General features: G+C 53.8%; 50 protein-coding genes, 1 tRNA gene and 1 pseudogene (1 of these 52 running past the window's edge). 31 read left to right on the top strand and 21 right to left on the bottom strand.

Translation table 11 applies throughout. The annotated features are described in order from the left end of the window. Positions 1-622, top strand: partial view of a UDP-N-acetylmuramate:L-alanyl-gamma-D-glutamyl-meso-diaminopimelate ligase gene (mpl, locus tag USF70_RS17185; protein WP_029739256.1) — the 3' end only. Its footprint begins 758 nt before the window's first position; only the last 622 of its 1,380 coding nucleotides appear in the window; its start codon lies off the left edge, out of view; the stop codon is at positions 620-622. 76 nt (positions 623-698) lie between these two features. Here mpl and yjgA read toward each other — a convergent pair whose 3' ends face one another. Next, positions 699-1,250 carry a ribosome biogenesis factor YjgA gene (gene yjgA / locus USF70_RS17180; protein WP_029739257.1) on the bottom strand — a complete coding sequence of 184 codons (552 nt, stop codon included), beginning with the start codon at positions 1,248-1,250 and terminating at the stop codon, positions 699-701. Between the two features lie 95 nt (positions 1,251-1,345). Between yjgA and pmbA the strand changes: the two genes are divergently transcribed. The 12 genes from pmbA (at position 1,346) to USF70_RS17120 (ending at position 12,105) form a co-directional block, all read left to right on the top strand. Next, positions 1,346-2,698, top strand: coding sequence for a metalloprotease PmbA (gene pmbA, locus USF70_RS17175; protein WP_023310180.1), 1,353 nt, complete (start codon positions 1,346-1,348; stop codon positions 2,696-2,698). Between the two features lie 41 nt (positions 2,699-2,739). Continuing rightward, a complete protein-coding gene (gene cybC, locus USF70_RS17170) occupies positions 2,740-3,126 on the top strand; it encodes a cytochrome b562 (protein WP_008501412.1) in 387 nt (128 codons plus the stop codon). A 315-nt stretch (positions 3,127-3,441) separates the two neighbouring features. After that, entirely contained in the window at positions 3,442-3,780 is a 339-nt protein-coding gene (locus USF70_RS17165) for a glycine dehydrogenase (RefSeq protein ID WP_155739949.1), read from the top strand. A 10-nt stretch (positions 3,781-3,790) separates the two neighbouring features. Next, a complete protein-coding gene (locus USF70_RS17160) occupies positions 3,791-4,153 on the top strand; it encodes an SFCGS family glycine-rich protein (protein ID WP_023293430.1) in 363 nt (120 codons plus the stop codon). A gap of 2 nt (positions 4,154-4,155) precedes the next feature. Further along, entirely contained in the window at positions 4,156-4,455 is a 300-nt protein-coding gene (locus USF70_RS17155; RefSeq protein WP_006810338.1) for a DUF4312 family protein, read from the top strand. A 22-nt stretch (positions 4,456-4,477) separates the two neighbouring features. Beyond that, complete coding sequence (locus USF70_RS17150) at positions 4,478-5,254, top strand: DUF4311 domain-containing protein (RefSeq protein WP_023310182.1); 777 nt, start codon at positions 4,478-4,480, stop codon at positions 5,252-5,254. Between the two features lie 13 nt (positions 5,255-5,267). Continuing rightward, a complete protein-coding gene (locus tag USF70_RS17145; RefSeq protein ID WP_023310183.1) occupies positions 5,268-5,909 on the top strand; it encodes a DUF4310 family protein in 642 nt (213 codons plus the stop codon). Positions 5,910-5,951: 42 nt separating this feature from the next. Next, a complete protein-coding gene (locus USF70_RS17140; RefSeq protein WP_320735850.1) occupies positions 5,952-7,085 on the top strand; it encodes an amidohydrolase/deacetylase family metallohydrolase in 1,134 nt (377 codons plus the stop codon). After that, entirely contained in the window at positions 7,069-8,187 is a 1,119-nt protein-coding gene (locus USF70_RS17135) for a DgaE family pyridoxal phosphate-dependent ammonia lyase (RefSeq protein WP_193138800.1), read from the top strand. The genes USF70_RS17140 and USF70_RS17135 overlap by 17 nt, the downstream gene beginning before the upstream one ends. Then, positions 8,184-8,924 (top strand): 2-dehydro-3-deoxy-phosphogluconate aldolase, encoded by a 741-nt coding sequence (gene dagF, locus USF70_RS17130; RefSeq protein WP_033144496.1) that lies wholly within the window; start codon positions 8,184-8,186, stop codon positions 8,922-8,924. Before USF70_RS17135 ends, dagF begins: the two co-directional genes overlap by 4 nt. 114 nt (positions 8,925-9,038) lie before the next feature. After that, entirely contained in the window at positions 9,039-10,175 is a 1,137-nt protein-coding gene (locus USF70_RS17125; protein WP_320735849.1) for a lactonase family protein, read from the top strand. Between the two features lie 19 nt (positions 10,176-10,194). After that, the gene (locus tag USF70_RS17120; RefSeq protein ID WP_048980700.1) at positions 10,195-12,105 is read left to right on the top strand and encodes a BglG family transcription antiterminator; all 1,911 of its coding nucleotides are present in this window, start codon (positions 10,195-10,197) and stop codon (positions 12,103-12,105) included. Positions 12,106-12,137: 32 nt separating this feature from the next. Here USF70_RS17120 and nrdG read toward each other — a convergent pair whose 3' ends face one another. From nrdG to treR, 5 genes are all read right to left on the bottom strand, one after another. After that, positions 12,138-12,602 (bottom strand): anaerobic ribonucleoside-triphosphate reductase-activating protein, encoded by a 465-nt coding sequence (nrdG, locus tag USF70_RS17115; protein WP_320735848.1) that lies wholly within the window; start codon positions 12,600-12,602, stop codon positions 12,138-12,140. A 128-nt stretch (positions 12,603-12,730) separates the two neighbouring features. Next, positions 12,731-14,869, bottom strand: coding sequence for an anaerobic ribonucleoside-triphosphate reductase (gene nrdD / locus USF70_RS17110; protein WP_032662478.1), 2,139 nt, complete (start codon positions 14,867-14,869; stop codon positions 12,731-12,733). Between the two features lie 376 nt (positions 14,870-15,245). After that, positions 15,246-16,889, bottom strand: coding sequence for an alpha,alpha-phosphotrehalase (treC, locus tag USF70_RS17105; protein WP_087823533.1), 1,644 nt, complete (start codon positions 16,887-16,889; stop codon positions 15,246-15,248). Positions 16,890-16,940: 51 nt separating this feature from the next. Next, the gene (gene treB / locus USF70_RS17100; protein WP_029739268.1) at positions 16,941-18,359 is read right to left on the bottom strand and encodes a PTS trehalose transporter subunit IIBC; all 1,419 of its coding nucleotides are present in this window, start codon (positions 18,357-18,359) and stop codon (positions 16,941-16,943) included. Positions 18,360-18,488: 129 nt separating this feature from the next. Then, a complete protein-coding gene (gene treR, locus USF70_RS17095) occupies positions 18,489-19,436 on the bottom strand; it encodes a trehalose operon repressor TreR (RefSeq protein ID WP_023310194.1) in 948 nt (315 codons plus the stop codon). 388 nt (positions 19,437-19,824) lie between these two features. Between treR and mgtA the strand changes: the two genes are divergently transcribed. Both mgtA and USF70_RS17085 read left to right on the top strand, forming a co-directional pair. Then, on the top strand, positions 19,825-22,533 hold the full coding sequence (gene mgtA / locus USF70_RS17090) for a magnesium-translocating P-type ATPase (RefSeq protein WP_320735847.1): 2,709 nt from the start codon (positions 19,825-19,827) through the stop codon (positions 22,531-22,533). Positions 22,534-22,743: 210 nt separating this feature from the next. Continuing rightward, positions 22,744-25,128, top strand: coding sequence for a beta-N-acetylhexosaminidase (locus USF70_RS17085; RefSeq protein ID WP_320735846.1), 2,385 nt, complete (start codon positions 22,744-22,746; stop codon positions 25,126-25,128). A 51-nt stretch (positions 25,129-25,179) separates the two neighbouring features. Here USF70_RS17085 and ridA read toward each other — a convergent pair whose 3' ends face one another. From ridA to USF70_RS17065, 4 genes are all read right to left on the bottom strand, one after another. After that, positions 25,180-25,566, bottom strand: a complete 387-nt coding sequence (ridA, locus tag USF70_RS17080) for a 2-iminobutanoate/2-iminopropanoate deaminase (protein WP_320735845.1) — start codon at positions 25,564-25,566, stop codon at positions 25,180-25,182. Between the two features lie 73 nt (positions 25,567-25,639). After that, positions 25,640-26,101 carry an aspartate carbamoyltransferase regulatory subunit gene (pyrI, locus tag USF70_RS17075; RefSeq protein ID WP_023310197.1) on the bottom strand — a complete coding sequence of 154 codons (462 nt, stop codon included), beginning with the start codon at positions 26,099-26,101 and terminating at the stop codon, positions 25,640-25,642. A 12-nt stretch (positions 26,102-26,113) separates the two neighbouring features. Continuing rightward, positions 26,114-27,046, bottom strand: a complete 933-nt coding sequence (pyrB, locus tag USF70_RS17070) for an aspartate carbamoyltransferase (RefSeq protein WP_023310198.1) — start codon at positions 27,044-27,046, stop codon at positions 26,114-26,116. A gap of 34 nt (positions 27,047-27,080) precedes the next feature. Next, positions 27,081-27,185 carry a pyrBI operon leader peptide gene (locus USF70_RS17065; protein WP_022646880.1) on the bottom strand — a complete coding sequence of 35 codons (105 nt, stop codon included), beginning with the start codon at positions 27,183-27,185 and terminating at the stop codon, positions 27,081-27,083. Between USF70_RS17065 and USF70_RS17060 the strand changes: the two are divergent. Next, positions 27,165-27,282 (top strand): annotated as a pseudogene (locus tag USF70_RS17060) (hypothetical protein). The gene USF70_RS17065 and the pseudogene USF70_RS17060 overlap by 21 nt on opposite strands. A 3-nt stretch (positions 27,283-27,285) precedes the next feature. Here the strand turns inward: USF70_RS17060 and USF70_RS17055 are convergent. From USF70_RS17055 to arcA, 5 genes are all read right to left on the bottom strand, one after another. After that, positions 27,286-27,765: an arginine repressor gene (locus USF70_RS17055; protein ID WP_029739272.1), complete on the bottom strand. Its 480-nt coding sequence runs from the start codon at positions 27,763-27,765 to the stop codon at positions 27,286-27,288. A gap of 80 nt (positions 27,766-27,845) precedes the next feature. After that, on the bottom strand, positions 27,846-29,249 hold the full coding sequence (locus USF70_RS17050) for a YfcC family protein (protein WP_033144505.1): 1,404 nt from the start codon (positions 29,247-29,249) through the stop codon (positions 27,846-27,848). A 47-nt stretch (positions 29,250-29,296) separates the two neighbouring features. Next, positions 29,297-30,301 (bottom strand): ornithine carbamoyltransferase, encoded by a 1,005-nt coding sequence (argF, locus tag USF70_RS17045; RefSeq protein WP_023310201.1) that lies wholly within the window; start codon positions 30,299-30,301, stop codon positions 29,297-29,299. A gap of 120 nt (positions 30,302-30,421) precedes the next feature. Next, positions 30,422-31,333, bottom strand: a complete 912-nt coding sequence (gene arcC, locus USF70_RS17040) for a carbamate kinase (RefSeq protein WP_167818962.1) — start codon at positions 31,331-31,333, stop codon at positions 30,422-30,424. 10 nt (positions 31,334-31,343) lie between these two features. Continuing rightward, positions 31,344-32,564, bottom strand: a complete 1,221-nt coding sequence (arcA, locus tag USF70_RS17035) for an arginine deiminase (protein ID WP_199029037.1) — start codon at positions 32,562-32,564, stop codon at positions 31,344-31,346. A gap of 675 nt (positions 32,565-33,239) precedes the next feature. Here arcA and USF70_RS17030 point away from each other — a divergent pair. Continuing rightward, a complete protein-coding gene (locus USF70_RS17030) occupies positions 33,240-33,692 on the top strand; it encodes a YhcH/YjgK/YiaL family protein (protein WP_320735844.1) in 453 nt (150 codons plus the stop codon). A 180-nt stretch (positions 33,693-33,872) separates the two neighbouring features. On the opposite strand, the gene USF70_RS17025 is transcribed toward USF70_RS17030, so the two are convergent. The 4 genes from USF70_RS17025 to argL all read right to left on the bottom strand — a co-directional run bounded on the left by USF70_RS17025 (position 33,873) and on the right by argL (position 36,023). Then, complete coding sequence (locus tag USF70_RS17025; protein WP_094935154.1) at positions 33,873-34,325, bottom strand: DUF3828 domain-containing protein; 453 nt, start codon at positions 34,323-34,325, stop codon at positions 33,873-33,875. Position 34,326: 1 nt separating this feature from the next. Beyond that, positions 34,327-34,689: a hypothetical protein gene (locus tag USF70_RS17020; protein ID WP_033144509.1), complete on the bottom strand. Its 363-nt coding sequence runs from the start codon at positions 34,687-34,689 to the stop codon at positions 34,327-34,329. A gap of 264 nt (positions 34,690-34,953) precedes the next feature. After that, positions 34,954-35,958 carry an ornithine carbamoyltransferase gene (gene argF, locus USF70_RS17015; RefSeq protein ID WP_047059078.1) on the bottom strand — a complete coding sequence of 335 codons (1,005 nt, stop codon included), beginning with the start codon at positions 35,956-35,958 and terminating at the stop codon, positions 34,954-34,956. Further along, complete coding sequence (argL, locus tag USF70_RS17010; RefSeq protein ID WP_213705005.1) at positions 35,928-36,023, bottom strand: putative translational regulatory protein ArgL; 96 nt, start codon at positions 36,021-36,023, stop codon at positions 35,928-35,930. The genes argF (USF70_RS17015) and argL overlap by 31 nt, the downstream gene beginning before the upstream one ends. Positions 36,024-36,122: 99 nt before the next feature. Between argL and rraB the strand changes: the two genes are divergently transcribed. The 10 genes from rraB to USF70_RS16960 all read left to right on the top strand — a co-directional run bounded on the left by rraB (position 36,123) and on the right by USF70_RS16960 (position 49,488). Beyond that, positions 36,123-36,548 (top strand): ribonuclease E inhibitor RraB, encoded by a 426-nt coding sequence (gene rraB / locus USF70_RS17005; RefSeq protein WP_069303574.1) that lies wholly within the window; start codon positions 36,123-36,125, stop codon positions 36,546-36,548. 46 nt (positions 36,549-36,594) lie between these two features. Beyond that, a complete protein-coding gene (gene miaE, locus USF70_RS17000) occupies positions 36,595-37,353 on the top strand; it encodes a tRNA isopentenyl-2-thiomethyl-A-37 hydroxylase MiaE (RefSeq protein WP_320735843.1) in 759 nt (252 codons plus the stop codon). A 30-nt stretch (positions 37,354-37,383) separates the two neighbouring features. Next, complete coding sequence (locus USF70_RS16995) at positions 37,384-38,106, top strand: topoisomerase II (RefSeq protein ID WP_320735842.1); 723 nt, start codon at positions 37,384-37,386, stop codon at positions 38,104-38,106. A 106-nt stretch (positions 38,107-38,212) separates the two neighbouring features. Next, positions 38,213-38,297, top strand: a tRNA-Leu gene (locus USF70_RS16990). A gap of 186 nt (positions 38,298-38,483) precedes the next feature. Then, positions 38,484-39,737 (top strand): tyrosine-type recombinase/integrase, encoded by a 1,254-nt coding sequence (locus USF70_RS16985; RefSeq protein WP_034493067.1) that lies wholly within the window; start codon positions 38,484-38,486, stop codon positions 39,735-39,737. 338 nt (positions 39,738-40,075) lie between these two features. Next, entirely contained in the window at positions 40,076-43,600 is a 3,525-nt protein-coding gene (gene hsdR / locus USF70_RS16980) for a type I restriction-modification system endonuclease (protein ID WP_320735841.1), read from the top strand. Positions 43,601-43,680: 80 nt separating this feature from the next. Further along, entirely contained in the window at positions 43,681-45,249 is a 1,569-nt protein-coding gene (locus USF70_RS16975; protein ID WP_201506063.1) for an N-6 DNA methylase, read from the top strand. Then, on the top strand, positions 45,249-46,625 hold the full coding sequence (locus tag USF70_RS16970) for a restriction endonuclease subunit S (RefSeq protein ID WP_201506064.1): 1,377 nt from the start codon (positions 45,249-45,251) through the stop codon (positions 46,623-46,625). The genes USF70_RS16975 and USF70_RS16970 overlap by 1 nt, the downstream gene beginning before the upstream one ends. After that, a complete protein-coding gene (locus USF70_RS16965; RefSeq protein ID WP_320735840.1) occupies positions 46,625-48,328 on the top strand; it encodes an AAA family ATPase in 1,704 nt (567 codons plus the stop codon). Before USF70_RS16970 ends, USF70_RS16965 begins: the two co-directional genes overlap by 1 nt. Further along, complete coding sequence (locus tag USF70_RS16960) at positions 48,328-49,488, top strand: hypothetical protein (protein WP_320735839.1); 1,161 nt, start codon at positions 48,328-48,330, stop codon at positions 49,486-49,488. The genes USF70_RS16965 and USF70_RS16960 overlap by 1 nt, the downstream gene beginning before the upstream one ends. 270 nt (positions 49,489-49,758) lie before the next feature. On the opposite strand, the gene USF70_RS16955 is transcribed toward USF70_RS16960, so the two are convergent. Continuing rightward, entirely contained in the window at positions 49,759-50,871 is a 1,113-nt protein-coding gene (locus USF70_RS16955) for a helix-turn-helix domain-containing protein (RefSeq protein WP_320735838.1), read from the bottom strand. A gap of 9 nt (positions 50,872-50,880) precedes the next feature. Beyond that, on the bottom strand, positions 50,881-51,600 hold the full coding sequence (locus USF70_RS16950) for a hypothetical protein (RefSeq protein WP_095280582.1): 720 nt from the start codon (positions 51,598-51,600) through the stop codon (positions 50,881-50,883). 230 nt (positions 51,601-51,830) lie between these two features. Here USF70_RS16950 and USF70_RS16945 point away from each other — a divergent pair, with 230 nt between their 5' ends. From USF70_RS16945 to USF70_RS16930, 4 genes are all read left to right on the top strand, one after another. Continuing rightward, positions 51,831-53,987 carry an AAA family ATPase gene (locus USF70_RS16945; RefSeq protein WP_320735837.1) on the top strand — a complete coding sequence of 719 codons (2,157 nt, stop codon included), beginning with the start codon at positions 51,831-51,833 and terminating at the stop codon, positions 53,985-53,987. After that, positions 53,984-55,288 carry a 5-methylcytosine restriction system specificity protein McrC gene (locus USF70_RS16940; protein ID WP_320735836.1) on the top strand — a complete coding sequence of 435 codons (1,305 nt, stop codon included), beginning with the start codon at positions 53,984-53,986 and terminating at the stop codon, positions 55,286-55,288. The genes USF70_RS16945 and USF70_RS16940 overlap by 4 nt, the downstream gene beginning before the upstream one ends. 260 nt (positions 55,289-55,548) lie before the next feature. Further along, positions 55,549-56,781: a metallophosphoesterase family protein gene (locus USF70_RS16935; RefSeq protein WP_320735835.1), complete on the top strand. Its 1,233-nt coding sequence runs from the start codon at positions 55,549-55,551 to the stop codon at positions 56,779-56,781. Position 56,782: 1 nt separating this feature from the next. Continuing rightward, positions 56,783-57,671, top strand: an 889-nt coding sequence (locus USF70_RS16930; RefSeq protein WP_320735834.1) for a hypothetical protein, incomplete at its 3' end; no start/stop codon positions are given.

Raw genomic sequence — 57,671 nt, 5'->3', positions numbered from 1 at the left:
CGCCGATGCCTCCGAGTGGGAGGTGCTGCTCGACGGTGAAAAAGTGGGTGAGGTGAAGTGGGGCCTGGTGGGTGAGCACAACATGCACAACGGCCTGATGGCTATTGCTGCGGCGCGTCACGTGGGCGTACTGCCTGCGGATGCGGCCAATGCGCTGGGCTCGTTCATTAACGCCCGTCGCCGTCTGGAACTGCGCGGTGAAGCCCACGGCGTTACCGTGTATGACGATTTCGCGCACCACCCAACGGCCATTCTGGCAACGCTTGCCGCCCTGCGCGGCAAGGTCGGCGGGACAGCCCGCATCCTCGCGGTGCTGGAACCGCGCTCGAACACCATGAAGATGGGCATCTGCAAAGATGATCTCGCGCCGTCGTTAGGACGTGCCGATGAGGTCTTCCTGCTGCAGCCGCAGCATATTCCGTGGCAGGTGGCCGAAGTGGCCGATGCCTGCATTCAGCCTGCGCACTGGAGCGCGGATGTGGATGCGCTCGCGGATATGGTGGTGAAAGCCGCTCAGCCTGGCGATCACATTCTGGTGATGAGCAACGGCGGTTTTGGTGGGATCCATCAGAAGCTGCTGGACGGTCTGGCGAAGAAAGCGGAAGCGGCAGCCGCAGAGTAAAAAAAAGCCCGGTGGCGCTTGCGCTTACCGGGCCTATATTCTTTCCTCCCTCGCCCTCCGGGGAGGGGGGAACTGATTACTCTTCGTTCTCAGACAGCTCGCGCAGATACTGGAAAATCAGGCGCGCAGACTTCGGCGGCTTATTCCCTTCTTTCTCTTTCTGCGCGTTGCGGATCAAGGAACGCAGCTGCTGGCGGTCGGCATCCGGCCACAGGTTCAGCACTTCCGGTACGGCATCATCACCCTGTTCAATCAGGCGATCGCGGATCTGCTCAAGCTTATGGAAAAACGCAACCTGCTGGTTGTGGCGGTTTTTCAGCTTGTCCAGCGCCTGGCGGATCGGATCGACGTCGCGCTGACGCAGCATTTTCCCGATAAGCTGAAGCTGGCGACGACGGCCTTCTTTCTTGATTTTCTGTGCCAGTTCAATGGCATCACGCAGATCCTGGTCGAGCGGGATCTTGTCCAGCGCGTTTTTACCCAGTTCTACCATTTCTGCGCCAAGCTGTTTTAACTCTTCGGCGTCACGTTTAATTTCACTTTTACTGACCCAGATGATCTCATCATCTTCGTCTTCGATGTCATCACCGGGAACGTCGTCGAGCCAGTCTTCGGGCTGCTTAGTCATGTCAGGCTCCTTAAAAAAAGAGGCTAATGTTACCAGTTAAGACGCGCACTGAAAAACGGTTCTCTGTTAGACTTCAGATAACTCTCTCTTACAGTATGGCATTTGCGATGAAAGTAACCTCACAAGTTGAAGCGCAGCGTAAGATTCTTGAAGAAGCCGTCTCCACCGCGCTGATGCTTGCTTCAGAAAAATCAGATGGCGCCGAAGTGGCGGTCAGCAAAACCACCGGCATCAGCGTGAGCACCCGCTATGGTGAAGTGGAGAACGTAGAATTCAACAGCGATGGCGCGCTTGGGATCACGGTGTATCACCAGAATCGCAAAGGCAGCGCGTCATCTACCGATCTCAGCCCGGATGCCATTGCCCGTACGGTGCAGGCGGCGCTGGATATCGCCCGTTATACCTCTCCGGATCCTTACGCAGGCGTGGCGGATAAAGACCTGCTGGCGTTTGACGCGCCGGATCTCGATCTTTTCCACCCGGCGGAAGTAACCCCGGACGAAGCGATCGAACTCGCCGCGCGCGCCGAGCAGGCTTCCCTGCAGGCCGATAAGCGCATCACCAATACCGAAGGCGGCAGCTTCAACAGCCATTACGGCATCAAAGTCTTCGGCAACAGCCACGGCATGCTACAGGGCTACTGCTCTACCCGTCATTCGCTCTCCAGCTGCGTGATCGCTGAAGAGAACGGTGACATGGAGCGTGACTACGCCTATACCATTGGCCGCGCGCTGGGGGATTTGCAGTCTCCTGAGTGGGTGGGTAAAGAGTGTGCCGAACGCACGCTGTCACGCCTGTCGCCGCGCAAACTCTCCACCATGAAGGCCCCGGTTATTTTTGCCAACGAAGTGGCGACCGGTCTGTTTGGCCATCTGGTGGGCGCTATCGCAGGCGGCTCGGTTTACCGTAAATCGACCTTCCTGCTCGACTCGCTGGGCAAGCAGATCCTGCCGGAATGGCTCACCATTGAAGAACATCCGCACCTGCTGAAAGGGCTGGCCTCCACGCCGTTCGACAGTGAAGGCGTGCGCACCGAACGTCGCGATATCATCAAAGACGGTATTCTGACCCAGTGGCTGCTGACCAACTACTCCGCGCGCAAGCTGGGGCTGAAAAGCACCGGACACGCTGGCGGCATCCACAACTGGCGCATTGCCGGACAGGGCCTGAACTTTGAGCAGATGCTGAAAGAGATGGGCACCGGTCTGGTGGTCACCGAGCTGATGGGCCAGGGCGTAAGCGGCATCACCGGAGACTACTCGCGCGGCGCGGCGGGCTTCTGGGTGGAAAACGGCGAAATCCAGTATCCGGTGAGCGAAATTACCATCGCTGGAAATTTGAAGGACATGTGGCGCAATATCGTTACGGTCGGTAACGATATTGAAACACGTAGCAATATACAGTGTGGTTCTGTACTTCTGCCGGAAATGAAAATCGCCGGTCAGTAATACCCGTAAAGGCGTTTTAATAATAAAAAAGGAAGTGAGCAATGCGTAAACATCTGTTAGCGATCGTCGCGGCTTCAACGCTGGTTCTTGGCTCTTCTGCGTTTGCTGCCGATCTTGAAGACGACATGGGCATCCTCGGTCAAAACCTGAAGGTGGTGCAGAAAACCGACAATGCGGCTGAAATGAAAGACGCGCTGACCAAAATGCGTGAAGCGGCGCTGGACGCACAAAAAGCGACGCCTCCGAAGCTGGAAAGCAAAGCAGCAGACAGCGCAGAGATGAAAGACTACCGCCACGGCTTTGACGTGCTGGTCGGCCAGATCGACGGCGCGCTGAAGCTGGCTAACGAAGGCAAAGTGAAGGAAGCCCAGGCGGCGGCCGAGCAGTTTGTGACGACCCGTAACACCTATCACAAGAAATACCGTTAACCGATCGCGCATCTGACAAACAACCAGCGGGGGCCAGCGGCCCCCGTTTTTTTTATGCGGTAATAAGTAAACCCTATCGCCATCACATTTTTGCGTCACCGCGCCTGAACGTTTCGTTTCCCCGGCGCGCGTTTTGCCGCTGGAATACGTGATATTCATCACGCAAATACCGTCATTAATTCAGATTCACCGCATTTATGTGGCACAGATCACTGCTGCGGCTCGCCTTTCCACTTCGAAGTGGAAAACAACTCGCTACAAACAATTCCCCCCCAACGTTAGTTTTATTCCAGAGCCATTAACGGGGTAAGACCAGTGATTAACGGAGCGGTAATGAACGACGTTGGGGAACAGGCAGAGCAAACAGAACAGCTCGCGAACACCATGCTGCAGCAGGTTTATGCCCTGCTGGGCCGAAACAACATCATCCCCAATGCGGTACAGGAGCAGATGCTCACCTCCCACGTGCGCGCAATGGCGCACCGGTCCGTGACCGGCGAGCCGCTGCCGGAGGTTGAAGCAGAGCTGTTTGACGAAATTTCACCGGATTCAATGCGGCTCGCCCGTGAAGTGGTCGCGCAGTTTGGCAATCTTCCTGATGAAGAAGCCTGGCTGCTCTCCGTTCACTTTGAAGTCGCGAAAGACAACCTTTAAGGAGCAACACATGGAACAGATTACAGTCGTGATTGGCGATCGCCTGGGTAAAGGTCAGAAAGTGGCTGCCGGTGTGGAAAAAGCAGGTGGACGCGCGGTGGTCGTACCGGGCATGGCGGCGGACATGAAGCTCGGCGACGTGATGAAAGCGGAAAACGCCACCTTCGGCATCTCCTTCTGCGGCAGCGGCGGCGCGGGTGCCATCACTGCCCAAACCAAATATGGCTACAAGGCCAAATATGGCATGCGTTCCGTGGAAGAGGGCGTGACCGCCATCAACGAAGGCTGCAACGTGCTGGGCTTCGGCTTTATGGATAAAGAAGAGCTGGGCGAGCGTCTGGTGCAGGCGTGGCAAAAGAAATACGGCGCATAAGCATGAAAGAACAGTTCACAACCACGGTGAGAGTGAAGGGAAAAGGCGACGCCAAAGCGCGCGCCTTTGCCGACGCGCTCAACCACGTTCAGGCCGCGGTGATGAAAGCCTCACCGCATATCTTACTGCGTATTGAGCCACAGGATGTGCAGGTCGTTCAGGCGCAAGAAGCGGTGCGAAAAGAAGCGTTTCTGTTCTTCTTTCTGCGCCGGGAAAGACGCACCTACAGCGTGGAGCTGGATGTGACCGTCAACGTGACCGCTATCAATCTTGACCAGGTGGATTTCGTCACGCAACGCTGATTATTCATAAAAGGGCAGACTGATGTTCTTAATTATATTAATAAAATCGCTCATCATTGGCGGCCTGGTTGGCGTCGGTGTTGGCGCCGGGGCTGCACGCATGTTTCATGCGCCTACCACTCAGGGTATGGGCGCGTTTCGTACGTTGGGGGAACTGAACTCCTGCGAAGGGGATCCGGCGTCCCACTTCTCCTTTGGGTTAGGTTTCTTCTTTAACGCCTGGGCCTCTTCCGTGGCCGCAGGGGCTTTCACACAGGACGTTGACCACCGCATCATCCCGAACTGGGGTGCTGCTGCACTGATGATCAAAAACCGTAACGTCGGCGAAACGCTGCACGACCCGCGCAAAATGGCGATTGCCTGCGGCGTGATTGGCATGCTCGTCGTCACCTTCCTGAACCTGACCGCCTCCTCCGTTCCGGCAGCGCTTCAGGTCACCGCCGTGAAGGTTCTGGTACCGGCGGCGAATCTGCTGGTGAACACCGTGATGCCGGTGATCTTCTGGCTGGCAGCCATCGATGCGGGTAAAAAATCGGGCTTCTGGGCCACCATCTTTGGCGGCGCGGCGCAGCTGATTATGGGGAACGCCGTACCGGGCCTGGTGCTGGGGATCCTGATCGGTAAAGGCGTGGAAGAGAGCGGCTGGAACCACGTCACCAAAGTGATGATGGCGGCGATCGTCCTGCTCTTCGTGCTGAGCGGCTTCTTCCGCGGCTTCGACATGAAGATGATCGAATCCTTCCATCTGACCGTGCCGAACTGGCTCGACATGATCCACAACTCGCTCAGCGGTAAATAACAGGAGCCTCTAAATGGAACAGAATAAAGGTTTTTGGTATGCCGACTGGTCGTTCCCGATCTTCGTTGGCCTGCTCTCCTCCGGCGTTTTCGCCGGGACGCACATGTACTACCTCTACGGCATCGGCGCGTTTAACGAAGTGGCCTTCGTGGCGATGCTGAAAGCGGGGATCGATACCGGCGTTTACGGCGCGGTGGCGGCGTTCGGCGCGAGCTTCCTGTTCGCCCGCATTATCGAAGGGTCGCTGGTGGGTATTCTCGACATCGGCGGCGCGATCCAGACCGGCGTGGGCCTCGGGGTTCCTGCGCTGCTGCTGGGCGCGGGCATCATGTTCCCGGTGACCAACTTCATTGCCGCGCTGATTACCGGCCTGGTGATTGGTCTGGCGATTGGCTACGTCATTATCCTGGCGCGTAAGTTCACCATCAACCAGAGCAACTCCACCTACGGTGCAGACGTGATGATGGGCGCGGGTAACGCCTCCGGCCGCTTCCTCGGGCCGTTGATTATCCTCAGCGCCATGACCGCCTCCATTCCTATCGGCGTCGGCTCCCTGCTGGGTGCGCTGGTGTTCTACATCTGGCAGAAGCCGATCACCGGTGGCGCGATCCTCGGCGCAATGCTGTTGGGCTGGCTGTTCCCGGTCGCCCTTTAATACCCGCGGGCGCTCAGGCGCCCGCCTTATCAGGAGATCCTCATGTTTGATTTACTCCTGCGCCGTGCGCGCCTTGCCGACGATACCCTGACCGATATCGCCATTCAGGACGGGAAGATCGCGGCGCTGGGCGAGATTAACGCCCCCGCGCATAAAACGGTTGAGCTGAACGGCGACGTGTTCGTCAGCGCAGGCTGGATTGACTCCCACGTTCACTGCTACCCGAACTCCCCGATTTACCACGACGAGCCGGACAGCGTGGGCATTGCTACCGGCGTCACCTCCGTGGTGGACGCGGGCAGTACCGGCGCCGACGACGTGGACGACTTCTATGACATCACCCGCAGGGCCTCCACCGAGGTGTTTGCCCTGCTGAACATCTCCCGCGTGGGGCTGATTGCCCAGAACGAACTGGCCAACATGGCGAATATTGACGCCGACGCGGTGAAGCTGGCGGTGAAGCGCCACCCTGATTTTATCGTCGGCCTGAAGGCGCGCATGAGCAGCAGCGTGGTCGGTGAAAACGGCATCACGCCGCTGGAGCGGGCGAAAGCCATTCAGAAAGAGAACGGCGACCTGCCGCTGATGGTGCACATCGGCAACAACCCGCCGAACCTCGACGAAATTGCCGAACTGCTGAGCTCCGGCGACATTATCACCCACTGCTATAACGGCAAACCCAACCGCATTCTGACGCCCTCCGGCGAGCTGCGCGCCTCCATCACCTCCGCCCTGAAGCGCGGCGTGCGCCTGGACGTCGGCCACGGCACGGCGAGCTTCAGCTTTGAGGTGGCGAAACGCGCCATCGCGATGGGCATTCTGCCGCACACCATCAGCTCGGATATCTACTGCCGCAATCGCATCAACGGCCCGGTGGGCTCGCTGGCAAGCGTGATGTCGAAGTTTCTCGCCATCGGCATGTCCTTGCCGCAGGTGATTGACTGCGTGACCGCCAACGCCGCCGACGGCCTGCGCCTGGCGCGCAAAGGCCGCATTCAGCCGGGTCTCGACGCCGACCTGACGCTGTTTACGCTCAAACGCCAGCCGACGGTGCTGACGGATGCCGAAAACGACAGCCTGCAGGCTGAACACATTCTGTTGCCGCTTGCCGCGATCCGCGCGGGCAAGGGCTATATGACCGAACAAGGGAGCACGGAACATGCCTTCGATTTATGAGAAGTACCATTTAAAGCAGGTTATCAACACCTCTGGCCGCATGACGGCGCTGGGCGTCTCCACGCCGCGCCCGGAAGTGGTGCAGGCGGCGATGGACGGCATGAATCACTATTTCGAGATGAAGGATCTGGTCAACAAAACCGGGGAATACATCGCGAAGCTGCTGGATGTGGAAGGCGCGACGGTGGTCTCCTGCGCGTCGGCGGGCATAGCCCAGTCCGTGGCGGCGGTGCTGGTCAAAGACAGCGACTGGCTGCTGGAAAACCTGCACGTGACCCCGATTGAGAACAACGAAATCGTCCTGCCGAAAGGCCACAACGTGAACTTTGGCGCGCCGGTGGGCACCATGGTGGCGCTGGGCGGCGGCAAGCTGGTGGAGGCGGGCTACGCCAACGAATGCTCCGCCGAACAGCTGGCGGCGGCGATCACCCCGCGCACGGCGGCGATCCTCTACATCAAATCGCACCACTGCGTGCAGAAAAGCATGCTCAGCGTCGAGCAGGCGGCGGTGGTGGCGCGCAAGCACGATCTCCCGCTGATCGTCGATGCGGCGGCGGAAGAAGATCTTCATGCGTACTACCGCTCCGGCGCGGACCTGGTGATCTACAGCGGCGCGAAGGCGATTGAAGGCCCAACCAGCGGGCTGGTGATCGGCAAAACCCAGTACGTTGAGTGGGTGAAGCGCCAGACGGCGGGCATTGGCCGCGCGATGAAGGTGGGCAAAGAGGGCATTCTTGGCCTGACCTGCGCCATCGAACACTACCTGACGGCGACCAAAGAGAGCGGGGCCGAGATGGTGGCGAAGATGACGCCGTTTATCGAGGCGCTCAACACCCTGAACGGCGTGACCGCGCGCGTGGTCTGGGACAGCGCCGGTCGCGATATCGCGCGCACCGAGATTAAGTTTGACGAAGCCGCAACGGGCGTCGGCACGGGCGATCTGGTGGCGAAGCTCAAGCAGGGCGAATATGCCATTTACTTCCGTGGCTACAAGGCCAACGAAGGGATTATCGAGGCGGACGTGCGCAGCGTGAATGCTGACCAGCTGAACATCGTGTACCGCCGCATTAGCGAAGTATTAGGACAGGAGAAAAAAGCATGAAACTGACCCCCAACTTTTACCGTGACCGCGTCTGCCTGAACGTGCTGGCAGGATCGAAAGCCAACGCCAGCGCCATTTACGAGGCGGCGGAAGGTCACGTGCTGGTGGGCGTGCTCTCCAAAAATTACCCGGACGTGGCGAGCGCCGTTGCCGATATGCGTGAATATGCCGCGCTGATCGATAACGCACTCTCCGTCGGCCTCGGCGCGGGGGATCCGAACCAGTCGGCGATGGTGAGCGAGATCTCCCGTCAGGTGCAGCCGCAGCACGTCAACCAGGTCTTCACCGGCGTGGCCACCAGCCGCGCGCTGCTGGGGCAGAATGAGTCGGTGGTCAACGGCCTGGTCTCTCCGACCGGCACCGTCGGGATGGTCAAAATTTCCACCGGACCGCTGAGCAGCAACGCACCGGACGGCATCGTACCGGTTGAAACCGCGATTGCCCTGCTGAAGGATTTCGGCGGCAGCTCCATCAAATACTTCCCGATGGGCGGCCTCAAGTGCCGTGACGAGTACAACGCGGTGGCGGAAGCCTGCGCCCGTCACGACTTCTGGCTGGAGCCGACCGGAGGTATCGATCTGGAAAACTATGAGGAGATCCTGCAGATCGCCCTCGACGCGGGCGTGAGCAAAATCATCCCGCATATCTACAGCTCAATTATCGACAAAGCCAGCGGCGACACGCGCCCGGAAGACGTGCGTACGCTGCTTGCGATGACGAAGAAGCTGGTGAAGTAGTATCTGCCCTCACCCTAACCCTCTCCCAAAGGGAGAGGGAACTTTTACCCCCTCTCCCTTTGGGAGAGGGCCGGGGTGAGGGAAAACAAACCGCACAAACCTGAAGGAGCCACCATGCACACCCGTACCCTGCTTGTTGCTTCACTCTCAATGCTCGCCACCGCCGCTATCGCCCAGCCACAGTACGCCTGGGTGGGCACCTACAACCCCAACGGCGAAGGGCTGTACCGCTTTACCGTTGACCCGCAAAGCGGCGCGCTGGCGAATAAAACGCTGGTGAGCAGGCTGCCGAACGCCGCGCAGCTGGCCGTCTCACGCGATGGCAAAACGCTCTATCTGGCAAGCGAAGTGGAGCAGGGCGTGGTGCAGGCGCTGCGGGTGGGGGATAACGGCCAGCTGAGCGAGCTGAATCAGGTGGCCTCCGGCGGCGCGGGGCCGGTTTACCTGTCGCTGACGCCGAACGGTCGCCATCTTCTGGTGGCAAACTACGTCAGCGGATCTATCGCAGTGCTACCCGTTAAAGCAGACGGCAGCCTGGGTGAGGCGACGGACACTCATCAGGATCAGGGCGAGCCGGGCGCGGCGAAGCCGGAAGCGGCAGCGGAGGGCAGCTTTGCCATCAGCGATCATAACGGCCCCCACGCGCACATGATCGCCGCCGATCCGAGCGGGAAATACGTCTTTTCCACCGATCTTGGGCTGGATCGCCTCTACCAGTACCGTTTTGACGATCGAACAGGGAAGCTGACGCCGAACGATCCGCCGTTTATCAGCGCCTCCTCAAAAGGCGCCGGGCCGCGCCACTTTGTCTTTACGCCAAAAGGCGATGCCCTGTGGCTGATTAACGAAGAGGCGTCTACGCTCACCCATTATACCGTGAGCGCCAACGGCACCCTGAAAGAGGGCAAAACGCTCTCAGCCCTGCCGGAAGGTTACAAAGGCACCAGCTTTGCTGCCGGGCTCGCATTAAGCGCCGACGGTAAACAGCTGTATGTGGCTAACCGTTTGCATAACAGCATCGGGCACTTTACCGTAACAGCGGAGGGCACGCTGACGCATCAGGACGACGTGTGGACGCGCGGCGACTACCCGCGCACCCTGACGCTCGATAAGCAGGGACGCTGGCTGTACGTCATGAACCAGCGCAGCGACAACATCACCCGTTTCCGCGTGGCGCAGGACGGGAAATTAAGCTTCGAGCCGGACTATACCCCGGTCGGCAGCCCATCCCAGATGGTCATTTCACCTTAAGCTGTAAGAGGACAAGCCCGTGCGATTTCCGAACCAACGTTTAGCGCAACTGTTCGATCTGTTGCAAAACGAGACGCTGCCGCAGGACGAGCTGGCGCAGCGGCTGTCGGTCTCCACGCGAACCGTCCGTGCCGATATCACCGCCCTGAACGCGCTGCTGGCAGGCCACGGCGCGCAGTTTATATTGAGCCGGGGCAATGGCTACCAGCTCAAAATTGATGATGCCCAGCGCTACCAGCAGCTGCAGGCATCCCACCCGCGCGCGCTGCGTATTCCCCGGACCGGGCCGGAGCGCGTGCACTATCTGGTGGTGCGTTTTCTGACTTCGGCATTTTCTCTTAAGCTGGAGGATCTGGCGGACGAGTGGTTCGTCAGCCGCGCTACGCTACAGAGCGACATGGCCGAAGTCCGCGAGTGGTTCCACCGCTATAACCTGACGCTGGAAACGCGTCCGCGCCACGGGATGAAGCTGTTTGGCAGCGAGATGTCGACCCGCGCCTGCCTGACCGATCTGCTCTGGGAGCTTGCGCAGCAGGACAGCCTGAACCCGCTGGTGACCGACGTGGCGCTGAATGCAGGCGTGGCGGAGCAGATGGTGCCCGTGCTGCACGAGGCGCTGACGCGTCATCACATCCGTCTGACCGATGAAGGCGAGCTGTTCCTGCGCCTGTACTGCGCGGTGTCGGTGCGGCGCATCAGCGAGGGCTATCCGCTGCCGGAATTCCACGCCGAAGACGTGGAAGAGAACGTGCGCGAGGCGGCGAAGGATATCGCCGTCACTATCCAGCAGCTGGCGGGCAAAGCGCTTTCACCTTCGGAGGAGAGCTGGCTGTGCGTGCACATTGCGGCGCGGCAGATCCAGGAGATTGCCCCGAGCGCCATTAACGCGGATGACGACGAAGCGCTGGTCAACTACATCCTGCGCTACATCAACACCCACTATAACTACAACCTGCTCAGCGACGCGCAGCTGCACGCGGACCTGCTCACGCACATCAAAACCATGATCACCCGCGTGCGGTATCAAATCATGATCCCCAATCCGCTGCTGGATAACATCAAGCAGCACTACCCGATGGCGTGGGACATGACCCTCGCGGCGGTGTCGAGCTGGGGAAAATACACGCCGTATGTGATCAGCGAAAACGAAATCGGCTTCCTGGTGCTGCATATCGGCGTCGGGCTGGAGCGCCATTACAACATCGGCTACCAGCGCCAGCCGCGGGTGCTGCTGGTATGCGACGCCGGGAATGCTATGGTCCGCATGATCGAGGCGGTGCTCCAGCGCAAGTACCCGCAGATTGAGGTGGCCCGCACGCTCACCCTGCGCGAGTACGAGCTGGCGGATTCCATCGGCGAGGACTTTGTCATTTCCACCGCCCGCGTGAGCGAAAAATCTAAACCGGTGGTGATGATCGCCCCGTTCCCGACCGATTACCAGTTAGAACAGATCGGCAAGCTGGTGCTGGTGGACCGCACCCGCCCGTGGATGCTGGATAAATACTTCGACGCGGCCCATTTCCGCATTATCGACAAGCCCGTTGACCAGCAAACGCTGTTCCGTGAACTGTGCGCGCAGCTTGAAGGCGAGGGGTTTGTCGGCGCGGAGTTCCTGGATTCTGTCGTCGAGCGTGAAGCCATCGTCAGCACCATGCTCGGCGACGGCATCGCGCTGCCGCACTCCCTCGGCCTTTTAGCGCAGAAAACGGTGGTCTATACCGTGCTCGCCCCGCACGGCGTTCAGTGGGGAGACGAAACCGCGCACGTCATCTTCCTGCTCGCCATCAGCAAAAGCGAATACGAAGAGGCGATGGCGATTTACGATATCTTCGTCACCTTCCTGCGTGAACGGGCGATGTCGCGGCTGTGTGGCTGCGGAGATTTTGCCGAGTTTAAGGCGGTGGCAATGGAGAGTTTGAGCCGGTTTTGAGGTAAGGGCGGACGGATAACATCCGCCTTTTTTCAACGCAGATGATGCACAACCTGGTTGCTGCTGCCGCGCCAGATCAGGGCCGGGTCTTTTAAATCCTGCACGAACTTGCCGTCGACCAGGACGTTAATCAGATCCACTACTTCTCTTTGCTGCGCATTGAGTTCATCCAGCTTATATCCCGTCCAGACCCAAATATCTTTGCCTGCACATTCGCGGCGAATGCGTTTCACCAGCTTCAGGATATCCGGCACGTTTTGCGGGTGCAGGGGGTCGCCGCCGGAGAGGGAAATCCCCTGACGTTTGATGCGCGTGTCGTTCAGGTCGTTGACGATCCGGTCTTCCATTTCGGCGGTGAACGGCATGCCGGAATTTAAGCGCCAGGTGCTTTTGTTATAGCAGCCGGGGCATTCGTGGACGCAGCCTGAGACGTACAGGGTGCAGCGGGTGCCGGGGCCGTTGACGATGTCGACGGGGTAGTATTGATGATATCGCATAGAAAATGTCCAGAGAATTTGTGCGCGCTGATGCCCTCACCCCGACCCTCTCCCACAGGGAGAGGGGGAAGAGTTCCCTCTCCCTTGAGGGAGAGGGGTAGGGTGAGGGGGAGAACCCTGCGCAGAACTTACCCGATCTGCCCATTCCCCAAATGCTTCACGCGACGCTTCACCTCTTCCTGCTTGCCAGCGTTAAACGGACGCGCGTCCGGGCTGCCGAGATAGCCGCACACGCGACGGGTCACGGAGACGCGAGCCGCATCGTGGTTGCCGCATTTCGGGCAGGTAAAGCCTTTGCTCGTACACTCGAACTCACCGGTAAAGCCGCACTCGTAGCACTCGTCGATTGGCGTGTTGGTCCCGTAATACGGCACGTGCTGATAGCTATAATCCCACACGTCTTCCAGCGCCTTCAGGTTGTGCTGAATGTTCGGGTACTCGCCGTAGCAGATGAAGCCGCCGCTGGCGATCGGCGGATAGGCCGCTTCGAAGTCGATCTTGTCGTACGGGTTCACCTTTTTCTCCACGTCGAGGTGGAAGCTGTTGGTGTAATACCCTTTGTCGGTCACGCCTTCCACGATCCCGAATTCGGCGGTATCCAGACGGCAGAAGCGGTCGCACAGGTTCTCGCTCGGCGTGCTGTAGAGGCTAAACCCGTAGCCGGTTTCCTCTTTCCACTGGTCAACCGCGTCGCGCAGGCGCTGAACGATGGCGATGCCTTTCTCACGCAGGGCCTCGCTGTCGTACATATGCGTATCGCCCGCCAGGGCGTTGATGGTCTCGTGAATACCGATATAGCCCAGCGAAATGGACGCGCGACCGTTTTTGAAGATCTCCGACACGTCATCGTCCGCTTTCAGACGTACGCCGCAGGCCCCTTCCATATAGAGGATCGGCGCGACGCGGGCTTTGACCCCTTCAAGGCGCGCGATGCGGGTCATCAGCGCCTTACGCGCCAGCTGCAGGCGCTCGTCCAGCAGCGTCCAGAATTCCGCTTCATTGCCTTTCGCCTCCAGCGCGATGCGCGGCAGGTTCAGGCTGATGACGCCCAGGTTGTTGCGCCCGTCGTGGATCTGCTCGCCGTTTTCATCTTCGTACACGCCGAGGAAGCTGCGGCAGCCCATTGGCGTTTTAAACGAACCGGTCACTTTCACAACCTGGTCGTAATTCAGGATGTCCGGATACATGCGCTTGCTCGCACACTCCAGCGCCAGCTGTTTGATGTCGTAGTTCGGATCGCCAAACTTGTGGTTCAGGCCGTCGCGGATGGCGAACACCAGTTTCGGGAACACCGCCGTTTTGCGGTTCTTGCCGAGACCGGAAATGCGGTTGCGCAGGATGGACTGCTGGATCAGGCGTGATTCCCAGCTGGTGCCCAGCCCAAAGCCGAAGGTCACAAACGGCGTCTGGCCGTTGGCGGTGTGCAGCGTGTTTACCTCATACTCCAGCGACTGGAAGGCGTCGTAGCACTCTTTCTCGGTGCGGGAGTGCGCGTAGCCGTCGGCGTCCGGGATCTGCCACTCTTCGGCCGTTTTACGATGCTTGTTGAAGCTTGCCGTCACGAACGGGGCCAGCACTTCATCAATGCGGTTAATCGTGGTGCCGCCATAAATATGGCTGGCGACCTGAGCGATAATCTGCGCGGTGACGGCGGTGGCCGTGGAGATTGATTTTGGCGGTTCAATCTCGGCGTTACCCATTTTAAAACCGTGGGTCAGCATGCCTTTCAGGTCGATCAGCATGCAGTTGAACATCGGGAAGAACGGCGAATAGTCGAGATCGTGGTAGTGAATTTCACCGCGCTCGTGCGCCGACACCACGTCGCGCGGCAGCAGATGCTGACGGGCATAGTGTTTGGCGACGATACCGGCCAGCAGGTCGCGCTGGGTTGGGATCACTTTACTGTCTTTGTTGGCGTTTTCATTGAGCAGGGCGGAGTTGGTCTGCTCCACCAGGCCACGGATCTCCTGGTTCAGACGACCGCGCTTCTCACGCTGCACGTCACGATCGTGACGGTACTCAATGTAGGCGCGCGCCAGCTGCTTGTAGGGCCCCGCCATCAGCTGGTTCTCAACCGCGGTCTGGATCTCACTGATATCGACCTGGCTGCGTTCGTTCATCTGGCTGCTAACGACTTCTGCGACGGTGGCGCAGTAATCTGCGTCATCGACTCCCGCTGCTTTAGCTGCACGCAGAATGGCTTCCTGGATGCGCTCTGATTTAAACGGCACTTTACAGCCATCACGTTTCATCACATGCGGTGTCATGATCACTCCATTTTTTGAAAACAGGTTATCCACAGAGGTGGAGAAGTCATAACCGGGCATATTCCCCGCCGGGCCAAAGACTTCCCGCGTTCCCTGCTCGTGTTATCCACAATTCCGGCCAGCGTAAGCGCCGTCTTGTTGTTGGAATAGTAGACGATAAATACAAGATGTTGGGTCGGCGTGCATTTTAAGTGCTACATATAGTGATTTGCATCAAACATGTTTGCGATTTATTTGATGCAGAACAAAGTAAAAAGACGAGAGTACAAACGACGGGCGCTTCAGCGATTGTAAAGGCGCGAGAGAAAAATCTGATTATTTACTCAACAAAAACAGTAAAGTAAGCCGGGTGCTGAGCCGCACCCGGTAGAGAGAATTACTGCTGCAACCACCAGACGGCTTCAAACGGACGCAGCGACGTCGTTTGCGGTGCCGGGTAGTTACTCATCACCACCTGCGACCTATCGCTGAGAGCGTCTGTCTGCCATTCCTGCGGCGTATTACTCAGGTTCGCCGCCACCATCAGCGTCTGCCCCTGCCACTGACGACGGTAGCACCAAAGAGAAGGATGTTCCGGCAGAAGATCCTCATAATCTCCCCACGTCAGCACCGGCAGGGTTTTACGCAGGCCGATCAGCGACCGATAGGTGTAGAACACCGAATCCGGGTCGTCGAGCGCGGCGCGGGCGTTCACCGTCTCGTAATTGTCGCAGACGCCAATCCACGGCTCGCCCTCGGTAAAGCCCGCATTGTGCGAAGCGTCCCACTGCATTGGGGTTCGCCCGTTATCGCGGGACTTACTCGCCAGAATCGCCAGTAGTTCATCCGGTTCGCGGCCGTTGGCGCGCAGTTCGGCGAACATGTTCAGGCTTTCCACGTCGCGATAGTCGGTGATGCGGCTGAAGTGCGGGTTGGTCATACCCAGCTCTTCGCCCTGATAGATATACGGCGTGCCCTGCATGCCGTGCAGCACCATGCCGAGCATCTTCGCGGCCTGAACGCGGTATTCCCCTTCGTCACCAAAGCGCGACACGATGCGCGGCTGATCGTGGTTACACCAGAACAGCGCGTTCCACGCCCTGTTGTGCATCCCCTGCTGCCAGTGGCGGAAGAGGGTTTTCAGCGCCACGAAGTCCGGCTTCGCCTTCGTCCATTTTTCTCCGCCGGGGTAGTCCACCTTCAGGTGGTGGAAGTTAAAGGTCATCGACAGCTCGCGTCCGTCGAGCGAGGCGTACTGCTGGCAGTTCTCCAGCGAGGTCGAGGACATCTCGCCCACCGTCATCAGGTTGCGCGGGGTGAAGACGTCGCGGCTCATCTCCTGCAGATATTCGTGAACGCGCGGCCCGTCGGTGTAGAAGCGGCGGCCGTCTCCGGTGTTGTCGTCCGGGAAATCCTGATCTTTCGAAATCAGGTTAATCACGTCGAGACGCAAGCCGTCGACGCCGCGATCGGCCCAGAACTCGCACACCTTTTTCAGCTCGGCGCGCACTTCTGGGTTCTCCCAGTTGAGATCCGCCTGCTCCGGGGCGAACAGATGCAGGTAATACTGCTCGCTCTCGGCGTGCCAGCGCCAGGCGTTGCCGCCAAACTTGGATCGCCAGTTGTTGGGAAGCTGCTCCGGCGTGCCGTCGCGCCAGATGTAGAACTGGCGGTACGGGCTCTCTTTGTTCAGCGACTCGCGGAACCAGGCGTGCTGCGTGGAGGTGTGGTTAAACACCATGTCCAGCACGATGCGGATGCCGCGCTCGTGCGCCCGGGCAACCAGCTCGTCGAAATCATCCAGCGTGCCGTAAGCCGGGTCGATGGCGGTGTAATTCGCCACGTCGTAGCCGTTATCCACCTGCGGGGAGATATAAAACGGCGTCAGCCAGATGGCGTCGATGCCGAGGGTTTTCAGGTAGTCCAGCCGCTGCGTCACGCCGCGCAGATCGCCGGTGCCGCTGCCGGTGGTATCCTGGAAACTCTTTGGGTAAATCTGATAGATGACGCCGTTCTGCCACCAGTGAGGAAGGGTATTCATAATGCGTTCCTGCAAATGCGAAGGGGCGCAACTGCGCCCCGAAAGAAGAAGTTAAACAATCTGCAGCGAGCCCTGACGGAACTTACGCTGGTAAACCACGGTGGTGAGCGCCATAGGGACGATGATCGCGATGGCCATCGCCAGGGCAAACACCTGCCAGTAAGCCGGCTGGATGGAGAGAATGCCCGGCAGGCCGCCGACGCCAATCCCGTTCGCCATCACGCCGTTCAGACCGCACACCAGGCCCGCCAGACCGGAACCGATCATCGCGCAGAGCATCGGGAAGCGGTATTTCAGGTTGATACCGTACATCGCCGGTTCGGTGACGCCGAGGTAAGCAGAGATGGCTGCCGGAACGGAGATCTCACGCTCGTTGTGCTTGCGGCTGACGATGATGATGCCGGTAACCGCCGACGCCTGTGCAATGTTAGACAGGGCGATAATCGGCCAGACCGGCGTGCCGCCGAGGCTCTGGATCATCTGCATGTCGATAGCCAGCGTGGTCTGGTGCACGCCGGTGATCACCAGCGGGGCGTACAGGAAGCCAAACAGCGCGGCTCCAATCGGCGCGAAGCTGCCGGTCATCAGGTGACGCACCGCGAAGGCCACGCCGTCGCCGATCATGCGGCCAAACGGACCGATAAAGGCGTGCGCCAGGAACACCGCCAGGATCAGCGAGCAGACCGGCACCACCACCAGATAGAGATAATCCGGCACGATGCGCTTCAGGCGCGTTTCAATAAAGCCCAGCGCCAGACCGGCCAGTAATGCCGGAATGACCTGCGCCTGATAGCCCACTTTGGCGATGGTAAACAGGCCGAAGTTCCACACCTCAGGCACCTGCTGACCAAGTAAGTAAGCGTTCATTAACTGTGGAGAGACCAGCGTGACGCCCAGCACGATACCGAGAATCGGCGTGCCGCCCATCTTGCGCACCGCGGACCAGCAAATCCCGACCGGCAGATAGAAGAAGATCGCCTCGCCAATCAGCCACAGGAAATCGTAAACGGTTTTCAGCGCCGGATACATCTGCGCCAGGGTTTTGCCGTCGCTCATCGGCACATCACCGATGACGTTACGGAAGCCTAAGATTAAGCCCCCGCTGATCAGCGCGGGCAGCAGCGGGAAGAAAATTTCCGCGAAGTGGGAAATCAGCTGCTCGTGCCACTTCATATTCTGGCGCGCGGCCTTCTTCGCCTGCTCTTTATCGGCAGAAGAGTGCCCGGTTGTCGCCAGCAGAGCCTGATAGTAATCGCCCACTTCGGTACCAATAACGACCTGGAACTGCCCGGCGTTGGTGAAGCAGCCTTTGACCATGGAAAGTTCTTCAATGGCCTTCGGGTTGGCTTTGGCCGGATCGTTCAGCACGAAGCGCAGGCGGGTAATGCAATGGCTGACGGTAGCGATGTTTTCGCGTCCGCCGACCAGGACGATCAGCCGATCGATATCTGCTTGTTTGACTTTACTCATCATGAAACCTCATGACAGATGGTGAGGGGGTGTAATGACCTGAGCGCAAGCCTACTCCTTCAGCGTGACGGCGAAAACGGGAACGTTCCCGAAATCAGGCGAAGATCACAATAATCTGTTTTAGAGGGGTTACGAAAGGTGAGCGGGAATGACGATCTGACGAGGCTCTGAACGCCCGTTTATCTGCTCGATAAGCTGTGCTGCGGCCTGTCTGCCGGACTCGGCGTAGCCCGGATCGACGGTGATGATCTCCGGGTGCAGGAACTTCATCAGCGGCGTGCTGCCGACGCTCGCCACCTGCAGATTATCGATGCGCTGCTCCTGCAGATATTTGCTGGCACCCAGCGCCAGGGTATCCGTGGCGCACACCAGCGCCGTGGTCTGCGGCGTAAGAACGCTGGCGACCTGCTCGTAGCCCTGCTTCATGCCCAGCCCCGGCAGGGAGGCCACGGCGGAGAGGTTGTGCTTTTTGCAAAAGGCCAGATAGGCCTCATGACGGCGCTTGCCGGTGGTGACGTCCGCGTGCGGGACGCCGAGGAAGCTGATGTGACGATGGCCCTCGTCAAACAGGCGCTGCATCAGGGTGATAATCGCGCCCTCGTCGTCGTAGCAGACGGAGGCAAACCCGTGTGCATCGCGCGCCAGCAGCACCAGCGAAGGCTGCCAGGGTTTCAGCATCTCGTCCTTAATGCCGGTAAAACCGAACAGCACCACGCCATCAATGTTGCGCCGCTGGAGCATCCCCAGATGCTCTTCAACCAGCTGCACAGAGAACTGGCTCTCCATCATGATCGGATCATACCCCTGCTCATAGAAGGCGGGCAGCATGGTCTGCACGGCGAGATTTTCAGACAGAGAGTCCAGACGCGAAACAATGATGGCGACGACTTTGTCACTCTGCCCGCGCATGGCGCGCGCGGAGCGGGAAGGGGAAAAACCGTGCTGATTCATGACCGCCTCAACGCGCTCGCGGGTGCGTTCGCTGACGCCGCTTTCGTTGTTCAGCACGCGTGAGACGGTCGATTTCCCCACGCCGCTTAAACGCGCGATGTCTTTAATCGTAAGGCGGTTCTGCATGCTGTATTCCCTGTAACAACGACGATGTAGTGAATTGAGCCTAATGCTATAGCGCGATTTCGCTATGGGCAAAGTCTGGTTTACGTTCGGTTTATTTGCAGGGGGGTATAATACCGCCCGAATCGTCATAAAGGGTACGCTTAAATCCTTATACTGCGCGGCGACACCCTGTTTTTTTACTTACCGGAGGCTTCATGGATCCCGATCCCACACCTCTCCTGAACGGGAGAATGCGTTCTTTCCGGTAAGCCAGCTTTTGCTGTCTCACCGGCGTGAGGCAGCAACGTCTTAAACGTTCCTGCTTGAAAAATTGAGTGCCTCTCAGGTACGGCTTTGCCACGCCTGAAGGAATTGCTGCGTCCGCCCAGGCGGATGCGGAGGAATGACTATGTTTAAAAATATCACCCGGCAGCTGCAGGCGCTGCTGAGCCGCCACCTGCCACACCGTCTTGTTCAGCGCGACCCGCTGCCAAACGCCAAAAACATGGCGGGGGCGGCGATCCCCGCGTCCCTGACCGAACGCTGCCTGAACGTGGCGGCAATGGATGAAAACGAAGTCTGGCGCGCGTTCGGCGGACACCCGGAAGGGCTAAACGCGGCCGAAGTGGAAAAAATCCGCGCCGTGCACGGCGATAACCAGATCCCGGCGCAAAAGCCGTCTCCGTGGTGGGTGCACCTGTGGCTCTGCTACCGCAATCCGTTCAACCTGCTGCTGACCGTGCTCGGCCTCATCTCCTACGCGACGGAAGATCTGTTTGCCGCAGGGGTGATTGCCCTGATGGTGGGTATCTCCACGCTGCTGAACTTTATTCAGGAAGCCCGCTCCACCAAAGCGGCGGACGCCCTGAAGGCGATGGTCAGCAACACCGCGACCGTCTCGCGCGTGATTAACGATCTCGGCGAAAACGCCTGGGTGGAGCTGCCGATCGACCAACTGGTGCCGGGCGATCTGGTGAAGCTGGCCGCGGGGGACATGATCCCGGCGGATTTACGCATCATCCAGGCGCGCGATCTGTTCGTCACCCAGGCCTCCCTGACCGGGGAATCCCTGCCCGTAGAAAAGGTAGCGCGCAGCCGCGACCCGCAGCAGATGAATCCGCTTGAATGCGATACCCTGTGCTTTATGGGCACCACGGTGGTCAGCGGTACGGCGCAGGCGATTGTCACCGCCACCGGGGGCAACACCTGGTTTGGTCAGCTTGCCGGGCGCGTCAGCGAGCAGGAGAGCGAGCCAAACGCCTTTCAGAAAGGGATTGGCCGCGTCAGCATGCTGCTGATCCGCTTTATGATGGTGATGACGCCGATCGTGCTGCTGATCAACGGCTACACCAAAGGCGACTGGTGGGAAGCGGCCCTGTTCGCGCTCTCCGTGGCCGTTGGCCTGACGCCGGAAATGCTGCCGATGATCGTCACCTCCACGTTGGCGCGCGGGGCGGTGAAGCTCTCTAAACAGAAAGTGATCGTTAAACACCTCGACGCCATTCAAAACTTTGGCGCGATGGACATCCTCTGCACCGATAAAACCGGCACCCTGACGCAGGACAAAATCGTGCTGGAGAACCACACCGATATCTCCGGCAAAACCAGCGAGCGCGTCCTGCACAGCGCGTGGCTGAACAGCCATTACCAGACCGGGCTGAAAAACCTGCTCGACGTCGCGGTGCTGGAAGGGGTGGATGAGGAATCCGCCCGCACGCTCTCCGGGCGCTGGCAGAAGGTGGATGAGATCCCGTTCGACTTCGAGCGCCGCCGCATGTCGGTGGTGGTGAGCGAGCAGACGGACGTGCATCAGCTGATCTGCAAAGGGGCGCTGCAGGAGATCCTCAACGTGTCGACGCAGGTTCGCTATAACGGCGACATCGTGCCGCTGGACGACACCATGCTGCGCCGCATCAAGCGCGTCACCGACAACCTGAACCGTCAGGGGCTGCGCGTGGTGGCGGTCGCGAGCAAGTTCCTGCCCGCGCGCGAGGGTGACTATCAGCGTATCGATGAATCCGATCTGATCCTCGAGGGTTACATCGCCTTCCTCGATCCGCCGAAAGAGACCACCGCGCCGGCGCTGAAAGCGCTGAAGGCGAGCGGTATTACCGTCAAAATTCTCACCGGCGACAGCGAGCTGGTGGCGGCCAAAGTGTGCCATGAAGTAGGGCTGGACGCGGGCGACGTGGTAGTGGGGAGCGATATTGAGCACCTGTCCGACGATGAGCTGGCGAAGCTTGCCCGACGTACCACGCTGTTTGCCCGCCTGACGCCGATGCACAAAGAGCGCATCGTCACCCTGCTTAAGCGCGAAGGGCACGTGGTGGGCTTTATGGGCGACGGCATCAACGACGCGCCCGCGCTGCGTGCGGCGGACATCGGTATCTCCGTCGATGGTGCGGTGGATATCGCCCGCGAGGCGGCGGATATTATTCTGCTGGAAAAGAGCCTGATGGTGCTGGAGGAGGGCGTGATCGAAGGGCGCCGCACCTTCGCCAATATGCTCAAGTACATCAAAATGACCGCCAGCTCCAACTTCGGTAACGTCTTCAGCGTGCTGGTGGCGAGCGCGTTTCTGCCGTTCCTGCCGATGCTGCCGCTGCACCTGCTGATCCAGAACCTGATGTACGACGTGTCTCAGGTAGCGATCCCGTTTGATAACGTCGACGATGAGCAGATCCAGAAGCCGCAGCACTGGAACCCGGCGGATCTGGGGCGCTTTATGCTGTTCTTTGGGCCGATCAGCTCCATCTTCGACATCCTGACCTTCTGCCTGATGTGGTTTGTGTTCCACGCCAACACCCCGGAACACCAGACGCTGTTCCAGTCCGGCTGGTTCGTGGTAGGCCTGCTGTCGCAGACGCTGATTGTGCACATGATCCGCACCCGCCGCATTCCGTTTATCCAGAGCCGCGCCGCGTGGCCGCTGATTGTGATGACGGGGATTGTGATGGCGCTCGGCATCGCGCTGCCGTTCTCGCCGCTGGCAGGCTACCTGCAGCTGCAGGCGCTGCCGCTGAGCTACTTCCCGTGGCTGGTGGCGATCCTCGCGGGCTATATGGTGCTGACGCAGATGGTGAAAGGATTCTATGCGCGTCGGTATGGGTGGCAGTAATTTTTTACCCTCACCCTAACCCTCTCCCTGAAAGGGAGAGGGGACCGCTCGGTGTCGCCTTTCACCCTCGCGCCTTTGGGGAGAGGGGGATGGCTTTCCTCCCAAATTCAACAACCTGTGATCTCCGTCGGCGCATTCGCTTGACGACAAATTGAGCGCATGTTAACAGAATGTTTTGCCTTTATTTGGCCCGTCAGATAAGGAACATTCATGTTACGGTACAGTCTCTTAACCGCCGGGCTGATGCTCGGCGCCTCTGCGTTTGCCGCCCCGGCAGGCGATCTCCCCCTGATGCCCTGGCCTGCGAAGGTCGAACGCCCGACGACTCAGGGCGCGTTGGTGCTCAACAACAACGTATCCATTAGCGTCAGCGGGGACGATCTCGGTGACGCCGTCAACCGCCTGCGCCAGCGCATTGCCCTGCAAACCGGCTGGACGCTGCAGCCCCAGGCTGAAAAACCAGATAAACCGACCATCCGTATCGCGATTGCCAAAAAGGTAAAACCGCAGCCGCTGCCGGACAGCGATGAAAGCTATAGGCTCACGGTGGATGCTAACGGCGTCGATATCTCCGCCAACACCCGCTTCGGCGCGCTGCGCGCCATGGAAACCCTGCTCCAGCTGATGCAGAACGGGGCGGAAAACACCTCGCTGCCGTGGGTCACCATTGAAGATTCGCCGCGCTTCCCGTGGCGCGGGCTGCTGCTCGACTCGGCTCGTCACTTTATTCCGCTGCCGGATATCAAGCGCCAGATCGACGGCATGGCCGCGGCGAAGCTCAACGTCCTGCACTGGCACTTAACCGACGATCAGGGCTGGCGCTTCAGTTCGAAGCGCTACCCTAAGCTGACGCAGCTTGCCAGCGACGGGCTGTTCTACACGCCGGAACAGATGCGCGAGGTGGTGCGTTACGCCGCCGAACGCGGTATCCGCGTGGTGCCGGAGATCGACATGCCGGGCCACGCCTCGGCGATTGCCGTAGCCTATCCGGAGCTGATGAGCGCCCCGGGGCCGTACGCCATGGAGCGCCACTGGGGCGTGCTGAAGCCGGTATTAGATCCCACAAAAGAGGCAACCTACGCCTTTGCTGACGCGATGGTCAGCGAACTGGCGGCGATCTTCCCCGATCCGTATCTGCATATCGGCGGCGATGAGGTGGACGATAGCCAGTGGAAAGCGAATGCCGCGATCCAGAATTTCATGCGCGACAACAGGCTGGCGGACAGCCACGCGCTGCAGGCGTATTTCAACCGCAAGCTGGAAACAATCCTTGAGAAGCATCACCGGCAGATGGTCGGCTGGGATGAGATCTACCATCCCGACCTGCCGAAAAGCATTCTGATCCAGTCCTGGCAGGGGCAGGACGCGCTGGGACAGGTGGCGCAGAACGGCTACAAGGGCATTCTCTCGACGGGCTTCTATCTCGACCAGCCCCAGTCCACCGCCTATCACTACCGCAACGAAATTGTCCCGCAGGGGCTGAACGGCGTGGATGTGATTGCAGACAGCGACAGCGTCCAGAGCTGGGCCTTTTCCATGCCGCGCCTGAAGGGCAAGCCGGTGGAGGGGAGCTTCACGCTGGTGAAAGGGGACGCAGGCTGGCGCGGATTTATTGATTTTGCCGGGAAATCCCGCCGCGCGGTGCAGGATATTGAATGGCGCGATGACAGCCAGGTGACGTTCACCGTCGATACGTGGATGGGCGAGACGCGCCCGGTGGTTTCCGTTGATAACGACAAGCTCACCGGCTATTTCCTGGTGGGGAATACGCGTTACCCAATCAGCGGCACGCGTCTGGACGCGGTGCCGAAAGGCATTCCGCCGGTCGTGCCGGACGTGGCGAATCAGGCCAACCTGCTCGGCGGGGAAGCCGCGCTGTGGGCGGAAAACGTGGTGGCGCCGGTGCTGGATATCCGCCTGTGGCCGCGCACCTTCGCGGTGGCGGAGCGGCTGTGGTCCGCGCAGGACGTCAACGACGTCGACAACATGTACACCCGCCTGCAGGCGATGGACAGCTGGTCGACGGTGTCTGTCGGGCTGCAGCAGCATACCCAGCAGCAGGTGCAGTTCACGCGCCTTGCCGGTAATGCCGACACGCTGCCGCTGCAGATCCTCGCTCAGGCGGTAGAACCCGCGCAGTATTACACCCGCCAGCACCTGAAGTTCCAGGCGGGAAATTATCATCAGTTCGAACCGCTCAACCGCTTCGCCGATGCGCTGAACGCCGAAAGCGCCACCGTGCGCCAGATGAACAAATGGGCGGACCGCCTGGTGAGCGATGCGGAAGACGCGGAAAGCGCCGACGCGCTGCGCCACGTCTTTAACCGCTGGCAGAGCAACACCAGCGACGCGCTGGCGCTAAGCGAAAACAGCTATCAGCTGAAGGCGATGAAGCCGGTGATCCAGGAGGTGGATAAGCTGGCCTCCATTGGCCTGAGGCTGACGGATCTGGTGGCGCGCCAGGGCACGCTGGATGATAAAGAGATAGCCTCGATTCAGAGCGAGCTGGATAACGCGGCGAAGGTTCAGGACGAGGTGGTGATTGCGGCGGTCTATCCGCTGGAGACGCTGCTCAGGGCGACGCGGAATCAGTAGCAAGCAACAAAAAAGGCAGCCTGAGCTGCCTTTTTTTATCGCCAAAGCGAATTAGCGACGTACGGCGATCGCTTCGATTTCAATTTTCACGTCTTTTGGCAGACGGGCCACTTCCACGCAGGAGCGCGCCGGGAAGGTGGCGTTGTGTTCGGTGAAGAACGCTTCGTAAGTGGCGTTAACGGTCGCGAAATCGTTCAGATCCTTCACGAAAACGGTGGTTTTCACGATATCGCCCACTTTCAGACCGGCAGATTCAACGATAGCCTGCACGTTTTCCAGCGACTGACGCGCCTGTGCCGCGACGTCTTCCGGCACCGCGCCGGTTTTTGGGTTCACCGGGATCTGACCGGAAGTGATGATGATGCTACCCAGATCAACGCCCTGAACGTAAGGGCCGATAGCCGCTGGTGCATTTTCCGTCGCGAGTACTTTGCTCATGTTTTCTCCAGAATTACAGCGTTAAGAATGTTCCCGGCCATTATAACAGCCGGGATTTCATTACCAACCTCAATTAGTTGGCCAGCACCACATAATGAGAAAACTCTTTTTCGCAGTATTTGCATTTGAGCGCGATGTCATCGGCGCGTTTTTTCACTGCAAAGCTGGAAGAAACCGGCTCAGCATGACTGATGCAGTTGCTGTTCGGGCAGACCAGCACGCTTTCGATGCGATCCGGCAGGCTCGGACGGGATTTGCCGACCACTTCATACTCGTCGATGCGGTTGACGGTGGCGTCCGGCGCGTACAGCGACAGCTGGTTGACCTGCTCGTCGGTCAGGAAGGTGTTCTCGATTTTAATCAGGTCCTTGCGGCCCATCTCGCCCGACGGCAGGTTGAGGCCGATGGTGATGCGCTGGTCGGTTTCGGTCAGTTTGAACAGCGTCAGCAGCTTAAAGCCCACCTGCGCAGGGATGTGGTCAATCACGGTGCCGCGCTTGATGGCTTCAACCTGGAGTTTGTTATCGTGTGTCATGGTCGTTTCCCCTTACAGTGCCAATTCGCGATTCAGAACCAGTGCCAGTAACGCCTGGCGGGCGAAGATGCCGTTTCCGGCCTGCTGGAAGTACCAGGCGTGCGGCGTCTTATCCACGTCTGTGGTGATCTCATCGATGCGCGGCAGCGGATGCAGCACCTTCATATTGTCGCGCGCGCCCTCGAGGTCGCTGGCGCGCAGCACGAACTGTGCCTTCACGTTGGCGTATTCGGACGGATCCAGACGCTCTTTCTGCACGCGGGTCATGTAGAGAATATCCACGTGGCTCATCACCTCTTCGATGCTGGCGTGCAGGCTCCACTGAATGCCTTTCTCATCCAGCATGTCGAGAATGTACTGCGGCATCGCCAGCGCGTCAGGCGCGATGAAGAAGAAGCGGTTGCCGTTAAATTTCGCCAACGCCTGGGTCAGGGAGTGGACGGTGCGGCCATACTTCAGGTCGCCGACCATGGCGATATTCAGGTTCTCGAGCTTGCCCTGCGTCTCCTGAATGGTGAACAGATCCAGCAGGGTCTGCGTCGGGTGCTGGTTGGCACCGTCACCGGCGTTCAGCACCGGAATGCCGCCGGAAAACTCGGTCGCCAGACGCGCCGCGCCCTCCTGCGGATGACGCATCACAATCGCGTCGACGTAGGTGCTGATCACTGAAATGGTGTCCGCCAGGGTTTCGCCTTTTTTACCCAGCGACGTGTTGCTGCTGTCCGAGAAGCCCACCACGCTCGCACCCAGGCGGTGCATGGAGGTTTCAAAGGAGAGGCGGGTGCGGGTCGAGGCTTCGAAGAAGCAGCTCGCAATCACCTTGTGCTTCAGCAGCTCCGGTTGCGGATTGGCCTTCAGTTTTGCCGCGGTTTCCAGAACCAGTTCCAGCTCTTCGCGGCTGAGGTCGTTTATGGAAATGATGTGTTTTTGATAAAGCGGATTCATGTTTATCTCCTGACGCCGGGCAAAAAAAAGCCCCTCAAATGAGGGGCTCTGGGAATAGGTTTAGCAACGGGAAGAAAAACGGCAGGCCAGCGTCTGATTTCAGACGCGGTAAGACGTTATGTCGTACACGCTTGACCATGCTTCCTCCCGGCAAATTGTCGGGCATTATACGCAGCTCGCTTTTCGGATCAAGCGATTTAATGCACGCTTTACTCAATGCAAACGGTTCTTTATGAATATTAATGCGTTCTGAGTAAATAATTAATTTGCTTATGCACCAGTGCGGTGCGCTTCACGACCCGGGGAGCGACCCAGACGATACTGCTGCCGGCCACCACGCCTAAAATTTCCGGCAGCTGGTGATAATCCAGAATACGCGCCACCGCGCGGCCATATCCGGCGACGGTATGAACAAGGATAAACTCGCTATTGTGCTCGACGCTGACCACCATTTCGGACACGGTACGCGCGGCGTCGGGGGCAGGGCGCAGCTGGGGATTCAGCGAATAAATCTTTAGCCCTTTGGCATTTCGAATTTTTATGACGCCGAGCAATTTAAGCAAACGTGAAACGGTGGACTGGCTGATGGTCTCAAAACCACGCTCCTGCAAATCCCGGCGGATCTCCTCCTGAGAGAGATAGCTTTTTTCTGCGATCAGGCGCTGGCAGACCGTCAGCTGTAGTTGCTCTTTGGGAGAGTACTCTTCGTAATCCATCATAGTTCCCATATCAGTTCCTGAAATAACCGGTGGCACCGCACCGATCCGTAGGCCGGATAAGCGCAGCGCCATCCGGCAAATCACAACAAGGCACCCAGACTTAACGCCACCATAATCACCACCGTTAAAATGCCCAGCAGCGGCGCCACCCATTTCAGATAGCGCACGTAGGGCACGCGGGCGATAGCCAGCCCGCCCATCACGACGGCAGAAGTGGGCGTGACGAGGTTAACGATGCCGGAGGCCGACTGGTAAGCCGTCACCACCAGGTCGCGGTTGACGTTAGCGAAATCGGCAAGCGGCGCCATGATCGGCATCGTCAGAACGGCCAGGCCGGATGAAGAAGGCACAAGAAACGACAGCACGACCTCCAGCCAGTACATCACGTTAATAAACGCTACCGTGGACAACCCGCTGACCAGCCCTTCCGCGCTGTGCAAAATGGTGTGGGTAATCATGCCCTTATCCATGATGACTACGATACCGCGCGCGATGCCGATAATCAGCGCGACGCCCAGCAAATCTCGCGCGCCGTTGATAAACGTCGACGTCAGCTCCTCTTCGCTCATGCGGGCAATCAGGCCGACGATAATCGCGCTGGCGAGAAACACCGCCGAGATCTCCGCCATCCACCAGCCCAGCACCGCCACGCCGTAGATCATCACCGCGAAGGCGAGGGCGAAAATCACCAGGATGATTTTGCGCACCGGGGTGAATTCCAGCGACTGTTCGCCCTTGTCGCCGAGGAAGTGGGCGCGGTTCTCTTCCTGTTTGTCTGCGACGATCGACAGCGACGGATCCTGGCGCACCTTACGGGCGTAACGCATCACCCACGCCACGCAGATGACCCAGCCGATGACCAGCAGCGCCACGCGCAGGGCGATGCCGTTAGTGAAGGGGATCCCGGCGGCGTTGGCGGCGATCACCGTGGCAAACGGGTTAATGGTAGAGCCGAGCGTGCCGATCCCCGCCCCGAGCAGCACGGTGGACGCGGCGACAACCGGATCGAACCGGGCGGCCAGCATCACCGGTACCAGCAGGGTGTAGAACGGCAGCGACTCTTCGGCCATGCCGTAAATCGTGCCGCCTGCGGCAAACAGCGCCATCAGGATCGGGATCATCCACTCCTCGCGCCCGCGCAGCCGCGTAGTGACGCGTTCGATCCCGGCGTCAATCGCCCCGGTTTTGGTGACGATCCCGAGAAAACCGCCGATGATCAGGATAAACAGCGCGACGTCGATCGCCCCGGCCTGGCCGGAGACCGGATCGTACAGCCCGGCGATGGGCGCCATCAGGACGGAAACCAGCCCCTGCGGATGTGCCGCCACGTGCGCGTACGTTCCGGCAATCGGGACTTCTTTACCGAGGGTTTCGTTCATCGCCATCTGGTACTGACCGGCGGGGACGACCCAGCTCAGCGCCGCCACAACGGCAATCAGGAAAAAGAGAATGGTGTAAGCGGAGGGAAACTTAAACTTGCCCATGATGTTCTCCTTAAACCCGGCGCACCCCGCGGCGCGCCGGGCGGTGATTAGTCGCCGAGTGTCGCCACCATGACCGCTTTAATGGTGTGCATGCGGTTCTCTGCTTCGTCGAAGACGATGGAGTTCGGTGATTCGAAGACCTCTTCCGTCACCTCCAGCCCCTTCAGGCCGTAGGCCATCTCGATCTCGCGGCCCACTTTGGTGTGTTCGTTGTGGAACGCCGGCAGGCAGTGCATAAACTTGACGTTCGGGTTGCCGGTGGCCTTCATCACGTCCGCGTTGATTTGATACGGCTTCATCAGGCTGACGCGCTCGGCCCAGGCTTCCTTCGGCTCGCCCATGGAGACCCACACGTCGGTGTAGAGGAAATCGGTCCCCCGCACGCCTTCTTCCACGTCGTCGGTGAGGGTGATGCGCGCGCCCGTCTCTTTCGCGATGGCGCGGCACTGCTCAACCAGCCCGGCTTCCGGCCAGAAGGATTTCGGCGCGACGAGGCGGATATCCATCCCCATCTTGGCCGCGCCGACCATCAGCGAGTTGCCCATGTTGTTGCGCGCGTCGCCCAGGTAGGCAAAGCTCAGCTCCGGCAGGGTTTTGCCCGGCGCGTGCTCCAGCATGGTCATCAGGTCGGCGAGGATCTGCGTTGGGTGGAACTCGTCGGTCAGGCCGTTCCACACCGGCACGCCCGCGTACTCGCCCAGCTCTTCGACGATGGCCTGGCCGTAGCCGCGGTATTCGATGCCGTCATACATGCGGCCCAGCACGCGGGCGGTGTCTTTCATCGACTCTTTATGGCCGATCTGCGAGCCGCTTGGGCCGAGGTAGGTCACCTGCGCGCCCTGGTCGAACGCGCCCACTTCGAATGCGCAGCGGGTGCGGGTGGAGGTTTTTTCAAAAATCAGGGCGATGTTTTTCCCGACCAGGGTTTGCTTTTCACGTCCGGCTTTTTTGGCCGCTTTCAGCTCGATGGCGAGGTCGATCAGGTACTGGATCTCCGCCGGGGTGTAGTCCAGCAGTTTCAGGAAGTTGCGGTTTTTCAGGTTGATGGTCATGTGGGAAATCCTTTTAAAAATTAGCTGTCTGATGCCCTCACCCCGGCCCTCTCCCACAGGGAGAGGGGGGCTTACATTCCCTCTCCCACAGGGAGAGGGTTAGGGTGAGGGGAAAACGACTCAGTTACGAATCAACGTGCCTTTCTCGCCCGCCAGGATCTCAGCGCCGTCGGCCAGCGCGCCGATCCCGGCAATGCCGTTGCAGGCTTCTACAAACTCGCGGCAGGCGGCCACTTTCGGCCCCATCGATCCGGCGTCGAACTGCATGCCTCTGAGCAGCTCCGGCGTTACCTGCGCCAGCGGGCGCTGGGTCGGCTTGCCCCAGTCGAGGTACACCGCGTCGGCATCGGTCAGGATCAGCAGGGCGTCGGCCTCGATCTGGCGCGCCAGCAGGGCGGCGGAGAGGTCTTTGTCGATCACCGCCTCAATGCCGCGATAGCCGTTGGCGTTCTCCACTACCGGCACGCCGCCGCCGCCGTTGCAGATCACCAGGTGATCGCGCTGGATCAGCGCCGTGATGGCGTCGCTCTCGACGATGCGCTTCGGCTGCGGTGACGGCACCACGCGGCGGACGTAGCTTCCGTCGGCCTTAAACACCCAGCCTTTTTCCGCCGCCAGGCTTTTCGCCTGGGCTTCGCTGTACACCGGGCCGATGTATTTGGTCGGGTTGCTGAAGGCCGGGTCGGCGGCGTCCACTTCCACCTGGGTGAGCAGGACGCTCACCTCGCGCTGCGGCAGATGGTTTTTCAGCGCCTGCTGGAGCATGTAGCCGATCATTCCCTGGCTTTCGGCGCCGAGAACGTCCAGCGGGTAGGGCGTGACTTTGTCGTAGGCGCTGTTCTGCAGCGCCAGCAGCCCGACCTGCGGTCCGTTGCCGTGCACCAGCACCACGCGCCACTGCTCTGTTAATCCGGCGATGGTGCGGGCGGCCTGCTCGATGTTCTGGCGCTGGATTTCGGCTTCCAGCGGCTCGCCGCGCTTGAGCAGCGCGTTGCCGCCCAGGGCCACAACCAGAGTGGGTTTTCGTTCCATGATGGCTCCTTTAAATTCCGTCGCGTTCCAGCGGGCAGCTCATGCAGCGCGCGCCGCCGCGGCCGCGTCCGAGTTCGTCTCCCGGGATAGGCAGCACGGTGATGCCCGCTTTGTCGTACTTCTCGTTGGTCCAGACGTTGCGCTCGTAGCCGATCACCACGCCCGGGCGGATGGTCAGCACGTTGTTGGCGTCGTTCCACTGCTCGCGTTCGGCTTCGAAGGCGTCGCCGCCGGTGGTGATCAGGCGCACCTGGTTAATGCCGAGCGCTTTCTCGATGGCGTGCAGCAGGTCGGTTTCCTGGGTGCGCAGCAGGCCGCCGCGTCCGTCCGGGGTGAGCGTCCAGCACTGGGCGTCCTTGCGCACCACTTCCGGGTAGACGGAGAAGGTGTCCACGTCGATGTGGGTCATGACGGTGTCGAGGTGCATGCAGGAGCGGTGTTTTGGCAGCTCAACGGCGATCACGCGCTCGGCCTGACGGTGTTTGAACAGGCTGTTGGCGAGGAACTCCACGCCTTGCGGCGTCGTGCGCTCGGACATGCCGATCAATACCGCCCCGCGGCCAATCACCAGTACGTCGCCGCCTTCTAGCGTGGCGTGGTCGTAATTAATATTCTCGTCGCCGAAATACTTAATAAAATCGCCGTCGGCAAACGCCGGGTGCCAGCGATATATTGCCCGCAGGTTATTGGTTTCACGCTGACGGGCCGGTTTCGCCATTGGGTTAATAGAGACGCCGTTATAGATCCAGCACGAGGTGTCGCGGGTAAATAAATGGTTCGGCAGCGGCTTCATAATAAAATCATTCGCCGTGTGGGTATCCACCACCATATTTTTAATGGCCGCCGGAATTTCGCCGTAGGTTAATCCGCCGCTTAATCTGCGCGCCAGTTCGCGGTGCGGCATATCCGCCAGCCAGCCGCGGACGTCGCCGGCAAAGGTCGGGCCGAGGCGATAGTCAGAGATTTGGGTGTCCAGAAGCCAGGCTTTCGCTTCTGCAATATCAAGGATTTGTGTCAGAAGGTCGGTCAACAGCAGGACTTCCACACCCTGCTCGCGCAGCGTGTTGGCGAAGATGTCATGCTCCTCACCCGCCCGCTCAACCGAGAGCACGTCATCGAAAAGCAGCTCCTGACAGTTTGATGGCGTTAAACGTTTCAGACTTAAATTAGGACGATGCAGCATAACGCTACGCAATTGACCAATTTCAGAACCGACGTAATGCTTTTCCATAATTATTCCTTTAACTGTTTTTCAGAATAAAAAGGGCATGCGCCATGTGATGTGTTTAATTTCATGGCGGCTAAGCTCAATTGATTTCGTGATTCATACTAGGCAGTTAAATAATCCGTATTGTGATATCGCTCACGCGAAACTGGATATTAAGGGGTTTGTTTTCATTTGCATGATTCGCGTCAGATAATGATTGATTTCATATTATTGAGGGGTGAATAGCTAAGCAGGATCCGCTGGCATTATTCGATGTTGTTATTATTTTGTAGATTTTAATGTTTTGAAATATATCGTTATGTGACTGATTTTAAATGATAAATATCATGAGCAAGAATGGCTATGCAATTAACGTAATTAACTATTTTCGACTTAATGAAAATCAATAAATAATTATGGTTTTTTAGAGAAAATTATCAAAACAGTAAAGTGTGAGGCGGCAACGGGTTTTGTTAATTAGAGAGCATGATCAAGAGGTTAGAACAGCCGTCCGACAAGCGCTGATCGAGGTTATGCATAACCCCTGCATAATTGCCTGGACAGGATTAACAGTGGGTTAACACCTTTCCCGATAAACATGCGCTCGCGCAAACCTCTTCGAAAAAGGGCTGGTATGGCAGTCTTAACTCTCGTATAAAAGATAAAAATGAAACGTTGTTTTACGTAGAGGGATTTCACATGATTATCGGCAACATCCACCATCTGCAGCCCTGGCTGCCTGACGCGCTGCGCCAGGCCATTGAGCACGTTAAAGCCCACGTCACCGACGCCACGCCGCTCGGCAAGCACGACATCAACGGCAGCAGCCTGTTTTATCTGGTCTCGGAAGATATGACCCAGCCGTTCGTCGAGCGCCGCGCCGAGTACCACGCGCGCTATCTGGATATCCAGATCGTGATGAAGGGGCAGGAGGGGATGACCTTCAGCACCCTGCCGCACGGCACGCCGGACACCAACTGGCTGGCGGACAAAGACATCGCGTTCCTGCCGGAAGGCGAGCAGGAAAAAACCGTGGTGCTGAGCGAAGGGGATTTTGTGGTGTTCTGGCCGGGTGAAGTGCATAAGCCGCTGTGCGCGGTGGGGACGCCTGCGAAGGTGCGCAAGGTTGTTGTGAAGATGCTGATTAGCTAATCGGGTTTACTCCCTCTCCCACAGGGAGAGGGCCGTATCGGTGCTTGATTTGCCCGGTGGCGCTGCGCTTACCGGGCCTACGATTATTGATATCGTTGCACAAAGCAGGCCGGGTAAGCGCAGCGCCACCCGGCAAGAAAGGCGCACTGAACCACTAGAGTGATAAGAACTTTGTTTGGCTCATTTAGAGATAGCCAGATTTCTTGAAAAATCCGCATTAGAAACTGACTGTACCTTCCATAAGTTGTTTTCTTTAACCATGCAGTCTATGACTACGTGCTCCTGCTTTTTGCCAAATGCAATGTATACGTTGACACAAACTGGATCGGTATCCCCGGCTATGGCTGTTACATTCTGGGGCCAGTCATCGCCAACGTATTGCGCTTTTAAAAACATATCGGCTTCGTAAAACTCTTCGTCGGCATAACGCGGATCCTGCGTATGACGGAGTTTTTTCATTGTTGATGCTGTGACATATTTATCTATTTCGTTTCCATCAGTAATGGGAAATGCATCTTTGTTGATTTGATTAACGTACCAGCTGTTAAATTTTACAGCACGCTCAATCGGCTCAGAGTGGCCAGCCATTACAGAGAAAGAAAATATGAAGAGAAGCAGTAAGATATTTTTCATATCAGTAGTGCCTGTAAAGGGTGATTTTTGGCTGTATCTTACGATATGTCTGGCCGGGATAAAGGCTGTTCTGTTTAAAATCTGAATACCAGGTGCCCGATCCGTCGTAGATACATGCATGCCCATTCTGATGCGCACCTGGTAATGCGTCAATTACTGCGACATCACCCTCAATGGGTGTGCCGTACACCTTGCTGAATCCTGCCTTCTCAAGAGAGCGCCAGAAGTTTTTTGCATCAGCACCATCAATTTTCAAACCTCCGGCACGAATAGCTGCAGCGACGGCGCGAGCGCAGTAACCCGTACTGTTATGATGTGCGTGGCTGCGGGCATATGACACAGCTTCATGCTTATTCCATGACATAAAATAATCCTTATTTTATTAACGAAACGTAGTAATAAGGAAACATTACACCGGATATTTACAATGGTTTGTAATTGATAATGATCTAATATTAACCATCATCAATCTAATAAATAATGGTTAATAAAATTATAAATACATATTATGGTTGATGCTTATCTGAGGATGCGTCAGTAAAATGATTTTTTTGCTCGTAAACTGGAAATGATTATCTGCTGAAAAATAATTCAGCAGATAATCACCATCTCAAGGTAAGAGAGAGGCTCACTCCCCAAGCGTCGCCACCATCACCGCCTTAATCGTATGCATCCGGTTTTCCGCCTGGTCGAACACGATGCTCGCCGCCGACTCAAACACCTCGTCCGTCACTTCCATCCCGCCGTGCAGGTCGAACTCTTTCGCCATCTGCTTGCCGAGCGTGGTCTGGTCGTCATGGAACGCCGGCAGACAGTGCAGGAACTTCACGTTCGGGTTGCCGGTCAGCGCCATCATCTGCGCATTCACCTGATACCCGCGCAGCAGCGCAATCCGCTCCGCCCACTTCTCTTTGGCTTCGCCCATCGACACCCAGACGTCGGTATAGATAAAGTCCGCGCCCTTCACGCCTGCCGCCACGTCTTCCGTCAGGACAATCTTCCCGCCGTGCTTCTCCGCCAGCGCGCTGCACTCCGCCACCAGGCTCTCTTCCGGCCAGCAGGCTTTCGGGGCCACCAGGCGCAGATCCAGCCCGGTCAGCGCTGCCGCTTCCAGCATCGAGTTGCCCATGTTGTTGCGCGCATCGCCCGCGTAGACCAGCGTCATCTCGTTAAACGCCTTGCCCGGCAGGTGCTCCTGCATGGTCAGCAGGTCCGCCAGCAGCTGGGTTGGATGGAACTCGTTGGTCAGCCCGTTCCACACCGGCACGCCCGCATACTGCGCCAGCGTTTCGACCACTTCCTGGCCGTGGCCGCGATACTGAATGCCGTCATACATCCGCCCGAGAACCCGCGCGGTGTCCTTAATTGACTCTTTATGCCCAATCTGGCTGCCGCTCGGCCCTAAATAGGTGACGCGCGCGCCCTGGTCAAATGCGGCAACTTCGAAAGAGCAACGTGTACGGGTCGAGTCTTTTTCGAAGATGAGCGCGATGTTTTTACCGGTAAGCTTCTGTACTTCCTTGCCATTTTTTTTATCGGCTTTTAGCTGTGCGGCAAGAGTCAGCAGAGAAGTGAACTGTGCAGGGGTAAAGTCGAGCAGTTTCAGAAAGTGTTTCTTGTATAAATCGGACATCTTATCCTCGCATGGCGAACGCCACTTATTGAATTAAAATTCACTTTATATGTGTAATTATTCATTTGCAACCCCGTTTCACAAATCTTTCTTACAAAGGTGGAGGCAAACCCGTCCGTGTGTGAAAATAGAAGTATCTGCCGCACTTTAAAGAGGATTGAGCCATGGCAAACCCGGAACACCTGGAAGAGCAACGCGAAGAGACGCGTCTGATTATTGAAGAACTGCTGGAAGACGGTAGCGATCCGGACGCGCTGTACACCATCGAGCACCATTTCTCTGCGGATGATTTCGACGCGCTGGAAAAACTGGCCGTGGAAGCCTTCAAGCTGGGTTACGAAGTGACCGAGCCGGAAGAGCTGGAAGTGGAAGAGGGCGATACCGTCATCTGCTGCGACATCCTGAGCGAAGGCGCGCTGAAGGCGGAGCTGATCGACGCGCAGGTAGAACAGCTGATGAACCTGGCCGAGAAGTTTGAAGTGGAATACGACGGCTGGGGAACCTACTTCGAAGATCCGAACGGTGAAGACGGCGAAGAAGGCGACGACGAAGATTACATCGACGAAGACGACGACGGCGTGCGTCACTAAGCGTTTCAGGCGGTGGCGCGCGCCACCGCTTTTTCAAGGCAGAACCATGGATTACCCGCAGATACTCGCCCCCGTACTCAACTTCCTCCAGTGCCCGACCCCGCAAGCATGGATTGATAAAGCCCGCGACCCGGCGAACCTGCCGCTGCTGCTCACCGACCACATGGTGTGCGAGCTCAAGGCCGCCCAGACCGCGCTGCTGCTGGTGCGTAAATACGTCGCCGACGAAAGCGGTGCCGACGCGCTGCTCGACTGGCTCAAACCCTACGAACAGTTCACCTTCCGCGACGGCCCGGAGCCGGACTTCATCGCCCTGCATAAGCAGATTGGCAAAAGCGTGATGCCCAAAACCGACGATCCGTGGGGCCAGGCGCTCATCGACAGCATGGTGCTGCTGATTAAAGAAGAGCTGCACCACTTCTGGCAGGTGCGCGAGGCGATGCTGGCCCGCGACATTCCGTACGTCAAAATCACCGCCAGCCGCTACGCCAAAGGGATGCTGAAGGAAGTGCGCACTCACGAACCGCTGACGCTGATCGACAAGCTCATCTGCGGCGCCTACATCGAAGCCCGCTCCTGCGAACGCTTCGCCGCGCTGGCCCCGTTCCTCGACGACGACCTGCAGAAGTTCTATCTCTCGCTGCTGCGCTCGGAAGCGCGCCACTATCAGGACTACCTGACGCTTGCCCGGCAGGTGAGCGACGAGGATATCTCACCGCGTATAAAGCTTTTTGGCGAAATTGAAGCCACACTTATCTCGACACCGGACAACGAGTTTCGCTTCCACAGCGGCGTGCCGGTGTAAACCGGCACAACTCAAGGATAAGGATGCGAGATGAATAAAACGTGGACCCGTACCGTGATGGTTGTTGCGGTGGCCGCCGCCGTGGCGTTCTGGGTGTTCTTCGACAGGCAGCGCGCTCCGGAACGGCAGATGGATTCCGCCCTTAACGCGATGCCCGCCTGGCAGGTGATTAAGGAGCAGGAGCCCGCGCTGCATCAGCGCATCCTCGACCAGATGGCCGCCCTGCAAAAAGCGGGCGAGCCGGAGCAGCAGATTATCGACACCATCCAGCCGCAGATCCTGCATCTGCAGATGTCGCGCCTGCAAAACGCCCCGGACGCCAACGTGGTGAACTACATGACCATCAACATGGAGCAAACCGCCGCCATCCAGAAGGTGAGCGACGACGCCTGCTTCCGCTTCCTCTACCCGACGGTGAAGGGCGGCGTGAACCCGATGCGCATGCTGGATAAAGACCTGATGACGCGGCGCATGCAGGCCGACGCCGACATGATGCGCGCGGCCTACGGCAAAAACCGCCACACCGTGACCCCCGCCGAACGTGAGGCGGCTGTTGAGGACGTGCGGCCGATTATGAAGCAACTTGCCGATAAGTACGGCGAGGACATCCAGCTGCTGCAGATGCCGGAAAAGGCGGCGGGCAAGGAGAAGCTCTCCTGCGATATGGTGCAGGAGATGTGGGCGAAGGTGCTTGCGTTGCCGGAGCAAAAGGCGGCGGGGGTGATTCGGCTGGCGGTGTCTGAACTGGAGTGACGAAGGGCGCTGGTTTTTTGGGCACTTAGCGCGGGTTTAGCGCGTCGTCGCTTGCATGGCGGCGCGCGACAGGTATAATCCACAACGTTTCCGCATCCCCTTCTGTGCCGAAGTGGCGAAATCGGTAGACGCAGTTGATTCAAAATCAACCGTAGAAATACGTGCCGGTTCGAGTCCGGCCTTCGGCACCATCGGAACATCAATAGACGTCAACGGACGTCTTTTTTTGTGCCTGAAATCCAGTATTTACCCATCATTCCCGCTATATTAACTCTCTCAAGGTCAACCGACTTCAACGTACATCTACCAACAGATGTTGGTACAGATGATGGTATTTCCGGTTCGATAATGCTTGTACCAACAGGGAGGGGATAAGCATGGCTCTAACAGATATCAAAGTCAGAACAGCCAAGCCAACAGATAAGCAATATAAGCTGACCGATGGCAACGGTATGCACCTTCTTGTTCATCCAAATGGCTCTAAGTACTGGCGTTTGCAGTACCGATTTAGCGGAAAGCAAAAGATGCTGGCTCTGGGTGTTTACCCTGATGTGTCTCTCGCTGATGCAAGGGCTCGCCGTGATGAAGCTCGTAAGCTTTTGGCAAACAGCATTGATCCGGGAGATAAAAAGAAAAATGATAAGGTTGAGCAGGAAGAAGCACGTACTTTCGAACAACTTGCTATTGAGTGGCATGCCACAAATAAAAAGTGGTCGGAAGAACATAGTCGTCGGGTGCTGAAAAGCCTAGAGGACAATCTCTTTCCCGCCATTGGTAAGCGGAATATCATTGATCTCAAAACTCGAGACCTGCTGGCCCCAATCAAAGCGGTAGAGTTGTCGGGGCGACTTGAGGTGGCTTCCCGTCTACAGCAGCGTACTACCGCAATTATGCGCTATGCGGTACAGAGCGGTTTGCTTGATTATAACCCGGCACAGGAGATGGCCGGTGCCGTTGCTTCAAGTAACAGGCAGCATAGGCCTGCGTTAGAGTTGAGACGTACTCCCGAACTGCTTCAGCGCATTGATAGCTATACCGGCAGGCCTTTGACTCGTCTTGCCGTTGAGCTAACTCTTCTTGTCTTCATCCGCTCCAGCGAATTGCGTTTTGCTCGTTGGTCTGAGATCGATTTTGAAACATCAATGTGGACCATACCCGCAGAGCGCGAGGCTATTGAAGGGATAAAGCACTCTCAGCGCGGCTCAAAAATGCGTACACCTCATTTGGTGCCGTTATCTCGTCAGGCGTTAGCAATCCTTAAACAGGTACACAAACTTAGTGGCGATCGCGATTTTGTTTTCATTGGCGATCACGACCATCGCAAACCGATGAGTGAAAACACGGTGAACAAATCTTTGCGAGTGATGGGATATGACACACAGGTTGAAGTCTGCGGTCACGGTTTCAGGACAATGGCGTGTAGTTCGTTGATTGAGTCAGGGTTGTGGTCGAGAGATGCAGTGGAACGGCAGATGAGCCATATGGAGCGTAACTCTGTGCGAGCGGCTTACATTCACAAAGCTGAGCATCTTGATGAGCGCAAACTGATGCTGCAATGGTGGGCTGATTTTCTGGATGCGAATAGGGATAAGGCGGTGAGTCCGTTTGACTTTGCCAAGCTTGGGCGGTGATTAGCCGCGGTTTCTCCCACAACATGCGGAGTGGGGACTTTGCATAAGTTAAAGCAGTCTATCCAAAGGAGACCAACAGTGCCAGCAGTGATGCTGGTGCTGCTAGTTAATGACGCTGCTAATTTTTTGTCTATTTTGCAATATGCGTTATGTCTCTCGATAGTAACCCTGTGTTAAATATCGATAGGGCCAGTCTGCCGCAATGAAGAATCGAAAGAAAGTATTGATTTAAGTGGGGGAGTGTTTACTTACCTGTTCTGACCGGTTTTTTTCGATACAATGCTACCAGTATTTAACTAATTCTAAGCACAGGCGCTTTATAATCGAGAGGCGATTGAATGGATGCTTTAAGGGCTACAACATCGACAAATTTCAGTTTTCTCGCTGAACATGACCCGCTGTTTCTACAAATCGCCGCTGCTGCAGAAAATGCCTTCTCAGGCGATCCCAACACCACCTTGATTAAATTGCGCCAACTAGGTGAAGCCTTAGCACAACATATTGCTGCGCTGGTCGGGCTCACGTTTGATGAACCGCCCACTCAGGCTGATTTACTCTACCGCCTCAATCGCGAGCTAAAATTTGAACCCACGGTACGCGAGCTATTTCATCTATTGCGGATAGAGGGCAACAAGGCCACTCACCAGTTCAAAACCAAGCACAAAGAGGCGCTGGATGGCTTAAAAGTGGCGCGAGCGCTAGCTATCTGGTTCCACCAATCTTTCGGCAAGCAGGGCGCGGCCTTTAAACCCGGCGCTTTTATTGCTCCCCCAGACCCGAGCAATCAGCTCAGGCAACTCCAAACGGAAATCGATCGCCTCAAAAGTGAGCTCACTAACGCCAACATACAGCTAGATTCCAGCCAACAGCTGCAAAAGTTACTGGTGCAGGAAAAGAGTGAATATGAAATGCTGGCGCTAGCCATGGATGATGAAACCAAGGTGTTAGCATCGCAGGCGAAAGAACAGGAAATTGAACTCGAAAAGCTTCGACAACAATACGATGAAAAACTAAAAAACCTACAAGCACAGCTGACCGAAAAAGATGAAAAGCAGGCCCGAACACGACGGCAAGAGTTTACCCAGAAGAGCCGCCGTGCCAGCCAACATATCGCGTTAAATGAAGAACTCACACGTATACTAATTGACCAAAACTTAAATGATGCGGGCTGGTTTGCTGACAGTCAGGAACTGACCTGGGCTAACGGAACTCGCCCTGAAAAGGGGATCAACAAAGCCATTGCCGAATGGCCTACGGAGCATCAGGGTAAAAAAGGTCGCGCTGATTACGTTCTTTTTTGCGGCTTAACTCCGCTGGCCACGGTCGAAGCCAAAAAAGAAAACACCGATGTTGCGGGAAAAATTCCGCAAGCAGAGCGCTACAGTAAAGGCTTCAAAATCACTTTCCCCATGATCGGTGCATGGGAGCGGGAAGGCAGAACCATTGCATGGGCGGATGAAACTGACGGGCATTACATTATCCCGTTTGTATACTCCTGCAACGGTCGCCCCTACGTGCCACAGTTGGCCGAGTCATCAGGAACTTGGTTCAGGGATGTGCGAGAACCGTCCAACATCCGCCGTGCGCTGCAAAAGTTTCATACCCCACAGGGCTTGCTGGATAAGCTCGAACGCAGCAAAGACAGCGCCGAACAGAAGTTAAAGCAAGAAGGCTTCGCTTACCTCCGGTTACGTGATTATCAGCAAAAGGCCATTCTCGCCGTTGAAAGCACATTGGCGCAAAACATCCGCAATGCCCTGCTGGCGATGGCGACCGGCACCGGGAAAACACGCACCATTGTTGGCTTGATGTACCGTTTTCTGAAAACTGAACGCTTCAAGCGCATCCTGTTTCTGGTTGACCGCACGGCTTTGGGCGACCAAGCCACGGACACCTTCAAAGAAGCGCCGTTGGAGCAAAACCAGACGCTGTCTCAGATTTACAATATCGCTGAGCTCGGCGATATGGCGACACAGGCAGAAACTCGAGTACAGGTCGCGACGGTACAGGCCATGGTTAGCCGCATTTTTGCCTCGGACACCCCCCCGCCGGTGGATGAGTTCGACTGCATCATCGTTGATGAAGCCCACCGAGGCTACACTTTAGATCAAGAAATGACGGAAGGGGAGCTCTCGACCCGTGACGCCAGCCAATACCTCTCTAGCTACCGTCGGGTGCTCGATTATTTCGACGCGGTAAAAATCGGCCTTACCGCCACCCCGGCGAAACACACCAGCGATATCTTCGGCAAACCGATTTACATTTACTCCTACCGAGAAGCCGTGGCTGATGATTGGCTTATCGATCATGAACCTCCAATCCGTTATGAAACGCTGCTGACGCAAAATGGCATCCACTTTGACAAAGGGAGTCAGGTACATGCCATTAATATCCACACCGGAGAGGTTGAGATGGACCAGCTAGAAGACGAGCTGGATTTCAACGTCGATGCATTTAACCGTGGCGTCATCAGTGAAAACTTTAATCGGGTTATTTGCCAACAACTCGTGAAAGAGCTCGACCCCTTTGGCGAAGAGAAAACGTTGGTTTTCTGCGTTACAGACAAACATGCCGACATGGTCAAACGCCTGCTGGATGAAGCGTTCTCTGCCGAATATGAAAACTATAATCAAGCGGCCGTAGAAAAAATCACTGGTGAAAGTGACAAAGTCAAACAGCTGATCAAACGTTATAAAAATGAGCGTTATCCGAATATTGCAGTCACCGTTGATTTGCTTAGTACCGGCATTGATGTGCCGAAGATTTGTAATCTGGTTTTCTTGCGTCGGGTGAAGTCACGTATTTTATTTGAACAGATGATAGGCCGCGCAACGCGCCGCTGTGATGACATTGGCAAAACGGTCTTCCGTATTTACGATCCAGTGGATATTTATGAGGCCCTCAGCGACGTCAATACTATGAAACCGTTGGTCAAAGACCCCAATATCACGCTTGAGCAATTGGTCAGCGAGCTAACCGATACTGAACAGCTTGAAAAAGCGCTCAACAGCCCCGGCGAACAGACAGGTGAAACTCAGGCTGATATGGTGCTCAGTCAGTTAAGCCAAAAGGTGATGCGCATCCTGCGTAAAGCGGAAAAACGTGCAGAAAATCGCCCAGCGGTGAAACAAAAATTGGCTGACCTCCATCAACTGTGGGGCGTTGAGCCAAAACAGCTGCATCAATATCTGCATCACTTAGGGCCGCGTCAGGCGGCAGCCTTCATCCAACAACAGCAAGGGCTAATTAGCCAGCTCAACGAGATAACTACATTACTCGGAAGTGAATACCGGCCGATTATTTCTGAGCATCATGACCAACTACAGGAACGTAATCAGAGCTACGGTAGCCATCAGCGGCCAGAAGATTACCTGGAAAGCTTTGCGGATTTTATTCAGCAGCAGCTTAACCAATCCACTGCGCTGGCCGTGGTTGTCAACAAACCTCGCGACCTCACTCGTGAACAGCTTAAAGAGATCCGCTTATTATTAGACGGTGCGGGCTATTCCGAAGCTAAACTACAAACTGCCGTGCGTAATCAAACTAATCAGGATATCGCCGCCAGCATTGTCGGCCATATTCGCCGTGCTGCACTAGGGGAACCGCTTGTGCCTTTTGCACTGCGCGTATCACAGGCAATGATCAACATTTATAACAGCCGCGCATGGACAACCCAGCAACGAAAATGGCTGGATCGTCTGGCAAAACAGCTAGTTCATGAAGTGATCATTGATCACCAATTTATTAACAGTAGTTTTGCTGATGATGGCGGCGTAAAACAGCTCAATAAGATATTGGTAGACCAACTGGACAGCGTGCTGGATGAACTTAACGGTGCGATATGGCCACAACAAAGCGCCTGATTCTGGTAAAATTCGCTGGCGAAACTCGCCTTTTTTAATCGCGCTTGCGGCATATTTCGCGAGCGAATGCAGGAAAAATAATGAGTAATAATAACGATATTGTACAAAAACTGTGGAATCTGTGTGATGTACTGCGTGATGACGGCATCAACTACAGCGATTACGTCACCGAACTAGTGCTACTACTGTTTATCAAAATGGTGCATGAAAATACCGAAGCAGAATTATTAGATCAGCACACTTTACCGCAGGGCTGCCGCTGGGGCGATCTCAACAGTTTATCGGGCCTCAACCTGCTTAACCATTACAAGCAAATGCTGTTGAAGCTCTCCAGCGGCAAAGACGCTGAAGGTAATTCGGTTCATGCCGACCCGCTGATTAGCGCCATTTATGACGATGCGCAAACTCGCCTGCGTGAGCCTCGTCATCTCGAACAGATGATCCGCACCCTCGACCAAATTGACTGGTTTAGTGCTAAAAAAGACGGTCTCGGTGATCTTTATGAAGGTCTGCTGGAGAAAAACGCCGGAGAAACAAAATCTGGCGCAGGTCAATATTTTACGCCGCGGGCCTTAATTAACAGCATGGTACGCTGTATTAAGCCACAGGCTGGAGAAGTGATCCAAGATCCCGCTGCGGGCACCGCAGGGTTTTTGATTGCCGCCGATCAATACATCAAGCAACAAACTGACAACCTCTACGACCTGACTGCCAAAGCGAGAACCTTTCAAAAAAATAAAGCCTTTGTTGGTGTGGAACTGGTTCCGTCTACGCGCCGCCTGGCACTGATGAACTGCCTGCTACACGGCATGGAAGGGGATGACGAAGGCGTCGTGCATCAGGGCAACGCGCTGGGCATGGTGGGCGCTAGCTTGCCCAAGGCCGATATCATTCTTGCTAACCCGCCGTTCGGTACGGCGAAAGGCGGTGAAGCCAGCATTACCCGTGATGACTTAACCTACCCAACCAGTAACAAACAGCTAGCTTTTTTACAGCATATCTACCGTAACTTAAAACCGGGTGGCCGTGCAGCTGTGGTGCTACCCGACAACGTCCTGTTTGAAGCGGGTGTTGGCACCGATGTACGCCGCGACCTTATGAACAAATGTAACCTGCACACCATCTTACGTTTACCCACCGGGATTTTTTACGCCCAAGGGGTGAAAACCAACGTTTTGTTCTTCACCAAAGGCAGCGCCAACAACAAACATCAGGATGAAAATTGTACCGAAAACGTCTGGATCTATGATCTTCGTAGTAACATGCCAAGCTTTGGCAAACGCACCCCCTTTGGTGAGCAACATTTAAAACCCTTTGAAGCGGTTTACGGCGACGATGCCAACGGTCAAAGCCCACGCAGTGAAGGGGAATGGAGCTTTAACTCCGACGAACTTGACGCGCCCGATAACGCCGAAAATCAGCACGTTGACAACCGCATGGCGATCAGCCGCTGGCGCACATTCAGCCGTGAATGGATCCGTGATGTTAAAGGTGATTCATTAGATATTGCATGGCTGAAAGATAACAACAGCGTTGATGTGACTAACCTGCCTGAACCTAGTGTATTAGCGATTGAAGCAAAAGAAGAATTAACCACTGCTTTAGCAGAACTGGATGCTTTATTGACTGTATTAGGAGCAACTCGCTGATGAGTAAGATTATTCTACCTGAAGGGTGGTCCAATTGTACTCTTGCAGATATTGCTGAAGTTAACCCTAAAAAAATAGAGGCTGAACAAGATATAATTGCAGGCTTTGTTCCTATGTCCCATGCCCCAACAAACTATAATGGGAAATTAGAGTTTGAAGAAAAAACTTGGGGTGAAATTGGTAAGTCTTACACTAACTTTAAAAATAATGATGTGATTTTTGCAAAAGTAACGCCTTGTTTTGAAAATGGTAAAGCAGCAATTGTAAAAGATATGCCAAATAATATCGGTGCAGGCAGCTCTGAATTTTATGTTCTACGCGCTCGTAATCAAGAGATACCAGCCAGTTATTTACTTGGGATTATTAAGACCAGAAAATTTATGCAGGAAGGTGCAGAAAATATGACAGGTGCTGTTGGTCTGCGCCGTGTTCCAAGGGCTTTCGTTGAAAGCTTTCCTTTGATACTTCCCCCTCTTGCAGAACATAAAATCATCGCCGATAAACTCGATATTCTGTTAGCACAGGTCGAAAGCGCCAAAGCACGCCTTGAGCAAATACCACAAATCCTGAAGCGTTTTCGTCAAGCGGTGTTGGCATCTGCGGTGAGTGGAAAATTAATACCAAAGGATCAAAAGTCCAATGTACGATTTGATGTCTCAGTTGGTTCACTTTGTATAACTTCGTTTGATGGCCCTTTTGGGTCAAAATTAAAAACGGCTGATTATACAAATGCGGGTGTTCGTGTCGCTCGACTAGAAAATATTGGTCATTTAACATTTAATGATGAAAAAGAAACGTATATCAGCGATACAAAATTTAATAGCCTAAAAGGAAATAAGCTCGAAAAGGATGATGTGTTATTCTCATCATTTGTAGATGAAGATGTTCGTGTATGTCTTTTTCCACATAACGATAAAATTTTTATAAACAAGGCAGATTGTTTTTGTTTAAGGATCAATCAAGAAATAGCATCACCAAAATATGTAGCTTTAACATTAGCAAGCAGAACTTCGTATGAACAAATTAAAGCACAGGTTCAAGGTGTAACACGACCTCGTATTAATTTAAAGACGTTAAGGTCTTTGTCGTTTACGTTTCCTTCTCTACAAGAACAAAACGAAATTGTTCGCCGCGTAGAACAACTCTTCGCCTATGCTGATGGCATCGAAAAGCAGGTACACAACGCCCTTGAGTGCGTCAACAACCTCACACAGTCGATTCTGGCTAAAGCATTTCGCGGGGATCTCACGGCGCAATGGCGTGCAGAAAATCCCGATTTAATTAGTGGTGAAAATAGCGCACAAGCATTGCTGGCAAAAATTCAACAGCAGCGCAAAAGCACAAAAACTATCAAACGCAGCAAAGGTAATAGCTGATGCGACTAATTTCTTTAGATTTGAGTGGCAGCTACAAAGGCTTGAAAGATCAATTTTTTGATTTTAGTTATGCCCAAGATAATATATTTGCATTGATTGGCCTTAATGGTTCTGGTAAATCTCAATTACTTGAGTTAATCGGGGAAACTTTTGCCTATCTAGAGCGATGGCAACGTGCAGAGTTCAAAAATAAAACATCGTTAGGTTTTAGCGTCGCGGTACACTATCAATGGGATCTTAGAAATGATAGTGCTGTTATATCTTACCCAGACGAGCTCATGAATCATGGTGAGAGTATTGAGCTAAAGGTAACTATTGAGCTTGACGGAGCTGTGGTTTTAAATGTTCGTGGTGCTGATGAGTGGCATGTAATACAGCTTGGTGAGCGCCATTTTCCCATCCCTCTCGTGGTTGGTTATGCTTCGGGGCTAAACGAAAATTTACAGCGAAGTTTTATGAAAAATGCTGTGCAATATTTTGAAGTTCGTCGAATTAGTAGCCAGCGTCTAAAAATGCTATCACGAGAAATCAATGATGAACAGTTGGCTGAAATCAATAAAAAGTATCTTAAAAAATACCCACACATATTTGATCCTTTATCAGAAGGTGATTTTGCTCCAAATTATCACCTGAATTTGAGAGAAGTGAACCCTGCCCCTAGCAATTTTAACTATCTTGATTACGATAATATTGGGCTCTTAATTTTATCGCTATCGATTCTTCCTGCTGGGACAGTATTTCAACTATTAGATGAAATAACATATAAATATCCAGTCAAAGCCGTACTTCATTACGATTTTCGTTCAGGTATCATAGAAGATGATGCCATTCGTGATGTGAAAATGTTGATCCGTATAGCAGGCACCGATCAAGTAAGGCCAACAGGAGGCCGAACTACAGATAGCCAGTATGAGCTTTATGAGTTAGAGCATCTGTCTGGAGAAATAACTCTCGAATTGAGTGATGAGGCTGTTTTAAAGCGGCTTCGTGAAGAAAACTACCATGATTCTTTTGCATTATTTAAAAGACTTAACAATATTCAACAGCTTGGTATAAAAAATTGGACTCGTACATCTCGTTTGAAGTTGATGATAGACAATTTCATAGGCACGGTAAAAAAACCACTTCAGTCAAGATTACCTTTATCTGTTGTTGAGTTATTAATGGCTAATGAAAAGGGTGATACCGTGAAGTTTGATGATTTATCTGACGGTGAAGCTCAATTGATTCAGGTTATCGCGGCCACAAGAATATTCAGTCAGGTTCAAGCTCTATTTCTTTTTGATGAGCCAGAAACACACCTTAATCCATCTTGGCGCACCTATTTTCACCAGCGTTTAACCAAAGCATTTACACCTGAAAACGAGAGAAAAGGTCAATCGCAGTTCTTTTTATCTACTCACTCACCATTCATGATTTCCTCGCTCAAACGCGAGAATGTATTTTTCTTCGAGCGTAATGATATGGGTTGTATTAGTATGGAACCGGTCTCCAGCCAGACTTATGGTACCTCATTTGATATCTTGGTTAAGAACCACTACGGTTTACGTTCCCTTATTTCACAAACAGTGGTAGAGGATGTTAAACATAGATTACCAGAGGGTAATGATTCTGAAGCGATTATAGATGCGCGGCGCTGGATTGAGGAAAATCTGGGAGAGTCAATGGAAAAGGCTTATCTGCTAAGGAAATTAGAGAGCTAATGTTATTCTCACTTAACCTACAAACTCCACAATGCTCTGTATTTGCGTTGCTTAACGCTGAGTTTCTTCATTTTCTGGACTCCAGTGTTAATGCAGATGTTTTCTCAGAGGCATTATTTAGAACATTTCCTGAGATGATAGAAGATGTAGTAGTAGAAGTTCCTAGCGTATGTTGGAATAATAAACCCACAAGAGAGAAATTTCATAGCTTATGGGAAGCACTACCTACAGCTATTGCTGAACGTCGGAGGTTGTCGGATCAAATAAGTCAGGCCCAGGATATTATTGTATTCTTTAACAATACACAAACAGTGTTGCCAGAATTAGAGCCAGCTACTTTGTTCGAAGCATGTAAGGCATTAACAACTCATCTGTTTACGCGTACCAAAGACTTGGTTCAAGCCAAGTCACAATCCAATAACTCTATTGAAATACACTATCAGAATTTTGTTAGAGGAAATAATAATAGTCATCTTTGCATTATTTGTGGTACGGCACTTCTTTCTCAAAATAGGGTAAGTGTAGCGGATGAAGATCAGTGGCGTTCAGATTATGACCATGTGCTTTGCAAAGATAAATATCCAGTTTACAGTGTCCATCCAGGCAATTTTATTCCTACCTGCCACATTTGTAATAGCAAGGCAAAAGGGGCTAAGGATGTACTGAGAGCTCAAAGCGGCCAACGGAGAACAGCATTTTATCCACTTCCGCCAGCACAAGAATCATGTGAACAATATATATCAGTGACAACTCAGCTAAGTAGTCGTAGCGATTTAGTTACTGACTCTTGGGAAACACCTTTAACATCAGTTTCAATTTCATATGTAAATGCTCCGGCAGAAGTATTGAATAAGATAGAAGTTTGGAAAGAGATTTATGAAGTACCTGAAAGAGTTGAGCAACATCTTAAGGCTAATTTTTTCACACGCATAGCATCTGATCTTCAGCCAACAAATTTTGATGACTTCTGTCAGCAATTACAAAGACGTACAAGAAATACTCCACCAGATTATAAACAGTCAGAATGGAGATTTTGGTGGCAGAAAGTTTATGAATTCTTAGGAAACCAAAATCAACTCTATTTGCGTGATGTATGGTTAATGGTTGAGTGGAAACAAAGACAATCAAATGATGCTGATATGGCACATGAATTTAGTTAATAAATGCTATTGGACTTATGCGCATTATCCTTGAGTTAGTTGGATGGTTATATCAATCTTCCGCTTGAAGAGATGCCAGAAAAATGTCCAAATGACATTGTTTTCTAGCACGTACAGTAAATATTAATAACACTGCCGCCCAATTCTATTATTTGCAAGGAGTTGTACATTGATATAATGATTTTTTGGATAGAAATGAACATGATATCTAATGCTTTACAAGGTCGGCAGCTGTTAAAAACATGGTAAATAGTTACCATGTTTTTAGATCTATTTAACCAAACTTAAATGTGGAGGACGTTTACCTGATTTTTGCTCAGTCAAGCCTTCCCCAGTGATGGAGCCCATAAAGAAGCTATTGCTAAACGTAAGGGCACTTACTTCATCCGCAGGGAACCGTAGTTGTTCGAGGATCGTACTACGTTTGATCCCATTTGAACGCAGTGCTGAAAACACCTTTTCTAATACAAGTGATCTCTCACGATCGTCCATACCTTGTGGTTCGCTGGTTCGATACCCCCGTCGAGCTAACTCAATTGATAACTGTCGATAATGCCATTCGGTAGATAAACCCACATCGAATGTGCGACGGACCAAAGCTGCAAGTGACACTTTCCAATTTTTTTTCAATGAGATAAGTAGATCCAGCGATGGCATTCTTGGGACCGTAGCCAAAACACTACGTTCAGGCATCAGAAAAGCTGATGCAAAGCGGTCGGCATCTAGTTCAGCTTGTCTGCCATTATTGCTTGAATGTTTGTGAAGAACTAAATGACCTAATTCATGAGCTGCATCGAAGCGGCTACGCTCCGGTGTTTTCATTGTGTTCAGAAGAACAAATGGTTTTTCGTCAATCCAAAACGAAAAAGCATCAACTTCAACGCAATTTTCAGCGAGCGAGAATACACGTACCCCATTAGCCTCCAGAAGGTGAATTAAGTTAGAAATCGATAGTTCACCGACTCCCCAGTGTTCTCTCACTGCTCGGGCGGCACGATCAGGTTCCGAATAACCATCGAAGCTACAATCAGGAATATTGGGTTTCGGTAGTTTGAATTGTTCTTCAATCCAGATTGATAACTCTTGGGCAAGTTTGCCTGCTCCAAGCGCGGAATCTCTCTTCTGTGCACTTAGCTTAGTCATTGCACGAAAACTAACCGATTCAGGGGCAAGAGAAGGGACGTCTCTGTCGAGGAAAAATTCAACAGGGTAACCAAGAACAGCAGAGATTTTATCCATACTGTCACTGGCTACAGCATCAAAGATACCAGCCTTCTCATAGCTAGAAATCGTTCTGCTGGTCAATTCAGCTGCTTCGGCTAAAGCTCTTTGTGTCAGACCTCTTCGTTCTCTTGCTATACGTAAACGCTCTGAATTAAACATGGTACATACTTAGCCTACTTTTAAAATGTCGAGGTCGATATCTGGCGTAAATAGTGGTGCATCATTACTCTGGATAATCGGCTCAGGTCCGTGAATATCAAGTATCAAACGCGTAGAAAAGCTATTGACTACATTTTTATCGTTGTACGAGATCGGTCGAGAAAGCTCTGCACGGATACCTACACGGTGAAAGTCATCGATTTCATAAAAATCGTAGAGTAAAAACCATAAGTCCATTCCGATTTTATTCGGCAGGAGAGGTACAACATCACCTTCGGGTAGATCAAGGTCCAACTTAAGTTGGGTATCGTCGAACTTGAGGTCTCCTTGTCCTGGGGTATTGTTGTGAATCAACCCCATCAGATCGCAAGTAAAGTCACCTTTCTTCAGGCGAGATTCGGGGTATCCATGAAGAAGCCCAGTTTGATCGCAGCCACGGCATAGGTAAATTGCAACATTATCGCTAACGGTTAATTCAACATTTCGAATAGATAGCCGTTTATACCCTCTTGGCGCAAGAATCTCACGAGCGCCGCTAACTCCCTCACCATAAAAATACTGCCCACGTGAAATTGCAGGGTGGTTCTGAGTCGTTGAGTAACGACCTGATAACCCTCGTTCGAGGATACGGCCAAGATCACTTTGGCTAAGATTCATAGGCTGCAGATAGGACTCAACGTCATCTGGGTCAGCCAGCACGACAGTTTTTGCGAGATTATGGGAGTACATTGGCAGTGCCTCTTATGGTTTTTCTGTTTTTTATACCTCATATGAGGTTAAGAAACAAGAAAATAACTGGATGCAATACCAGTATGAGGGCAGCCAAGCCAGCTTATTTAAATATCTGTAAAACCTGTGGCAATTCACTATCTCTCGAATTACACAATATCCTTGCCGACTCTACCGTCATCCACGATGATAGCTATCAGCTAGTTAGCGTTGAAGAGAGGACATAGGGAATGCTCGAAGTTGAATTTCAGGAATGGTTGAAAAGCAAAGGAGCCAAAACGCAAGCAGGCCTCAACTCCCGTATTTATGCTGTCAAAACTATAGAAAAAAATCTCGCAGCACTTGGTTCTCCTCATGCAGATCTGGATGCAGCATACAAAGCGGATGGATTTGCGCAATTGAGACAGCGGATCAAAGAGATTCGCCGTGATGCCAAAGACAACGGCAATGACTATCGGTTACTAATGCCTGAATCAGAGCAACCGCTTAACCGATTGTCCAACTGGAATAGCTGGCTCGGACAATATGGACGCTTCCTGAGCGGTGATGACTCTCAGGCCGACGAAATTCGGGATTATGTCCTTGAAAACTACATCACCCCAGCCAGAGAGCGAGGTGACGCAAGTGTCACCCTAGTAGTTGGCCCTCTGAACACTGAAATGGGTCTCGACAAGGGATGGCCGAACATCTGTCAGGCTCTTGATGGTCAAAAATTTCAGGAACTAGCGGATGTTCCCCCTCCGGTGACGGAAGGGCCTAAAAAGAGCACAACCCGGAAATACACGTTCATCCTTACGGAAGGAAGCGAACTAGTGGCCCAGAATAAACCAACTCCGACTAACCTTATTTTTTACGGTCCTCCAGGTACCGGAAAGACCTATAACACGGCGAGGGAAGCCGTAGCGCTCTGCGATGGCAAAGATGCCTATCCGAACTCAAAAGATGGGCGGGCGGCCCTGATGGTGCGCTATAACGAACTGATGGCAGAAAAGAGGATCTCTTTCGTCACATTCCACCAGAGCTATGACTACGAAACCTTCGTTGAGGGCCTTCGTCCCGAAATCGGTGAAGATGAGTCTTCGTCTGCTGGATTCAGACTCATGCCTACACCGGGTCTCTTCAGAGAAATTTGTGCCCTTGCCGATCAGGCCAGAACACAACCCCGTGCACAGACTGATGCCTCGGCACTGCAACTATCCCAAAAACGCTTCTGGAAAATGGGGCAAGGGACAATTGGCACCGAAGACGATGTGTATGAAGATGCCCGCGACAATGGGTATATCGCTCTGGGTTGGGGTGGGACGATAGACTGGAGCGCGGATAGATTTTCATCGTTCAACGCGATTCATGATGAATGGATCAAGCAAAATCCAGGGAATCTGACGCCTAGTAACTGGACGCAAACCTACCCCTTCCGTTGCGAAATGAAGCCTGGTGATATCGTGATTGTCCCTTACGGGAACACTGCGTTTCGCGCTATCGCTGAAATCACTGGTGATTACTATTTCGTTCCTGAAGCCGAAGGTTACTATGCCCACCGCCGCCCAGTTCGCTGGCTATTGACCCTTGATGAACCACTGCCACTCGATACCATTATCGATGGTAACTTCACCATGCGGACGCTTTATTCCATTGCCACCAGTCGTGTGAATATCCCGGCGCTAGGCAGACTGCTCTCGAGTACAGAGAACCTGGATAATAGTTCCGATGTTAAAGGACTACCAGAACAATTCGTCCTCATCATTGATGAGATCAACCGGGCAAATATCTCGAAAGTGTTCGGCGAACTGATTACGTTAATTGAGCCGGATAAACGTCTGGGAATGCCTGATGCACTCACCGTAACTTTGCCTTATTCGAAAAAGAAAGATTTTGGCATCCCCGCCAACCTTCATATCATAGGCACCATGAATACCGCCGATCGATCCATCGCATTGCTCGACACAGCATTAAGGCGGCGATTCAACTTCCGGGAAATGGCTCCCGACGCGACCCTGCTAAGTGAAGTAGAGGGGATCGATCTCAAAGCCGTTCTTACCACCATCAACCAGCGTATTGAATATCTTATAGGCCGGGAATATCGCATTGGACACGCCTTCTTTATCAATTGTGAATCTAGGACACAAGTTGAAGATGCAGTGCGCAATAAGGTCATACCACTGTTACAAGAGTATTTCTTCGAGGACTGGAGCCGAATCGCGGCAGTGCTGGGCGATGGTTTTATGCAGGAAGCGCAGATTTTTCCGCCACTAGGAATAGAGGGGGAACCATTATCAAGCTGGTCGGTATGTGCACCGTTCAGAAATGACGCCTTTGATCGGCTGATAGGCAAAGCCAGAAAGTTAAATGTCACCGATCTTGAGGTGGCTGGCGAATCGAAAGAATGACTCACCTCACGGTTCGCGAATGGGGTGGTGTTTGTGTGAACACTGAAAGCAGCATAAACGCTCCTCATGCTTTTACCCGCCCTCAGGCTGACGCGCTGCTTACGGCGGCGCGCGAGCATCCGCTGGCAAATCAGCACGGTACCAATATCTTAATCGATCGCCATAACAAAATTATTGCCGGGCAAATGGTTGGGGTCATTGCCGCTCCGGGATGTAGCCTTGAGATCCTGCCCAAATTCGACGACGAGACGATAGAACCGGACGCCACAATACGCAATCGCCTGATACGTATGCTTGATGTCGCCCTCGGCCTTAAACTCGGCAATGGACAGGCTGCAACAATGGCGAGACAAGCTGAAAGCTTGCTAGAGATACTCATCCGCTTGTTCGCCGAGCGACTCTTATCTGAAGTACATCGGGGATTACCGCGCACCTATTTGGCACAGGAAGACGATTTGCCCTCATTGCGCGGAAGGCTCAATATCAAACGACAATTCACTACGCTTGCCGTCCGCCCCGACCGTCTCGCCTGTCGTTACGACGAACTGTCGGCTGATACCGCCCTACTTCGAATTATGAAGGCGTGTGTAGTTCTGCTTCACCATTATGCCCGCGCTGCTGATACGCTCCGTCGTCTGAATGAATTGCGTATCCTGCTGGCGGGTGTTAGCGCCCCCCCCTTGAGTCACCTGCCTTGGTCACAGGTTCGGATCGACCGAACCAATCATCGCTGGGAAGCACTCTACAATCTGGCACGTCTTCTCCTGCGACGCGACTGGCAAGCTACTCACCACGATAAACGAGCGCACAACGGGATTACACTGCTTTTCCCAATGAACGACCTGTTCGAGGCATATATAGCGGCGCTGGCGAAGCGTGCTGTATGCGGTACGGAATGGACGGTTCGTGCACAGGCAGGCAGATTATACTGTCTGATCGAGGACGTAAAAGAAGGCAAACCACGCTTCCAGACCCGGCCGGATCTGCTTATCGAGCGGGACCATCAGATTGTTATGATCATAGACACTAAATGGAAGCGTATTGGGCGTCATCCCGAAGATACCAGGCATGGCATATCGCAGACAGATGTCTATCAGATGATGGCCTACGCCCGGATTTATCACTGCCCACAAGTTATGCTTCTCTATCCACATCATGCAGGTCTGGGAACGCAACCTCTGAATGTAAGCTATAGGATTCTTGCGGGCGAAGAACAATTACAGGTGGCTAGTGTTGATCTGATTCCTGATGAAGCCGTCATTGTCGAGCAGTTGATTCATCTTATCTGCATTAATACATAGGGGGGAAATGGCATACCTTGAGATCTTGCTCCCTCAATAAATCTCATTCACGATTCCGACTTACTATTGCAATGCACCCAAGAGTCCGGATCTACACACTAGGTTCAAAGGGGCAAATTGAGGAGTAGGAAGTGTGCTTTGAGCATTTATCTCTAGGAGGAGGTGAAAGGTCTCTATAAATGTTTTATCCTTTAAAACCGGATGCTTACACAACTGTGATATCATGCAACAATATTAGTATACCTACAGGTATCTGGCATATGAAAATAATAATCATTAGTGATTTACATGTTGGTGATGCAGCTGTTTCAACTGAGTTTGCAGTAGGGAGCTCTAACAACGCTGTAAAAAATCAGTTTCTGAATGAATTAAGGCATCTTGCTAAACAAGAGGATATACGAGCTGACTATCTTGTTATCGCGGGTGACATCACCAACAGAGCAACCAGTGACGAATTTGAACTTGCATCTACACGCTTGAAAGAAATAGCGATGATTCTGGGAGTAGAGCAAGAAAAAGTCTTTTTTGTTCCAGGGAACCACGATGGTAACTGGATTGAAGAGGAACTCTCAATGACCTCAAATGAAAACATTAATATAACAATTGAACGCAAATACAGCAACTTGCGCTTCAATGACTTTTTTAAACAATGTTTAGATCGAGCTCATTTTGGCAGTTATTACAATGAACCATATTTTGCTATTTGGAGCGATGAGAACCTCAATATTATTGGTGTGAACAGTTCGGTTTATGATCACTATGATAGAAAACCTCATCATGGTATTATTCGCAAACAGGATTTAACCGAACTGGATAGAAAGCTTCAAGAACTAAAGATTGCATATAGCGAGAAGATTAATCTGCTCGTCGTACATCACCATCCAATCCAGCAGCCTGATTTACCTTTTGACGTCGCTGACCATAGCATCTTACAAAATGCAGCTATCCTGATGGATATTGCGTCTAAGCATAACATTAATTTTATCGTACATGGGCATAAACATATACCTAGGCTTGCACAGTATTCTGACGACTATCAGCATCCTATTAATATACTTTGTGCTGGCAGTTTCTCTGCTCGTTTAGATGATAGATGGTTCCAAGGGGTACCGAATACTATTCATCAAATTGAAGTTGATAAAATTTGTGATGTAAACAAAACACCTTTAGGGAAGGTAGTGACTTGGTCACACAACACAGGGCATGGGTGGACAAAAGATGAGTCGATTAACGGGATACCGCATAAAGAATTTTTTGGTAATCGCATGTTGCCTATTGAACTAAAAAATCAGCTGAAAAAATCTATTGAGAGTTTTTTCGAGATACAGACGCACGTAAAGTGGAGTGAATTATCTAATCATTATGCTGATATAATATATACATCGAGAAAACTACTTGAAAAAACCATTATAGATTTATCAGATGAGATCGGCTTTACAATATTTAAAACTCCAGGGCAAGATGAATTGTTTATTTTGTTGAAGGATAAATAATATGCATAACTTATTTGGGTTTAATAATATATTTGAACACTCTAATGCTAGATATTTCACTTCAGACCAACTAGCTGAAGAGTTTGTTTGGACTCCAGCATTTGAATCTCTAATATCTAACAAAAATCATATAATACTAGGTTCTCGAGGTTCAGGTAAGACTGCTTTAATTAAAATGCTTTCTCATGAATGTCTTACTAAGTTAAAAGATGAAAAAGCAAGAGAAATCATAGAGCAACGCTCGTTTATTGCGACGTATATTCCATTGAAAGTTGAATGGGTAAACTCAATTGGTGATATTGATGATAATAACCTGCTTTTTAAGTGGAGTTTGAACTTATCTTCATGCGCAAGGTTTCTAGATACCATACGAAGCTGTCTTCATTCATATGTTGAAGATGAAATAGATAGGATTATAAAAGAAAAGTCTATTTGTAATAAAATATCAGAATTATGGTTATCTAAGAAATTAAATACAATTACCGATATTTATGACGATTTAGAGATTACCGAATATAAAAAGAATATTATCTTTAATAAGATGAAGTTAGGTCTTAAACTAAATGATGATGATCTTATGGTTGGGCTTAATTTTAATACGGATCTATTCAAGCCTTTAATAATGGCACTATCCACGGTAAGGAAAGAAATAGGTCTTTCTAATTCTTCTACATTCTGTGTTTGTATTGATGAAGCTGAATTCTTAACTAAAGAACATCATAGAATATTGAATACACATATGAGATCATATAATGAAATCGTATTCAAAATAACAACAATGCCATACCGGCACTACACTCTGGAAACTGTTACTGGTACTCCATTAAACATGGGGCACGACTTTGATTATTTAAATATTGATAAGCAAGGCCTCCATGGCAGCTCAAATA

The sequence above is a fragment of the Enterobacter sp. 237C8 genome, assembly GCF_034106865.1.
Lineage (GTDB): Bacteria > Pseudomonadota > Gammaproteobacteria > Enterobacterales > Enterobacteriaceae > Enterobacter > Enterobacter asburiae_B.
This window is presented reverse-complemented; position numbering and strand designations above follow the sequence as displayed.

Bases quoted from the DNA above. Each gene is read 5' to 3' on its own strand.
- USF70_RS16995 (WP_320735842.1), top strand. From the start codon at position 37,384: ATGAATAAAACGTGGACCCGTACCGTGATGGTTGTTGCGGTGGCCGCC.
- argF (WP_047059078.1), bottom strand. From the start codon at position 35,958: ATGTCCGATTTATACAAGAAACACTTTCTGAAACTGCTCGACTTTACC.
- USF70_RS17030 (WP_320735844.1), top strand. From the start codon at position 33,240: ATGATTATCGGCAACATCCACCATCTGCAGCCCTGGCTGCCTGACGCG.
- argL (WP_213705005.1), bottom strand. From the start codon at position 36,023: ATGAATAATTACACATATAAAGTGAATTTTAATTCAATAAGTGGCGTT.
- mgtA (WP_320735847.1), top strand. From the start codon at position 19,825: ATGTTTAAAAATATCACCCGGCAGCTGCAGGCGCTGCTGAGCCGCCAC.
- miaE (WP_320735843.1), top strand. From the start codon at position 36,595: ATGGATTACCCGCAGATACTCGCCCCCGTACTCAACTTCCTCCAGTGC.
- USF70_RS16935 (WP_320735835.1), top strand. From the start codon at position 55,549: ATGAAAATAATAATCATTAGTGATTTACATGTTGGTGATGCAGCTGTT.
- pyrI (WP_023310197.1), bottom strand. From the start codon at position 26,101: ATGACACACGATAACAAACTCCAGGTTGAAGCCATCAAGCGCGGCACC.
- pmbA (WP_023310180.1), top strand. From the start codon at position 1,346: ATGGCATTTGCGATGAAAGTAACCTCACAAGTTGAAGCGCAGCGTAAG.
- rraB (WP_069303574.1), top strand. From the start codon at position 36,123: ATGGCAAACCCGGAACACCTGGAAGAGCAACGCGAAGAGACGCGTCTG.
- arcC (WP_167818962.1), bottom strand. From the start codon at position 31,333: ATGGAACGAAAACCCACTCTGGTTGTGGCCCTGGGCGGCAACGCGCTG.
- USF70_RS16945 (WP_320735837.1), top strand. From the start codon at position 51,831: ATGCTCGAAGTTGAATTTCAGGAATGGTTGAAAAGCAAAGGAGCCAAA.
- USF70_RS17055 (WP_029739272.1), bottom strand. From the start codon at position 27,765: ATGATGGATTACGAAGAGTACTCTCCCAAAGAGCAACTACAGCTGACG.
- USF70_RS16965 (WP_320735840.1), top strand. From the start codon at position 46,625: ATGCGACTAATTTCTTTAGATTTGAGTGGCAGCTACAAAGGCTTGAAA.
- USF70_RS17145 (WP_023310183.1), top strand. From the start codon at position 5,268: ATGGAACAGAATAAAGGTTTTTGGTATGCCGACTGGTCGTTCCCGATC.
- USF70_RS17150 (WP_023310182.1), top strand. From the start codon at position 4,478: ATGTTCTTAATTATATTAATAAAATCGCTCATCATTGGCGGCCTGGTT.
- USF70_RS17125 (WP_320735849.1), top strand. From the start codon at position 9,039: ATGCACACCCGTACCCTGCTTGTTGCTTCACTCTCAATGCTCGCCACC.
- argF (WP_023310201.1), bottom strand. From the start codon at position 30,301: ATGACCATCAACCTGAAAAACCGCAACTTCCTGAAACTGCTGGACTAC.
- USF70_RS17020 (WP_033144509.1), bottom strand. From the start codon at position 34,689: ATGTCATGGAATAAGCATGAAGCTGTGTCATATGCCCGCAGCCACGCA.
- USF70_RS17140 (WP_320735850.1), top strand. From the start codon at position 5,952: ATGTTTGATTTACTCCTGCGCCGTGCGCGCCTTGCCGACGATACCCTG.
- USF70_RS17065 (WP_022646880.1), bottom strand. From the start codon at position 27,185: ATGGTCAAGCGTGTACGACATAACGTCTTACCGCGTCTGAAATCAGAC.
- arcA (WP_199029037.1), bottom strand. From the start codon at position 32,564: ATGGAAAAGCATTACGTCGGTTCTGAAATTGGTCAATTGCGTAGCGTT.
- USF70_RS17025 (WP_094935154.1), bottom strand. From the start codon at position 34,325: ATGAAAAATATCTTACTGCTTCTCTTCATATTTTCTTTCTCTGTAATG.
- USF70_RS17085 (WP_320735846.1), top strand. From the start codon at position 22,744: ATGTTACGGTACAGTCTCTTAACCGCCGGGCTGATGCTCGGCGCCTCT.
- dagF (WP_033144496.1), top strand. From the start codon at position 8,184: ATGAAACTGACCCCCAACTTTTACCGTGACCGCGTCTGCCTGAACGTG.
- USF70_RS17155 (WP_006810338.1), top strand. From the start codon at position 4,156: ATGAAAGAACAGTTCACAACCACGGTGAGAGTGAAGGGAAAAGGCGAC.
- nrdD (WP_032662478.1), bottom strand. From the start codon at position 14,869: ATGACACCGCATGTGATGAAACGTGATGGCTGTAAAGTGCCGTTTAAA.
- USF70_RS16950 (WP_095280582.1), bottom strand. From the start codon at position 51,600: ATGTACTCCCATAATCTCGCAAAAACTGTCGTGCTGGCTGACCCAGAT.
- cybC (WP_008501412.1), top strand. From the start codon at position 2,740: ATGCGTAAACATCTGTTAGCGATCGTCGCGGCTTCAACGCTGGTTCTT.
- USF70_RS16970 (WP_201506064.1), top strand. From the start codon at position 45,249: ATGAGTAAGATTATTCTACCTGAAGGGTGGTCCAATTGTACTCTTGCA.
- treC (WP_087823533.1), bottom strand. From the start codon at position 16,889: ATGAATACCCTTCCTCACTGGTGGCAGAACGGCGTCATCTATCAGATT.
- nrdG (WP_320735848.1), bottom strand. From the start codon at position 12,602: ATGCGATATCATCAATACTACCCCGTCGACATCGTCAACGGCCCCGGC.
- USF70_RS16985 (WP_034493067.1), top strand. From the start codon at position 38,484: ATGGCTCTAACAGATATCAAAGTCAGAACAGCCAAGCCAACAGATAAG.
- USF70_RS17135 (WP_193138800.1), top strand. From the start codon at position 7,069: ATGCCTTCGATTTATGAGAAGTACCATTTAAAGCAGGTTATCAACACC.
- hsdR (WP_320735841.1), top strand. From the start codon at position 40,076: ATGGATGCTTTAAGGGCTACAACATCGACAAATTTCAGTTTTCTCGCT.
- ridA (WP_320735845.1), bottom strand. From the start codon at position 25,566: ATGAGCAAAGTACTCGCGACGGAAAATGCACCAGCGGCTATCGGCCCT.
- treB (WP_029739268.1), bottom strand. From the start codon at position 18,359: ATGAGTAAAGTCAAACAAGCAGATATCGATCGGCTGATCGTCCTGGTC.
- pyrB (WP_023310198.1), bottom strand. From the start codon at position 27,046: ATGAATCCGCTTTATCAAAAACACATCATTTCCATAAACGACCTCAGC.
- USF70_RS16960 (WP_320735839.1), top strand. From the start codon at position 48,328: ATGTTATTCTCACTTAACCTACAAACTCCACAATGCTCTGTATTTGCG.
- USF70_RS16955 (WP_320735838.1), bottom strand. From the start codon at position 50,871: ATGTTTAATTCAGAGCGTTTACGTATAGCAAGAGAACGAAGAGGTCTG.
- USF70_RS17160 (WP_023293430.1), top strand. From the start codon at position 3,791: ATGGAACAGATTACAGTCGTGATTGGCGATCGCCTGGGTAAAGGTCAG.
- USF70_RS17050 (WP_033144505.1), bottom strand. From the start codon at position 29,249: ATGGGCAAGTTTAAGTTTCCCTCCGCTTACACCATTCTCTTTTTCCTG.
- treR (WP_023310194.1), bottom strand. From the start codon at position 19,436: ATGCAGAACCGCCTTACGATTAAAGACATCGCGCGTTTAAGCGGCGTG.
- USF70_RS16940 (WP_320735836.1), top strand. From the start codon at position 53,984: ATGACTCACCTCACGGTTCGCGAATGGGGTGGTGTTTGTGTGAACACT.
- yjgA (WP_029739257.1), bottom strand. From the start codon at position 1,250: ATGACTAAGCAGCCCGAAGACTGGCTCGACGACGTTCCCGGTGATGAC.
- USF70_RS16975 (WP_201506063.1), top strand. From the start codon at position 43,681: ATGAGTAATAATAACGATATTGTACAAAAACTGTGGAATCTGTGTGAT.